Source organism: Actinomycetota bacterium, from assembly GCA_041658565.1.
In the GTDB taxonomy this organism is placed as follows: domain Bacteria; phylum Actinomycetota; class AC-67; order AC-67; family AC-67; genus JBAZZY01.
On record JBAZZY010000007.1, the window covers coordinates 1 to 56091 of the forward strand.

Annotated in this window: 63 protein-coding genes (1 of these 63 only partly in view); 23 read left to right on the plus strand and 40 right to left on the minus strand. The window is 65.7% G+C overall.

The genetic code is table 11. The features are described from left to right. The 5 genes from WDA27_05660 to WDA27_05680 form a co-directional block, all read right to left on the minus strand. A partial coding sequence (locus WDA27_05660) for an FAD-dependent oxidoreductase (GenBank protein MFA5890419.1) occupies positions 1–474 on the minus strand: 474 nt, incomplete at its 3' end. Between the two features lie 70 nt (positions 475–544). Further along, positions 545–859, minus strand: a complete 315-nt coding sequence (locus WDA27_05665) for a hypothetical protein (GenBank protein MFA5890420.1) — start codon at positions 857–859, stop codon at positions 545–547. Beyond that, complete coding sequence (locus WDA27_05670; protein MFA5890421.1) at positions 856–1602, minus strand: AAA family ATPase; 747 nt, start codon at positions 1600–1602, stop codon at positions 856–858. Before WDA27_05670 ends, WDA27_05665 begins: the two co-directional genes overlap by 4 nt. A gap of 143 nt (positions 1603–1745) precedes the next feature. After that, complete coding sequence (locus WDA27_05675) at positions 1746–2906, minus strand: aminotransferase class I/II-fold pyridoxal phosphate-dependent enzyme (protein ID MFA5890422.1); 1161 nt, start codon at positions 2904–2906, stop codon at positions 1746–1748. Continuing rightward, positions 2899–3558, minus strand: coding sequence for an HAD family phosphatase (locus tag WDA27_05680; GenBank protein MFA5890423.1), 660 nt, complete (start codon positions 3556–3558; stop codon positions 2899–2901). The genes WDA27_05675 and WDA27_05680 overlap by 8 nt, the downstream gene beginning before the upstream one ends. Positions 3559–3693: 135 nt before the next feature. Here WDA27_05680 and WDA27_05685 point away from each other — a divergent pair, with 135 nt between their 5' ends. Further along, complete coding sequence (locus tag WDA27_05685) at positions 3694–4068, plus strand: hypothetical protein (protein MFA5890424.1); 375 nt, start codon at positions 3694–3696, stop codon at positions 4066–4068. A gap of 8 nt (positions 4069–4076) precedes the next feature. Here WDA27_05685 and WDA27_05690 read toward each other — a convergent pair whose 3' ends face one another. The 7 genes from WDA27_05690 to WDA27_05720 all read right to left on the minus strand — a co-directional run bounded on the left by WDA27_05690 (position 4077) and on the right by WDA27_05720 (position 9295). Continuing rightward, positions 4077–4709 (minus strand): hypothetical protein, encoded by a 633-nt coding sequence (locus tag WDA27_05690; GenBank protein ID MFA5890425.1) that lies wholly within the window; start codon positions 4707–4709, stop codon positions 4077–4079. 105 nt (positions 4710–4814) lie between these two features. Continuing rightward, on the minus strand, positions 4815–5258 hold the full coding sequence (locus WDA27_05695) for a PIN domain-containing protein (protein ID MFA5890426.1): 444 nt from the start codon (positions 5256–5258) through the stop codon (positions 4815–4817). Continuing rightward, positions 5242–5481 carry a hypothetical protein gene (locus WDA27_05700; protein ID MFA5890427.1) on the minus strand — a complete coding sequence of 80 codons (240 nt, stop codon included), beginning with the start codon at positions 5479–5481 and terminating at the stop codon, positions 5242–5244. The genes WDA27_05695 and WDA27_05700 overlap by 17 nt, the downstream gene beginning before the upstream one ends. A gap of 148 nt (positions 5482–5629) precedes the next feature. Further along, the gene (locus WDA27_05705; GenBank protein MFA5890428.1) at positions 5630–6493 is read right to left on the minus strand and encodes a hypothetical protein; all 864 of its coding nucleotides are present in this window, start codon (positions 6491–6493) and stop codon (positions 5630–5632) included. Next, positions 6490–7332 (minus strand): PHP domain-containing protein, encoded by an 843-nt coding sequence (locus WDA27_05710; protein MFA5890429.1) that lies wholly within the window; start codon positions 7330–7332, stop codon positions 6490–6492. The genes WDA27_05705 and WDA27_05710 overlap by 4 nt, the downstream gene beginning before the upstream one ends. Continuing rightward, entirely contained in the window at positions 7329–8483 is a 1155-nt protein-coding gene (locus WDA27_05715; GenBank protein ID MFA5890430.1) for an acyl-CoA dehydrogenase family protein, read from the minus strand. The genes WDA27_05710 and WDA27_05715 overlap by 4 nt, the downstream gene beginning before the upstream one ends. Before the next feature lie 50 nt (positions 8484–8533). Further along, positions 8534–9295, minus strand: a complete 762-nt coding sequence (locus tag WDA27_05720) for an inositol monophosphatase family protein (protein MFA5890431.1) — start codon at positions 9293–9295, stop codon at positions 8534–8536. Positions 9296–9370: 75 nt separating this feature from the next. On the opposite strand from WDA27_05720, the gene WDA27_05725 reads away from it, so the two are divergent. From WDA27_05725 to WDA27_05770, 10 genes are all read left to right on the plus strand, one after another. Continuing rightward, complete coding sequence (locus WDA27_05725; protein MFA5890432.1) at positions 9371–9805, plus strand: NUDIX hydrolase; 435 nt, start codon at positions 9371–9373, stop codon at positions 9803–9805. A gap of 161 nt (positions 9806–9966) precedes the next feature. After that, entirely contained in the window at positions 9967–10803 is an 837-nt protein-coding gene (locus tag WDA27_05730; GenBank protein MFA5890433.1) for a uracil-DNA glycosylase family protein, read from the plus strand. 99 nt (positions 10804–10902) lie between these two features. Continuing rightward, positions 10903–11184 carry a type II toxin-antitoxin system RelE/ParE family toxin gene (locus WDA27_05735; GenBank protein ID MFA5890434.1) on the plus strand — a complete coding sequence of 94 codons (282 nt, stop codon included), beginning with the start codon at positions 10903–10905 and terminating at the stop codon, positions 11182–11184. A gap of 16 nt (positions 11185–11200) precedes the next feature. Beyond that, positions 11201–11515: a HigA family addiction module antitoxin gene (locus WDA27_05740; protein ID MFA5890435.1), complete on the plus strand. Its 315-nt coding sequence runs from the start codon at positions 11201–11203 to the stop codon at positions 11513–11515. Between the two features lie 311 nt (positions 11516–11826). Next, positions 11827–12081, plus strand: coding sequence for a CopG family transcriptional regulator (locus WDA27_05745; GenBank protein MFA5890436.1), 255 nt, complete (start codon positions 11827–11829; stop codon positions 12079–12081). Next, positions 12033–12458 carry a PIN domain-containing protein gene (locus tag WDA27_05750; GenBank protein ID MFA5890437.1) on the plus strand — a complete coding sequence of 142 codons (426 nt, stop codon included), beginning with the start codon at positions 12033–12035 and terminating at the stop codon, positions 12456–12458. The genes WDA27_05745 and WDA27_05750 overlap by 49 nt, the downstream gene beginning before the upstream one ends. A 91-nt stretch (positions 12459–12549) precedes the next feature. Beyond that, positions 12550–13152, plus strand: a complete 603-nt coding sequence (locus tag WDA27_05755) for a type IV toxin-antitoxin system AbiEi family antitoxin domain-containing protein (protein MFA5890438.1) — start codon at positions 12550–12552, stop codon at positions 13150–13152. Further along, positions 13149–14075, plus strand: coding sequence for a nucleotidyl transferase AbiEii/AbiGii toxin family protein (locus WDA27_05760; protein ID MFA5890439.1), 927 nt, complete (start codon positions 13149–13151; stop codon positions 14073–14075). The genes WDA27_05755 and WDA27_05760 overlap by 4 nt, the downstream gene beginning before the upstream one ends. Before the next feature lie 98 nt (positions 14076–14173). Beyond that, positions 14174–16585 (plus strand): prolyl oligopeptidase family serine peptidase, encoded by a 2412-nt coding sequence (locus WDA27_05765; GenBank protein MFA5890440.1) that lies wholly within the window; start codon positions 14174–14176, stop codon positions 16583–16585. Between the two features lie 130 nt (positions 16586–16715). After that, positions 16716–17105, plus strand: coding sequence for a VOC family protein (locus tag WDA27_05770; protein ID MFA5890441.1), 390 nt, complete (start codon positions 16716–16718; stop codon positions 17103–17105). A gap of 122 nt (positions 17106–17227) precedes the next feature. Here WDA27_05770 and WDA27_05775 read toward each other — a convergent pair whose 3' ends face one another. Then, a complete protein-coding gene (locus WDA27_05775) occupies positions 17228–20851 on the minus strand; it encodes a S8 family serine peptidase (protein ID MFA5890442.1) in 3624 nt (1207 codons plus the stop codon). Positions 20852–20993: 142 nt separating this feature from the next. Here WDA27_05775 and WDA27_05780 point away from each other — a divergent pair, with 142 nt between their 5' ends. Continuing rightward, positions 20994–21284: a helix-hairpin-helix domain-containing protein gene (locus WDA27_05780; protein ID MFA5890443.1), complete on the plus strand. Its 291-nt coding sequence runs from the start codon at positions 20994–20996 to the stop codon at positions 21282–21284. Here WDA27_05780 and WDA27_05785 read toward each other — a convergent pair. The 3 genes from WDA27_05785 to WDA27_05795 all read right to left on the minus strand — a co-directional run bounded on the left by WDA27_05785 (position 21281) and on the right by WDA27_05795 (position 25574). Then, positions 21281–22438, minus strand: coding sequence for a Ca2+-dependent phosphoinositide-specific phospholipase C (locus tag WDA27_05785; protein ID MFA5890444.1), 1158 nt, complete (start codon positions 22436–22438; stop codon positions 21281–21283). The two genes, WDA27_05780 and WDA27_05785, sit on opposite strands and share 4 nt — an antisense overlap. Before the next feature lie 76 nt (positions 22439–22514). Continuing rightward, a complete protein-coding gene (locus WDA27_05790) occupies positions 22515–23369 on the minus strand; it encodes an alpha/beta fold hydrolase (protein ID MFA5890445.1) in 855 nt (284 codons plus the stop codon). Positions 23370–23414: 45 nt separating this feature from the next. Continuing rightward, complete coding sequence (locus tag WDA27_05795) at positions 23415–25574, minus strand: glycogen debranching N-terminal domain-containing protein (GenBank protein MFA5890446.1); 2160 nt, start codon at positions 25572–25574, stop codon at positions 23415–23417. Positions 25575–25633: 59 nt separating this feature from the next. Between WDA27_05795 and WDA27_05800 the strand changes: the two genes are divergently transcribed. Next, the gene (locus WDA27_05800) at positions 25634–26476 is read left to right on the plus strand and encodes a hypothetical protein (protein MFA5890447.1); all 843 of its coding nucleotides are present in this window, start codon (positions 25634–25636) and stop codon (positions 26474–26476) included. On the opposite strand, the gene WDA27_05805 is transcribed toward WDA27_05800, so the two are convergent. Then, positions 26462–27265 (minus strand): hypothetical protein, encoded by an 804-nt coding sequence (locus WDA27_05805; protein MFA5890448.1) that lies wholly within the window; start codon positions 27263–27265, stop codon positions 26462–26464. The two genes, WDA27_05800 and WDA27_05805, sit on opposite strands and share 15 nt — an antisense overlap. Further along, entirely contained in the window at positions 27262–28185 is a 924-nt protein-coding gene (locus WDA27_05810; protein MFA5890449.1) for an LLM class flavin-dependent oxidoreductase, read from the minus strand. The genes WDA27_05805 and WDA27_05810 overlap by 4 nt, the downstream gene beginning before the upstream one ends. 247 nt (positions 28186–28432) lie before the next feature. On the opposite strand from WDA27_05810, the gene WDA27_05815 reads away from it, so the two are divergent. Then, a complete protein-coding gene (locus WDA27_05815) occupies positions 28433–29590 on the plus strand; it encodes an Mrp/NBP35 family ATP-binding protein (protein MFA5890450.1) in 1158 nt (385 codons plus the stop codon). Between the two features lie 7 nt (positions 29591–29597). On the opposite strand, the gene WDA27_05820 is transcribed toward WDA27_05815, so the two are convergent. The 4 genes from WDA27_05820 to WDA27_05835 are packed head-to-tail and all read right to left on the minus strand — an operon-like array spanning position 29598 to position 31881. Beyond that, positions 29598–30185 carry a phosphatase PAP2 family protein gene (locus WDA27_05820; protein ID MFA5890451.1) on the minus strand — a complete coding sequence of 196 codons (588 nt, stop codon included), beginning with the start codon at positions 30183–30185 and terminating at the stop codon, positions 29598–29600. 2 nt (positions 30186–30187) lie between these two features. Further along, on the minus strand, positions 30188–30502 hold the full coding sequence (gene tatA, locus WDA27_05825; GenBank protein MFA5890452.1) for a twin-arginine translocase TatA/TatE family subunit: 315 nt from the start codon (positions 30500–30502) through the stop codon (positions 30188–30190). Between the two features lie 3 nt (positions 30503–30505). Then, positions 30506–31750 carry a trypsin-like peptidase domain-containing protein gene (locus tag WDA27_05830; protein MFA5890453.1) on the minus strand — a complete coding sequence of 415 codons (1245 nt, stop codon included), beginning with the start codon at positions 31748–31750 and terminating at the stop codon, positions 30506–30508. Further along, complete coding sequence (locus WDA27_05835; GenBank protein ID MFA5890454.1) at positions 31747–31881, minus strand: hypothetical protein; 135 nt, start codon at positions 31879–31881, stop codon at positions 31747–31749. The genes WDA27_05830 and WDA27_05835 overlap by 4 nt, the downstream gene beginning before the upstream one ends. Before the next feature lie 33 nt (positions 31882–31914). On the opposite strand from WDA27_05835, the gene WDA27_05840 reads away from it, so the two are divergent. Then, positions 31915–32286 (plus strand): hotdog domain-containing protein, encoded by a 372-nt coding sequence (locus WDA27_05840; protein ID MFA5890455.1) that lies wholly within the window; start codon positions 31915–31917, stop codon positions 32284–32286. Positions 32287–32289: 3 nt separating this feature from the next. Here the strand turns inward: WDA27_05840 and WDA27_05845 are convergent, their stop codons facing one another. Next, entirely contained in the window at positions 32290–33789 is a 1500-nt protein-coding gene (locus WDA27_05845; protein MFA5890456.1) for a leucyl aminopeptidase, read from the minus strand. 98 nt (positions 33790–33887) lie between these two features. Between WDA27_05845 and WDA27_05850 the strand changes: the two genes are divergently transcribed. Continuing rightward, positions 33888–34676, plus strand: a complete 789-nt coding sequence (locus tag WDA27_05850) for an enoyl-CoA hydratase-related protein (GenBank protein ID MFA5890457.1) — start codon at positions 33888–33890, stop codon at positions 34674–34676. Positions 34677–34689: 13 nt separating this feature from the next. Here WDA27_05850 and WDA27_05855 read toward each other — a convergent pair whose 3' ends face one another. The 4 genes from WDA27_05855 to WDA27_05870 all read right to left on the minus strand — a co-directional run bounded on the left by WDA27_05855 (position 34690) and on the right by WDA27_05870 (position 37941). Next, positions 34690–35187: a hypothetical protein gene (locus WDA27_05855; GenBank protein ID MFA5890458.1), complete on the minus strand. Its 498-nt coding sequence runs from the start codon at positions 35185–35187 to the stop codon at positions 34690–34692. Between the two features lie 58 nt (positions 35188–35245). Beyond that, positions 35246–35755 (minus strand): hypothetical protein, encoded by a 510-nt coding sequence (locus WDA27_05860; protein ID MFA5890459.1) that lies wholly within the window; start codon positions 35753–35755, stop codon positions 35246–35248. 77 nt (positions 35756–35832) lie between these two features. Further along, complete coding sequence (locus WDA27_05865) at positions 35833–37068, minus strand: MFS transporter (protein ID MFA5890460.1); 1236 nt, start codon at positions 37066–37068, stop codon at positions 35833–35835. Positions 37069–37113: 45 nt separating this feature from the next. Continuing rightward, complete coding sequence (locus WDA27_05870; GenBank protein ID MFA5890461.1) at positions 37114–37941, minus strand: DegV family protein; 828 nt, start codon at positions 37939–37941, stop codon at positions 37114–37116. Positions 37942–38014: 73 nt separating this feature from the next. Between WDA27_05870 and WDA27_05875 the strand changes: the two genes are divergently transcribed. Next, positions 38015–38830 carry an alpha/beta fold hydrolase gene (locus WDA27_05875; GenBank protein MFA5890462.1) on the plus strand — a complete coding sequence of 272 codons (816 nt, stop codon included), beginning with the start codon at positions 38015–38017 and terminating at the stop codon, positions 38828–38830. Beyond that, complete coding sequence (locus WDA27_05880) at positions 38830–39825, plus strand: lysophospholipid acyltransferase family protein (protein MFA5890463.1); 996 nt, start codon at positions 38830–38832, stop codon at positions 39823–39825. The genes WDA27_05875 and WDA27_05880 overlap by 1 nt, the downstream gene beginning before the upstream one ends. Before the next feature lie 19 nt (positions 39826–39844). Here WDA27_05880 and WDA27_05885 read toward each other — a convergent pair whose 3' ends face one another. Genes WDA27_05885 through WDA27_05900 form a run of 4 tightly spaced genes read right to left on the minus strand, consistent with a single transcriptional unit; the run spans position 39845 to position 43552 of the window. Continuing rightward, complete coding sequence (locus WDA27_05885) at positions 39845–40486, minus strand: class II aldolase/adducin family protein (GenBank protein ID MFA5890464.1); 642 nt, start codon at positions 40484–40486, stop codon at positions 39845–39847. Positions 40487–40500: 14 nt separating this feature from the next. Continuing rightward, positions 40501–41967 carry an FGGY-family carbohydrate kinase gene (locus WDA27_05890; protein MFA5890465.1) on the minus strand — a complete coding sequence of 489 codons (1467 nt, stop codon included), beginning with the start codon at positions 41965–41967 and terminating at the stop codon, positions 40501–40503. Continuing rightward, positions 41964–42959, minus strand: coding sequence for an NAD(P)-dependent oxidoreductase (locus WDA27_05895; GenBank protein MFA5890466.1), 996 nt, complete (start codon positions 42957–42959; stop codon positions 41964–41966). The genes WDA27_05890 and WDA27_05895 overlap by 4 nt, the downstream gene beginning before the upstream one ends. 11 nt (positions 42960–42970) lie before the next feature. After that, positions 42971–43552 (minus strand): DUF2889 domain-containing protein, encoded by a 582-nt coding sequence (locus WDA27_05900; GenBank protein ID MFA5890467.1) that lies wholly within the window; start codon positions 43550–43552, stop codon positions 42971–42973. Positions 43553–43688: 136 nt separating this feature from the next. Between WDA27_05900 and WDA27_05905 the strand changes: the two genes are divergently transcribed. Next, on the plus strand, positions 43689–45041 hold the full coding sequence (locus tag WDA27_05905; GenBank protein MFA5890468.1) for a hypothetical protein: 1353 nt from the start codon (positions 43689–43691) through the stop codon (positions 45039–45041). A 32-nt stretch (positions 45042–45073) separates the two neighbouring features. Beyond that, positions 45074–45781: a peptidase E gene (locus tag WDA27_05910; protein ID MFA5890469.1), complete on the plus strand. Its 708-nt coding sequence runs from the start codon at positions 45074–45076 to the stop codon at positions 45779–45781. A gap of 27 nt (positions 45782–45808) precedes the next feature. Here WDA27_05910 and WDA27_05915 read toward each other — a convergent pair whose 3' ends face one another. The 7 genes from WDA27_05915 to WDA27_05945 form a co-directional block, all read right to left on the minus strand. After that, positions 45809–46960, minus strand: coding sequence for an acyl-CoA dehydrogenase family protein (locus tag WDA27_05915; GenBank protein MFA5890470.1), 1152 nt, complete (start codon positions 46958–46960; stop codon positions 45809–45811). Continuing rightward, a complete protein-coding gene (locus tag WDA27_05920; protein MFA5890471.1) occupies positions 46961–48115 on the minus strand; it encodes an acyl-CoA dehydrogenase family protein in 1155 nt (384 codons plus the stop codon). Positions 48116–48123: 8 nt separating this feature from the next. Beyond that, entirely contained in the window at positions 48124–48549 is a 426-nt protein-coding gene (locus WDA27_05925) for an OB-fold domain-containing protein (GenBank protein ID MFA5890472.1), read from the minus strand. A gap of 13 nt (positions 48550–48562) precedes the next feature. Beyond that, entirely contained in the window at positions 48563–49720 is a 1158-nt protein-coding gene (locus tag WDA27_05930; GenBank protein ID MFA5890473.1) for a thiolase family protein, read from the minus strand. Positions 49721–49823: 103 nt separating this feature from the next. Continuing rightward, positions 49824–50294 carry a hypothetical protein gene (locus tag WDA27_05935; protein MFA5890474.1) on the minus strand — a complete coding sequence of 157 codons (471 nt, stop codon included), beginning with the start codon at positions 50292–50294 and terminating at the stop codon, positions 49824–49826. A 126-nt stretch (positions 50295–50420) separates the two neighbouring features. Beyond that, positions 50421–50879, minus strand: a complete 459-nt coding sequence (locus tag WDA27_05940; GenBank protein MFA5890475.1) for a hypothetical protein — start codon at positions 50877–50879, stop codon at positions 50421–50423. A 168-nt stretch (positions 50880–51047) separates the two neighbouring features. Beyond that, entirely contained in the window at positions 51048–52217 is a 1170-nt protein-coding gene (locus WDA27_05945; protein MFA5890476.1) for a thiolase family protein, read from the minus strand. 129 nt (positions 52218–52346) lie between these two features. On the opposite strand from WDA27_05945, the gene WDA27_05950 reads away from it, so the two are divergent. After that, on the plus strand, positions 52347–52754 hold the full coding sequence (locus tag WDA27_05950) for a PaaI family thioesterase (GenBank protein MFA5890477.1): 408 nt from the start codon (positions 52347–52349) through the stop codon (positions 52752–52754). Here the strand turns inward: WDA27_05950 and WDA27_05955 are convergent. Next, on the minus strand, positions 52738–53535 hold the full coding sequence (locus WDA27_05955; GenBank protein MFA5890478.1) for a methyltransferase domain-containing protein: 798 nt from the start codon (positions 53533–53535) through the stop codon (positions 52738–52740). The two genes, WDA27_05950 and WDA27_05955, sit on opposite strands and share 17 nt — an antisense overlap. Beyond that, positions 53532–54869, minus strand: coding sequence for a M20/M25/M40 family metallo-hydrolase (locus tag WDA27_05960; protein ID MFA5890479.1), 1338 nt, complete (start codon positions 54867–54869; stop codon positions 53532–53534). The genes WDA27_05955 and WDA27_05960 overlap by 4 nt, the downstream gene beginning before the upstream one ends. A gap of 147 nt (positions 54870–55016) precedes the next feature. On the opposite strand from WDA27_05960, the gene WDA27_05965 reads away from it, so the two are divergent. Both WDA27_05965 and WDA27_05970 read left to right on the plus strand, forming a co-directional pair. Continuing rightward, the gene (locus WDA27_05965) at positions 55017–55733 is read left to right on the plus strand and encodes a MerR family transcriptional regulator (GenBank protein MFA5890480.1); all 717 of its coding nucleotides are present in this window, start codon (positions 55017–55019) and stop codon (positions 55731–55733) included. 4 nt (positions 55734–55737) lie between these two features. After that, positions 55738–56091: the 5' portion of an SDR family oxidoreductase gene (locus tag WDA27_05970; protein ID MFA5890481.1), read on the plus strand. Its footprint extends 546 nt past the window's final position; only the first 354 of its 900 coding nucleotides appear in the window; its start codon is at positions 55738–55740; its stop codon lies off the right edge, out of view.

The following is a 56091-nucleotide window of genomic DNA, read 5'->3' on the forward strand; positions in this document are numbered from 1 at the left end:
GACGACGATCAAATTCGTAGCGCGGGCGGTGATCCTGGTTACCCGATCCCCAGCGCGATCACGGACGGCTGCGCGCAGCGCGCGCACGATCTCGGCCCCGGTAGCGTCGCGCCAGTGCACACTTCGCGCGACGGTCTGCCCGCCCTCGCGCGCCAGATCGATTGCCCCGTCGCTGCCCCGATCGAAGTCACAGCCCTGGTCCAGCAACCAATCCACGGCGCCTGGTCCCGCCGTGCACAGGTCCACGACCGTCGGCTCGTCGCACAGGCCCGCGCCAGCCGCGAGCGTGTCCTGGACGTGCAGCGCGACCGAGTCTTCCGGGGCGACCGCCGCGGCCAATCCGCCCTGAGCCAGCGGGGACGATCCCGCGCCGGCCTCACCCTTGTCCACGACGACAATCCGCGCGTCCGCAGGGGCGCTCAACGCCGCCGACAAGCCTGCGATCCCGCCGCCGACGATCACCAAGTCGTACATGCAGCCCAGCCTAGCAGCGGGCGCGAACCCACGATCGTGCGTATGTGCCGACCAGATCTCCCCGAGGGCGCTACACGCGCCAGTGGGCGCGCAGCCATGTGCGGCGGCCACAACCCGGACACTTCATCAGCGAGTGGTACTTGCGCGGCAGAGTGATCGACAGCGGCATCATCAGGCGAGGCAGCTCTCGCAGCCGCACCGGCGACTCGCGCTTGCAAGACGAGCACTCCAGCGCGAGCGATCCAAACGGACCCGAGGGAACGCCCGACACGCTGAACAGCGCGCGCTTGCCCAGCGGATCCGGCCGGCGCGCGCTTCTTAAATGCTCGGCCAGTTGGCGGTCGATCATGTCGCGGTCCCAGTCGGATGTGTCTTTGTTGCTCACGCGATCAGACTCCTGGCGATCGTGCGGTACGCGTCGGCCCCAGGGTGTGAAGACGCGTAGCGCAGGATTGACTTGCCGGCGCGCGGCGCTTCCGCGAACCGGATCGACTTTCGGACCGGGTCGAACACCGGCAACGAATAGCGCCGGCCGACATCCTCGAGGATCTCCCGCGAGTGCTGCGTTCGGGGATCAAACATCGTCGGCAAGATCCCTCGGACCCGCAAGTCGCGGTTGGTGAGTCGCTGAACATCGCTGATCGTCTCGAGCAGTTGGCCGACTCCGCGATGCGACAGGGCCTCGCACTGCAAGGGGATGACGACCTCATGCGCAGCGGTCAGCGCGTTGATCGTCAGCACGCCCAGCGACGGTGGGCAGTCCAGCAAGATGAAGTTGTAGTGCATGTCGATTTCGTCCAGCGCCATGCGCAAGGCGTACTCGCGGCCCGTGCGGGTCAGCAGATACGCCTCGGCTCCCGCGAGGTCGATGTTGGACGGAACAACATCACACTCGGTCAACTGGTGAATCGTCTTGCCGACGGGTACTCGCCCGACAAAGACATCGTGGATCGTGTTCTCTAGGGCATCGGGATCCAAGCCGAGCGAGTAGGACAGCGATGCCTGCGGATCGAGGTCCACGAGCAGTACGCGCGCGCCCGTTTCGGCGATGGCCGCACCGAGCGCGACGCAGGAGGTCGTCTTGGCGACGCCGCCCTTTTGATTTGCGATGGCGATCGTGCGCGCCACGCGGCCCCTCCCCTTCGGCGATGAATGCGTAGATCCTCCCGCACGAAGCGGCCTCTCCGCAAGCGGTTCTTTTCCGGCCGTCACCTGGGAGGCGACGATCCGTCCCCTTTCCGGGCGCCGGAAAGGCCGGGAAGCGCCGGGGATCAGGACCCCAGACGCGCCAGGCGCGCGCCCGCAGATTGCAGGGTTTCGAGCTTCTTGCTGAAGCTGAACCTAAGTTTGCTGCGACCCAGCGCCGGGTCGGAAGTAAAGCTCGACCCGGGTACGCACGCTACTCCGACCTCGGTCGTTAGATAGCGCGCCGCGGCAACGTCGTCGTCGAACCCCAGGCCCGAGCAGTCGGTCATGATGTAGTAGGCGCCGTAGGGCTTAAAGGTCTTGAATCCGGCTGCGTCCAAGATGCCGAGCATCAAGTCGCGGCGCTCGCGGTACTCGGCGCGCATCCGCACGTAGTACTCGTCGGGCAACGACAAGGCGACGGCTCCCGCTTCCTGCAGCGGCGCCGCAGCGCCCACCGTCAGGAAGTCGTGGACCTTGCGGATCGCGCCGGTCAGCTCCGGCGAGGCGATCGTCCACCCGACACGCCACCCGGTGACCGCGTACGTCTTGGACAAGGCGTTGACCAAGACGGTGCGATCCTCCATCCCCGGGATCGTAATGAGCGGGACGTGCTCGACGTCTTCATAGGTGATGAACTCGTAGATCTCATCGGTGAACGCGGTCACTCCCCACTTCTGGCACAGCGACGCGATGCACCGCAGTTCCGCGCGCGTGAACACTTTTCCCGTGGGGTTGTTCGGCGTGTTGACGATGATGGCGCGCGTGCGCTCGTTGAACGCCGCAGCGAGTTCTTCTTCGTCGAAGGTCCAGTCGGGTTCGCGCAGCGACACCAGCCGCGGCGTCGCTCCGCACAAGATCGCGTCCGGGCCGTAGTTCTCGTAGTACGGCTCGAACAAGATGACCTCGTCGCCGGGGTCGACGACGGCGAGCGCGGCGGCGATCATCGCTTCCGTCGAACCGCACGTCACGCAGATCTGAGACTCGGGATCGACGTTCATTCCGTAGGTGGACGCGAACTTGGCCGCGATCGCATCGCGGAAGGGCTTCGCGCCCCAAGTAATCGCGTACTGATTGACGTCGGCGTGAATCGCGCGCGCGGCCGCCTCCTTCACCTCGGCCGGTGCGGCGAAATCCGGAAACCCTTGCGCGAGGTTGATGGCCCCGTGATCCAAAGCCAGACGCGTCATCTCGCGGATGACCGACTCGGTCAACCTGCTTGCCGTTCGAGAGAACGCACTACGCATGCACGGGCTCCTCGCCGGGAGTGAACGCGCGCGGGAACAGCGCGCGCAGTTGCGCCAGGACTTCATCGGTCGTCGTGAACTGGATCGCATGAATCCCGACTGCCGCCGCACCGTGCACGTTGTCGGGGATGTCGTCTACGAACGCCGCGCGGTGCGGTTCGATCGCCAGTCGCGCGCACGTCAGCCGGTAGATCTCCGGATCCGGCTTGCGCATCCCCTCGGCGCTGGAATCCACCACCAAGTCGAAAATGTGCGCGTTCACCATCTCGCGCCAGTCGGTCCACTCCTTGACGTTGTTCGTCAGGATGGCCGTCTTGTAGTAGCGGCCGATCGCTGCGGCAGCCGTAAGCATCTGGTCGTTCGCGCGTATCCCGCCGAACAACCGGCGCCGAATCACCGCCGGTTCCTCGGGAAGCTCGATGTCCACACCCGTGTGTTCGCGGAGCTTGTTCATCATCCGGCGGTAGAACTCCCCTTCGGAGATCTGGCCCTTCTCGAGCAAGGCGAAGTCCGGCTCGCCGTCGTCGGGTCGGTGGATGAACGCGGCGAGCAAGCTGCCTTCCGGCAGGGACAGGGCGTCCTCGAACTGCTCGAACGACAGCCGGATCGGGGTGGTCAAGACCCCTCCGAAGTCGAAGATGGCGGCTTCCATTTCGGTCATCATTTGAAGGCCGAGTCTACCCCCGCATTCGTCGCGCAGGATCGCAGGCATCGGGCGGCGAATCCTTCCAGGACGATCCACGCCCGGAATACGGACCGAGGGGCTCCCCTGAAACGATCGATCGGAGTGCTGTTCGTCGCTGCGCTGTGCTTAGGAGCAGCGGCGCGCGCCGACGTGCCCGAGGACTCCGTCCCGCCGGCTTCCTCGTTCGATTCCGGGCCGGCAACGACCACCGAACCGTTGCCCACAGGCCTGGTCACCGGAACTGCGACCGATGACGCTTCCGGGATCGACTCCGTCACGATCACGTTCATCTCGCTCGCACCGGGTCGAGTCCGAACCGCCGAGGCCGATCTGTCGTGCGACGCCGACCATCGGCTGTGCGCCTTCAGCACCCCGGCGCCGAACGTCCCCGGCGCCTACGAGGTGTCGGCCGAAGCCACCGACCGCGCACACAACGTCGAGTCGTCCGGCCCCTCGATGACGGTGCTCGTGCTGTAGGCGTGCCTTCAGTCGGACCGGCAGGCGCCGCCGAGTTCGTAGGTGCCGTATCCGGCGTGATCACTGACCGTCGAAGCGCGGACCGCCGTGTCGCCCTCCTGATGGACCGCGCGATCGAAAGACACAGCACCGACCCCTTCGATTTCCGTGCCTGCAACCGGATTCCCAAGAAGCCTGAGAGGAACGCGAACGGTGATCTCACTTGCCGCGACGTTGACCGCGCCAACCAGAGCCCGACGCGGATGCGCCGTCTCCGCCTCAGCCTCCAATCCCAAGACCGTCAAGAACCCACCATTTCCAATATCCCAAGAGAACGCCCACCCTCCGCCCGAGCGACGAGCGACGACACGCGAATACTCACCCGCGATTTCCCAAGAGACCGCGTATTCGGCGTCAAAAGCCTTGGTGGCTCCGGCGAGATCGCCCAACCTGATCCGGACTTCAAGGTTTGAAGCCGATGAGGACATAGCGAGGCCCGTGATGTCGATCGCGTCTTGCGACGGCAAGACGACCGCGGTCTCGGGCGTCAAAGGTGAAGCATCCCCCGCAGGATCGACGAACACTTCGCACGGCGTCGACGCGCGCGCGCCGATGGGGACCATTCCCGCACAAAGAATCAGGACAACCAGAAGCCTTTTCACGGCGACTCCCCCGCTCGGCCGACTCTCGTGTGTCCAGTAAAGTCCGACGGTCAAAAGGATGTCAACAAGAGCCGGGCGCGCGCGATGCCGGCGAAGGTGCCGGTTTCAAACGCCGCCGAGAATCGACTCCGGAGACTGCGCGAACGGATTGACGACTCGAACGTCGCCGAGTTTCTGTCCGTCCTGAAGATCCTCGGTAAGCAAGTACTCGCACTCCGCAACCTGGGCCGCACCAACGATGAGCGCGTCCCAGAAGGATAGGCGGAACCTCTTCTCGACATCCCAAGCCGCCTGGAGAACCTGCGCGTCCATCGGAACCGGGTGCCAGGCCAGAAGGGCACGCACATCGCGGCGAGCGAAGTCCGCCGACAGCCCGGGGGACAACTTCCGCGTCGCGGTGACGTAGAACTCAGTGAGGACCTGAAAGCTCACCCGGCCGGACCGCGAGCGCCACAGGAGATTCATCCATTCCGAGGCCTTCGGCTGCTTCACGGACTCGGACGAGTCGCGCGCATACACCAGGACGTTGGAGTCAACGAAGATCGACACGATCGTGGATCTCCTCGCGGGATGGATAGGCACCTGCACCCTTCATGGGCCGGGGTCGCCCGGAGAGGTATCTCTCCATGGAGTCTTCGTACTCCCGTTCATCCACCATCCGCTCGCGAAGGAGTTCGCCCACTAAGCGGGACACGCTCGTGTCGCGCCGTGCAGCCTCAAGTCGCACCCACGCGGCCGTCGCCTCATCCATGGTGATCGTCACGTTACGCACGCCACGATTCTAGTGCTCCACGAAGTTCGTGTCGATGGTCTAGATCCCACACGCGGCGTGAATCCTTTCACGCTCCGGGCTTCCGGTCATCCACCGCAGTCCGCATCGGCACGTTCGCGACGAACAGCCGCAGCGCAGAGGGCCTCCGTCAGTGCGGCGTCGGGCGCAGGGCGATGCCGGTGGCGGTGCGCGCGCCGGTTGTGGCGCGCGTCAGCGCGCGCACGACGGGCGGATCTCCGGGAGCCGGCGGAAAGACCGCAAGATCTTCGGTTGTGATTGCGAGAACATCCGAGTCCTGGCTCATCGAAGGCTTGCCGTCGCGCCAGATGCGCGCGCCGCCGACATCCTGGCCCGAAACGCGCGCGCTGCTCGTCGCAATCGCAAGATCGGAACCAAACGAAACCGCGAGCCACTCGCTGGGTTCGTTGCGCACGCCCCAACCCCGCTCGCGGAAACCACTCGCCTCAACGGTTGTCTCCCAACCACCCGCGCGCAACTTCCCCGTCATCGCGCCGGGCTGCTCGAAGCGCCCGGCGGACGCGACCGAGACGAATCCGTCGTCGCTCACATCGCTTCGCCGTCCGGCCCACCCCGCAACGGCGGCGGTCGTCTGGAAGACCAAATCCAAATCGAGTTGCACCGCCGCGCCGCCGCGCTCGCCCACCGCGGATCCCGTCGGCAGCACCAGCGCAAGATCCTTGCACTTGATCTGCCAGCGCTTCATGGGCTCGTCTTGGTACATCTGCAAGCGGCCTACCACGGTTCCGCCGACGCCTGTGAGGCGCGCGCGCGACGCCGACGCCGCAACGTTGCCGCCCGGAAGAAAGACCACGACCGAACCCTGCGCGCGCCCGTCGACGGGGTGGAACTCCGCCTCAATGATGCCGCCGTAGGCGCCCCCGGCATCGGCAAACGCGAACGAGAGCCACTCGCTCCAACCGGACTCGGTGGGGTTTTCGTGGCGTTCGTCATCGCGAGGAACCAGATCCCGCGGGGTGAAAGCATCGGTCATTGCTGGGATCCTCCGGCGCGCGCGCGCAAGGCCTCAACGACATCCTCGCCGCAGGTGTTGGTTCCAATCGGCGCGCCGTGATCGTTGCCGTGGTAATCGCTCGACGCAGTCTTGATGAGTCCGAGTTCGTCCGCGAGGCGACCGAACTGTTCGCGCGCCGCAAGGTTGTGGTCTGGGTGATCCACTTCGATCCCGCCGAGGCCGAGGCCGACCAACTCGCGGATGAGGTCCTCGGACCCGCCGATCTCGCGATCAATCCAGATCGGATGCGCAATCACAGCGACGCCACCGGCGCCAAAGATGAACTCCACCGTTTCCTGCGGCGACAGCACGCGTTTTTCGACGTACGCGCGCCCACCGTCGCCGATCCATTCTTTCGTGAACGCCTCGGGCGTGCGCGAAACCACTCCCGCCTCCACCATCGCCTGCGCGACGTGCGGCCGGCCGATGCTCTCGCCGCGCGCGATCTCGCGCACGCGCGCCATGGTCACATCGACCCCGAACTCCCGCAGTTTCTCCACCATCTTCTCGGCGCGCACGACGCGGTCGTCGCGGATCCAGCGCAGTTCCTCGATCCAGCGCGCGTTCTGCTCGTCGGCGTAGTACGCGAGCATGTGCACCGGCGCGCCCTTGTAACGCGAGGAGACCTCGCACCCGGGGACGACGTCCAGACCGATGCGTTCACCCTCGGCGCGCGCCTCGGCGATCCCGGCGGTCGAGTCGTGATCCGACAACGCGATCCCGTCCAAGCCCGCGGCGCGCGCGCGCCGCGCGACCTCGGCCGGATCGAACGCCCCGTCGCTTACGTTCGAATGCGTGTGCAGGTCGTATCGCTTCATGCGAACGCGTTCTCGCCGGTTAGGTGCCGGCCGATGATGAGTTTCTGGATCTGCGAGGTCCCTTCGTACAGCGTCGTGACGCGCGCGTCGCGCAGGTAGCGCCCAACCGGATACTCGTCGATGTAGCCGTACCCGCCGTGCACTTGAATCGCGAGGTTCGCACACTTCACCGCGGCTTCGCTCGCGTAGAGCTTCGCGATGGATGCCTCGATCGAGTTGCGCACACCCTTGTCCTTCAGCGCCGCCGCGCGCCACACCAGGAACCGCGCCGCCTCGATCTCGACGTACATGTCCGAGAGCATTTCTTGCACCAACTGGAACCCGGCGATCGTCTTGCCGAACTGCGTGCGCTCTTTGGCGTAGGCGAGCGAGGCGTCCAGGCAAGCCTGCGCAAGACCGACGCAACTCGCGCCCATGCCCACGCGCCCGTTGTCCAGCGCCGACATCGCAACCTTCATGCCGTCGCCGATCTTGCCGAGCATCGCGCTGTCCGGAACACGCACACCGTCGAAGACCAACTCCGCCGTGGAGGACGCACGCAATCCGAGCTTTCCGTGGATCTCGATCGCGCTGAAGCCCGGCGCGGAGGTCGGCATGAGGAACGCCGCGATCCCCTTCGAGCCGAGTTCCGGATCCGTCTGCGCCATGACCAAGGCGACACCGGCCACCGTGCCGAGCGTGATGAACATCTTGGTGCCGTCGATCACCCATTCGTCGCCGTCGCGGCGCGCGCGCGTCTTCAGGCTCGCCGGGTCCGATCCCGATCCCGCCTCGGTCAGAGCGAAACAACCGAGCATGTCGCCCGAGGCAAGCTTCGGCAGATACTCGCGCTTTTGCTCCTCGGTCCCCCACTTCAGGATCGACAAGCCCACCAGCGAGCAGTTGACGCTGACGATGCTTCGCACGCTGGAGTCCGCGCGCGCGATCTCCTCGACGATCAATGCGTAGCTGATCGCGTCCACGCCCATCCCGCCGTACTCCTCGGGAATCGGCGCGCCGAGGAACCCCAGCGGCTTCATCTTCTCGACGATCGGCCACGGGAACTGCTCGTTGCGGTCGTACTCGGTCGCGTGCGGCGCGATCTCGCGCTCGGCGAACTCGCGCACCATGCTCCGGATCATCTCTTGCTCAGGTGTCAGGTCAAAGTCCATGGTCGTGCTCCCCTAGCGTTCAGGAAAACCAGGCTACTCGGACGCGAGGTTCACTCGCGAAGCGCGGCCAGGATCGCGTCGTGAACCGCGCCGTTGGAGGAAACGCACGGGCCCGAGGTCGTGCGGTCCTCGCCGTCGAGGTCACTCCAGCGCCCGCCCGCCTCCTCGACGATGATCTTGGGCGCCGCGACATCCCAGGGCGCCAGCGGAGCGAACTCCACCATGGCGTCCATCGAGCCTTGCGCGACCAAGACGTGACCCCAGAAATCGCCGAACCCCCTCTGGCGGCGCGCGCGCGCCGTGAGGTCCAGCAGTTGCTGATCGCGCGCGCGCCCCGCGTACCCCAGGCCCCCGGTGCACAGGTCGGCCTCATCGAACGAGGCCGTCTTGGTGACCCGGATGTGCTCGCCGTCGCGGAAGGCGCCCTTGCCGCGCACCGCCCACCACCGCGTACCCAGGGCCGGCGCATTGACCACGCCGAGCACCACGCGGCCCTTGTCCTCCAGGGCGACCAGGGTGGCGAATACCGGGATTCCGCGGCTGAAGTTCTTTGTGCCGTCGATCGGGTCCAGGATCCAGCGCCGGGCCGCGTTCCCGGACTCCCCTTGCTCCTCGCCCAGGATCCCGTCCGCCGGGAACTCCGCAGCGATCGATCGGCGCAAAGCCGCCTCCACCTCGCGATCGGCCGCCGTCACCGGCGTGCCGTCCGCCTTGGCCTGCGAAGGCACCCCAATGCGGAAGTGCGACAAAGCCGCGCGCCCGGCGGCGTCCATCCACCGCTGGACGGCCGCCAGTTCCCGCTCGTAGGCCATCGCCGCAGGATCCTACCGGGATCGCGCCGCCCGGACCGCCGAACCCCAAGCGAGCGCAGATGGTAGCCTCGCCGCGTGACCAAACAACCTTCCTGCGCCGTCGGCGCCATCGTTTTGGAGAAAGGCCGCCTGCTCCTGGTCCGCCGCGACAAGGAGCCCGGCCGCGGCACCTGGACCCTTCCCGGCGGTCACGTCGAGTGGGGCGAGAGCCTGCGCGAAGCCGTCGCGCGCGAGGTGCACGAGGAAACCGGCATCGACATCGCCGTCGAAAGCGTCGCCGGAATCGCCGAACGCATCATCCCCAACGACGACGGTGCCGTCATCTACCACTTCATCATCGTCAACTACTGGGCCGGCGCCCCCGACCTCCCCGCCGCGCGCGCCGGCAGCGATGCAAGCGACGTTCGCTGGGTCCCGGTCGATGAACTGGCCACCATGAACCTGTCGGCCGGCCTGTACGAATTCCTGCAAGACCGAGGCGCCCTAGAAGGCCGCCGCCCGCGCGCGTAGCGCCACATTCAAACGCCATCCACCCGACCCCGTCGGTTGGCGTTGCTACGCAGGCAACTCCAATGCGCGCGTTGAACCTGGAGACTGCGTGGCGCGCGCCGAACCTCGAGAAGGACTGGCGCGGCAAACTGTTTCCCCCATGCGCCCGTATCATGGCCCACATGAAACGCGGTCGGGCCGACACCTCAACTACTTCGGGAAGTCCGGCGCGTGATGAACGCGATGAGCGCCAGACCATCCAACGCACGGCCTTGCGCGACATGTACGCGGCGCGTGCCATCACTCCCGCCGACGACGGCTTCGGGTGTCCATCCCTGAAACGATGCGCCGGCAGCGTTGCGCTGCCGTTGAACACGGGCAACTGGGCTTTCGTTGGCTGCGACTACGGACTTGCCCGGGTCGGCGGCATGCCCGCGAAGGTTCTCTTCATCGCGATGGACCGCGGGGGTCGCAGGAAGAAGGCTGAGACCTTTACCGACACGCAGAGGTCGTTCAGAAGCTCTATCGAGACCCCCAAGAACCCGCACATGGGCGGCGTCTCGCTAATCGTCAGAGAGTTGGTGGACGAGAAGGACCTGAGCGCGATTTCAGGTCAGTGCGCTTTGACCAACGCGGTTAAGTGCGCCCAACAGACCGGCAGCATGAGTACGGACGCGTCTCGACTGATGGTCCGTGAATGCGTAAGCCATCTTCGAGCCGAGATCGCGGTTCTGGCCCCGGACATCATCGTCACGCAAGGGTCGCATCCAGCGAGCACCGTACTGGGACTATATGAATCTACTTCACGAGTGCTTGACTCATCGGCTTCTGTTAATGGTGTGATGGACTTGTGGACGGTACCGGGAGGTCCGGTGGTTCTTAGAACACCGCACCCGGCTCGCCAGAAGGGGGTTCAGTGGTCAAGGGGCCTTCTTCCCCAAGACTGGCGCGACGCGATTTCCGCCGTTCGCGGTGCGTTCGTCGCCAAGCAAGGCTCTCTGCGCGACGGCTTAGCCTAATCAGCGCTCCCAGAGGACCGAGAACTTCGTTCTCACTTCCCACGGGGCCCATATACGGCACCCTTGCCCTGCGTCACGTGACGCGTTACACTCTGCTCCGTGATCAAGTCGTTCGGCGACAAGCGCACCGCAGACCTCTACGTGACAGGGAAGTCCAAGCGTTTCCCACCCGACATCGCGAGACGTGCCGTAAGGAAGCTGGAATACATCGACCTCGCCGCGCGCCTTGAGGATCTGAAATCCCCGCCGGGCAACAGACTTCACGAGTTGGGGAAGGACCGAAAAGGGCAGCACTCCATCGCCGTCAACGATCAGTGGCGTATCTGTTTCCGCTTCGCCGACGGAGACGCCTATGAAGTCGAAGTCTGCGACTACCACTAGAGACGAGGTGAACCACATGGGCATTCCGAACACGGGCCGGAGGAAGATCCGGCCGACCCACCCCGGGGAGATGCTCCGCGAGGACTTCCTCCCCGACTACGGCCTCACCGTCGCCAGCCTGGCCGAGGCACTCGGCGTCTCGCGCCAGACCATCAACGAGTTGCTCCGGGAACGTCGCGCCGTCAGCCCCGAGATGGCGCTTCGGCTCTCGCGTCTCTTCGGCAACTCGGCGGAGTTCTGGCTCAACGCTCAGCGCGCGTTGGACCTCTGGGACGCCGCCCGGGCGATCGAATCGGAAGTCAAGCGCATCAAACCGCTGCGGGTGGCCTAGTGTTCTTCGATACAACTCGCCGTTGTTTCTGCGCGCAGCCCGCGTCGCAGCAAGGCTGTCCCGTGCAGCGCGAGGCGACCTCGATCCCTCGGCGCTGCGGCAAACGCAATCCTTGCTTTCGCGGCCACGGTAGAGCCAATCACACTTGAAGCGGCGTCCGTGCGAAACCCGACCCTCTTCTGGGCTCTTCTCCGTCATGCGGGAAAGAGCCAGACGGCTCATCGGCCGAATTGGAACCGCGCGCTCCGCGATCGGCGCGAATCGGACACCGGCTCTGGATGCTAAATCCTACTTGGAGTAGGATAACGCCCGTGGCGACCGAGAAGGTGTCCCTGACGCTCGACCGAGAGGTCCTCAAGGAGGCGCGCGCGCGCGTCGGGATCCGTGGTCTGTCGTCGTACGTGGACGCCGCGTTGCGGCTCACGCTCCAGCAGGACCGCTTGCGCGGACTGCTGTCGGAGCTGGACGCCACGCATGGTCCCGTCTCGAATCGCACCCGGAGCGAGGTTCGCCGCGAGTGGCCCGTCGAGGCGCGCGCAAGCAAACGCCGGCCCCTTCGCGGCTGATCCTGGACTCGGGCGCGGTGATCGCGCTCGCACGGGGAGACCAGCGCGCGCGCGGTTTCATCGAGCGCGCGATCGAGACGGGGTGCGAAGTGCTGGTTCCTTCGGTGGCCGTCGCGGAAACGGTTCGCGGGCGAGGACCGCGAGATGCTCCGGTGAATCGCATCCTCGCCGCGATCGACTCTGTCCTTGTCGCCGACGAAGCCGCCGCGCGCACCGCCGGCGACTTGCTGGGTGCTACAGGAACCGATGAGACGATCGATGCTCTGGTTGTCGCGGGCGCGATCCTGGCCGGAGGCGGCAGAATCCTGACAAGCGATCCGGCCAACATCAAGAAACTGGCGCGCGCCACGCCCGAAATCACCGTTCACCGAGTTTGATCGATCGTCGTCCGACGCGCCGCCGCGTCCTGTGTAGGAGAACGTCGGGGGTTGTGTATAACCCCCGACGTTTTGTATCATCGGACTCGTCATGGCAGAGCGCCGTGGGAACCAAGTCCTCCAGGTCGTCCGGCGACTGGGAATCGTGCGCGCCGCAGATCTGGAGGCGCACGGAATCCCCCGGGGCCAGCTCTACCGGCTCGCACGAAAGGGACTAGTCGAGCGGCAAGCTCGAGGAATCTATGTCGCCGCCAAGCACTCCTTCACGGCCGAGCACACGCTCGCCCAAGTTGCCAAGCAAGTCCCGAACGGCGTCTTCTGCCTGCTGACAGCACTGCGCTTTCACGAACTTACGACGCAGGCGCCGGCCGAGGTGTGGATAGCACTGCCCGAGAAGGCACGCAGGCCAAAACTCGATTACCCGCGCCTGCGAGTTGCGCGCTTCTCGGGACCGGCCCTCACCGAAGGCATAGAAGCCCACCGGCTGGACGGCGTCGAGATCCGCGTCTACTCGGCCGCCAAGACGGTCGCCGACTGCTTCAAGTACCGCAACAAGGTTGGCGTTGATGTCGCGGTTGAGGCGCTGCGCGATTTCAGTCGCCACCATCGGGGCGGCGCGACCGACCTGGCCCGATACGCGCGCATCTGCCGCGTCTCGCGCGTGATGCAACCCTACCTGGACGCTCTCGCATGATGGCCGGCAAGAGCAATCTTCCCGCCTCCGTCGCCGCACGATTGCTCAATCGAGCGAAGCAAACCGGTGACGTCTACCAGACCCTGCTGACAAGCTTCTGCTTCGAGCGGTTTCTCTACCGCCTCGGCAAGTCCGAGGTCCGTGACCGCTTCGTGCTCAAAGGCGCCATGCTCCTTCGCCTATGGTCGGATCAGCCCTACCGCGCCACGCGTGATCTTGACCTGTTGCGCAGGGGCGACGGTGCGCCCGACGCCATACGCAACGACATTCAGGCGATCTGCGCAGTGCCCGTGGAACCGGACGCCATCACCTTCGACACCGGCGCGATCCGGATCGAGGCGATCCGCGCGGAAGACGAGTACGCGGGGACAAGAGTGACGCTGCCTGCGCGTTGCGGCACCGCGCGGCTGGGCTTGCAGATCGACATTGGACTGGGTGACTCTGTTTGGCCCGCTGCGGAGCCGTGCGCCTATCCTTCGATACTCGACTTCCCGGCACCGCTCGTACTGGCATATCCGCGCGAGGCGGTCGTGGCGGAGAAGCTCGAAGCTATGGTCGTTCTCGGAGACCGCAACAGCCGAATCAAGGACTTCTTCGATCTGCACCACCTCGCGAGCCGGTTCGAGTTCGACCGAGCAACGCTGGCGGAGTCGATCAGGCGAACTTTCGAAAGACGGCACACGCCGATTCCGGCGGATCCGCCAATCGGACTCACGGACGACTACTGGGAAAACCCGTCGCGCCCCGCCCAGGTGCGCGCGTTCGCGCGCCGCGCAGGACTCACGCTTACGGGCGAACCGGGGGCAGAGTTCGCGAGAACGCTCGGCATCTTCCTCTTGCCGGTGCTAGAAGACCTGCACGGTGCCACCCGGCGCGACGGGACCTGGCCGCCGGGTGGACCGTGGACGCCAACCCCCTTGTAAACGCCGACCGTCCCATATAGGTTGGTTTGCGGTGATTTCTGGGGCCGGGTGCCCTTTATCGCCTTGACTTGGCAGAGCCGGAGATAAGGAGCCCCTTGATGGCGCGGACTCGGCCACCACTTCGTTCACCGCAACGGGGAAGGGTCCGCATCGGCGTCGCAGTCACCGCGCTTGCGCTTGCCGTAGGACCGGCGCGCGCGGCGATCCCGGAGGCCGTCCCCGATCTCCCGGTTCTCGGTCCTCAAACGCCGGTCGGCTCCATCGTCACCGCCCCTGCGGACTCCGCGGCGCCGACGCTCAAGACGATCGACGGGGACATCTCCGACTGGACGGGCGACATCACGCGCCTCGGCGGCACATCCATCTATTCGCGCGGAGAGTTCGTCTACCAAGACTTCCTGATGGACGCGTGGGGAGCCGACGACGGCGCCGACGCGCAGCGCCTCCAAACACTCAAGCCTGCGGCCGAGACCGAGCCGCGCACGTATCGAGTGGACGCGCTGATCCAAGCGGCCGGGGATCAGTTCGGGGCTCCGGCGCCGTTCGGCGCGCAGGTCCACTACGGCGACGCGGTCCCTCCGCCGGAACTTCGAAACCAGGCCGACATCGAGGAGGTTCGCGTCGCAGCCGACCCGGAACGTTTGCTCTTTCTGGCGCGCACGAGCGGAATGACGCAGAGCCCCGCCACGGCCGCGCTGATCCTTCTCGACACAGAGCCGGGCGGCTCCTACGCGGCGCCGGGCCTAGCGTCGACCAAAGCGGAATGGGCTTTCCTGGTTGCCGGGGACAAGGTGTTGAGCGCGGCCTACCGGGGAGCCGCCGCAACCTTCGATTGCGCATTCCCCTGCCTGCCGTCCGGGTTCGAAGTCGCGACAAACCCCGGCCAGGCGGGCGCCGACAACGAGTACGACAACGCGATCGAGGTTTCCATCTCGCGGGCCGCGCTTGCGCAGGACTCCGCGTTGCCGACCTCGATCGGCGTCGGCGTCGCAACCGGGGTCGTGGATTCCACGACCGAGCCGACCGGCCTCGCGCGCGTGGCGACCGGGGATGGGAAGTCGGATCTTCTCAATGTGGCGTTCCGCAACGAGCCCGCGCGCGTCCGAATGGATCAGGAGCAAGCGCTCGCGTTGCACGACGGGACCATCGATCGCTTCATGGCGACGGTTGACCTCGGCAAGCTCGCGGGCGGCTGCACCCAGACCTTCCGTCCCCGACCCGGTTACTACGAACGGATCTATCTTTCTCACTCCGCGGTTAACCGCGAGGCGGAGACCGACGGGTCCTTCCAGGGCGCCTTCCAACCCTACGGGCTGTACGTGCCGATGAGCTATCGGCCCGGCACGCCCAATCCTGCCACCTACTGGCTGCACTTCAACGGTGGACGGGGAAACGATGCGGCCGCCTGGGTTCCCGGGATCATTCGCCAGCTCGGCGAGGATCGCGGCAACATCGTGATCTCCCCGAACGGACGCGGCACCGGGAGCGCCTTCGTGGGCCGGGCCCACGAAGACTTCCTCGAGGTTTGGGACGACGCAATGGCTTGGGTCAACATCGACCCCGATCGCGTGTTCCTGTCGGGCTACTCCATGGGCGGCTTCGGCGCGTACCTGATCGGCCTGCTCTACCCGGACCGGTTCGCGGCGGCGTTCCCGACATCGGGGACCACCGTCGCCGGGCCGCCGGATGTGTTTCGCATTGCCGAGGGCGGCGACGAGGCTCCGCTGGACCTCATCAACATTCTGGAGAACGCGCGAAACCTCCCCTACGTCATGTACCACGGCGGCAACGACGAACTGATTCCGGTTACGAACGCCGTTCTCGCGGGCGCGCGCTTGGCGCAACTCGGCTACCAGTACCGCCTCTACGCGTTCCCCGGATACGAGCACTACTCGTTCGCGATCGTGGACGAGTGGAAGGCGGCCGCGCGCTACCTCGATGGATTCCGACGCGATCCGGATCCGGCGCGCGTGACCTACCGAGTGTGGCCGGCGCTGGAACACGTTGTCGAGACCGAGAGCATGCCGTCGGGCGCGACCATCGATTACAACTTCGACGGTGCTTACTGGATCGACGAGTTGCGCGCGCGCGACGGGGATCCTGCAGATCCGAAAACCTTCGGCAGCATCGACGCGCAGACCCTCGGGCGAGGTGCTCGACAAGTCCTCGGGCTCCCGGAAGCGGGAACCGTTGAACTCGGCCAGTTCACGCCGTTCGTGATGACCGGCATGCGTTGGGCGAGCGCCGGCGCGATCGCCCCTTCAAACGCTTTCTCTGTCACGCTCGCCAACATCGCGGACGGTCGGCTGGACGTGGCTCGGATGGGATTAGGAACTGCCGCGCCGATCACGGCGACCGTGACCACCGACGGACCTACCACGCTCCGACTCGCCGGCACGTGGGCCGACCCGCCAACAGTGACCGGAGCCCCCGGCTCTCTCTACGAAAACGGAGAACTCGCGGTTTCTTTCTCCGCAGCCGGCACGTACGCCCTCGCGATCCAGCCATAGTCGAACGCGTCACGCCTCGCGCGGTCCCCGTCGCCCGAGGGAGTCGGGACGCGCCACACCGATCCGTCGAGGGTGGCACTATGCTGGCCGAACTCACGCGTCCGGCGAAACGAAGCTACGTTCTGTGTTGGTGGACCAGGAGAGCGCGGCCGAGAAAGGTGTGCTGTTGAGCCAATCAGAGCAGGATCGACGGATCGACTACATCGAGTTCCCGGCCCCCGACGTGGCGGCCGCCAAGCAGTTCTTCTCCGCAGTGTTCGGCTGGGAATTCACAGACTACGGTCCGGACTACACGAGTTTCGTCGACGGCAGGCTTGCCGGAGGATTCACAACGGAAGGAGTTGTTGCGGCGGGCGGCCCTCTCGTTGTGCTCTACGCGACCGACCTCGAAACCATCAAGACGAGCGTCGCGACACAAGGAGGCGCGATCACGAAGGAAACCTTCGAGTTCCCCGGCGGCCGGCGCTTCCACTTCCGCGATCCCAACGGCAACGAACTGGCGGTATGGACCGACCGGTGACTCGACGCAACGGGGCGGCATCAGTGCCCGCGCGCCGCGACTCGCCGCCCGGCCGTCAGGCGGTTGTTGTCACGACCGGAGCTCCGCCGCCGACGCGGCGAAGCTCCGGTCGTCGGTGGGTCTTAGCAGCCGGGCGCGCGCGCGACGGGTGTCGTGTAGTTCCCGGTGTTGGCAAGGTCGTGTTGGTACTTCGGCCACTCGGTCGCCTGGCACGCCGAGCCCTTCGTGCGCCACACGAACAGGTTTCCTTCGCGCGTCATCATCGCGACCTCCACCTTGCCGTCGCCGTCGAAGTCGCCGACGCCCGGAGTCGATACAACCCACCCACCGGTGAACTTCGGCCAGCCCTGCGGGCGCGCGCCGCCGATCGAGTACGCCTGCAGGTCGTACATCGCACTCCCCTGCAAGACGTCGGCGAACCCGTCACCGTCGACGTCGGCAATCGCCGGAGTGTTGAAGAACTGCAGATCGTTCATCTGCGCCGGGAACCCGGGCATGAATGTTCCGGTGCGCACATCCCACGCGGAGACGTGATCCTCGGCTCCGAGTTGCTGCTCGGGAACCACGACGTCCAACAGCCGCTTCAGCCCGGTTGTTCCCATCGCTAGCGACATCGGTGAGTTCGGTCCCGCGAGACGCCCCCACACCGCACCGCCCAGCGAGGGAATCGACGGGCCGTCGGTCGCTTGCGGGTTCTTGAACTCCGCTTGCGCGGAACCCGTCGTGATGTAGCCACCACCGGGCTGGTTTCCGTAGTAGGAGGTGCCGTCCGGGTTGAGCACGTACAGCGGTCCGGCGATCGATGCGGTCGCGATCACCGTCTTGCCGTCGATCTGTCCGATGGTGGGCGCGCCGTCCGAGCCCGCCCCCACATCCGGCAACAACTCCGGAGTGAGCAACGCGATCTTCACCGGCCATCCGGGAACGTACGCGTTGTCTCCAAGACCTGAGACGGTCTCCGACCCCGAGTGCGCCGTCCCGTCGTGCCGCAGCGCGTACACGCGCGTGTTCGCCGGGTCCATTACAAAGCCGCCCAGGCTGATCGCCGTCATCGCCGGGTCTCGCAGAGACAAGTTCGGCGTTTCCTTGTACTCCTCGTTTACGTTCGCGAGGACTTCGACGAACCCATCTCCGTCTATGTCTCCGACGCTCACGCCGCCGAACACTTGCCGCCCGTAGAAAGGCTGGGCATCGCCCTTGAAGGAAACGCGGTGTGAAACCGGATCCACCGACTCGACCTTCTCGGGATCACGCAGCAACACCGGCCATCCGGCAACCGGAGTCCCGTCGGCGTGCCACGCATACACGTGTCCGTCCCACGAGCCCACGATCACCTCCGGCCCGGTCGTGGAAGGATCCAGATCCGCAACGGCGGGATGTGCCGTGAAAGCGCGGTCCACCGTGTTGATCGAGTCGCGCGCGTGGTGCTCTCCCCACGCGTCGCAGGTCGCGAGGTCCGCACCGGGCTCCTGGCATCCCGGATCACGCGAGTACGCGGGGTTGGAATGGCGGACCCAAGCGAGCGATCCGTCGGCGCGCCACACGTGGACCGTACCGCTGTGGTCGGCTACTGCGATCTCGGGCGATCCGTCGCCGTCCAAATCGGCGATCGCGGGCGACCCCAAAAGGAACGGCTCATACACTTGCGAGGAGATCTCGCCGCGGGTGAACCCGTTGTCACCGGTACTGGGAAGCGGAACGAGATCGGAACGGACCGGGAAGCCGCCCATCTCATTCCCGTTGGGTTCGAACGCGTGAACAAATCCGTTTCCGTCCGAGAGCACGAGTTCGTTGCCGCCGTCGGAGTTCAGATCGGCGAACGCCGGGGACCCGCCTCCGTCGGCGTTGAGGTTGATCGGAAACCCACCCATGAGTGCGGGATCAGCGTGCGAGAAGAACTGTCGCTGCTCGATCGCATCGGGGATCCGACTTGCCGCGTCGAGCGTTGCGTTGCGTCGGTCGCGCACGATCACTCGCACGCGGAACGCGTCCTTCTCCGGTAGATCACGCGACGTGGGGTCGTTCGCAGGCGTGTAGGCGGGCACAGCGCGGTTGATCGCGCGCCGCACAGCCGCGAGATTCAGGTTGGCGAGCACGCCGGTTTTCGGTGCGCTCCCCGACCCCGAGGCGATCGTGGTCCACTTGTCATGCACCGGCCAGGGCGCGGACTGCACGCCGGGCGCGAACTGCACTTCATAGGTGTAGCCCGCGGTGCTCCGCGGCGCCGAGACCGAGCCGACGATCGGAATGCTTCCGCTGGTCGGCAAGATCTCCCACCAACGCGGAGAGGTCATGTCTGCCTGCGGCGGAATCGCGCCGCGCTGAACCAGTCGAACGGCCCTATCGGCGTTCGCGCGCCCCCATCCCGTGATCTGGTCCCAATCCCGTGTCGTGACGTAGCGCACGGTATCGGGCAGCGAGGTCACGAAGTTGTTCGGCGGGAATGGCGCCGCCGGGTCCGAGAAGTTGATGTCGTCCGCCGACGCGCGGAAGATCTGCTTGGCCTCTTCGGAGGACAGCGGACGACCGGAAGCGTCGGGGGCGATGTCGCCCTTTTGCACCGCGTTACGCGCGGCTGAATACACCAGACCGGCGATGCCGGCCGAGTTCCCCGTTGCCCCCGACGAGCAAGACCCAGAGGCTACGGACATCCAGGTGTAGCCGCCCCAGTTGGTGCATCCGTTGAACGCGAGCCAAGTGCGCGGAACCTGCACCGGATCGATGCCCTGCATGACGCTATTCACGACCATCGTGTGGTTCAGCGCCGCAGGGTAGTTGTGGTGGCCGGCTTCTTCGTCGGCCTCACTCGCAACGATCAGCACTCCGTGGCTGTAGGCGTAGTCCGCGGCCGCCTGCGCGAATCCGGTGTGGTTCAGCGTGCCGAGCGCTTCCTGGATCAAGCTCACGCCGTTGTCGACCGCGTAAACAACACCCTCGGCCCAGTTGTTGATCTGCGCGATGAAGGAGTCGCCGACGCGCAACGGCATGAACATGCAGTTCGGGCACTGAGTATCGGCCTTCTCGATTTCGGCGCTGGAATCCCCGGCTTCGCCGGTCCCGTGCCCGTAGTCGGTGTCGTCGAAGGCATCGTTGTCGTGCTGGAAGAAGTCCCAGCCGGCGATGTCGTCGGCGTAGCCGTTGTCGTCCTGGTCGATCGAGTCCGAGAACGTGTGGATCAAATCGTCCGGAGTCAGATACGAACCGTTGTGCGGTGTCAGGCGCGAGTCGTGCTCATAGTCGGCGATGTTGAAGACGCCGTCGCCGTTGACGTCGTAGTCATGCAAGCCACCGTCGCCGCGCGCGTCGGAACACGTCCCGGCGCACGGAAGCGGAAGCTCGCCCATGTTCAGGTGCATCTTGTTGACGAGCGAAGGCCGGTCCCACAGGATCCCGGAGTCCATCACCGCGATGACGGTGTCGGGACGTCCGGTGGTGACTTCCCACGCAAGGTTCGTGCTCGAGCCCTCGACACCGAAAAGCTCTTGCGGGTTATTCGCAACCGTCGGGTCGTAGCTGGTGTCGCCCGGCTGCGGCGCGTAACTCGTCAGTTCCCAATCACCCTGGCAGTCGAAGTTCTGCGGCAGGTCGGAGTCCGGCGTCCGCGGGCACTCACCGTGATTGATGTGCAACCGCGTGTAGTCGTACGGATCACCGGGAACTACGGGGAACGGGAACGTCGCTCCTGCCGGCAGAAGCGAGGCGGCCGTAGCAATGACCGCGAGCAAGACGAGTACGCGTGTTTTCATCACGCAACGTTCTGCGTACGCCGCGCGGTTCCTTCTGGAGAATCCCCCGCACTTACCGACCTACGATTGCAGAACCCACCAAACCGTGACTCCTTCCCGCTGGTGTAGATTTGGCTGGCCGACCCACCAAAGGGAGACGAGCGTGGCGCGCGGATCGACCGGGAAGAACGATGAACTCCAAGCTATTCCTGGGGTCGGGCCCAGTCTTTCCAAGGATTTGCACGACCTCGGCGTGCGACAGGTTTCCGATCTGACGAAGCGCGACCCGCAGGTCATGTACGAGGATCTGTGTGATCTTCGCAACACGCATCAGGATCGGTGCGTCCTGTACGTCTTTCGGTGCGCGGTCTACTACGCGCGCAACTCCGATCGCGATCCGGAACTGCTCAAGTGGTGGAACTGGACCGACGCGCGCATGCAGGCGCGCGCCTAAGAACCCGAAGGTAGGCCCAGGTACTCCGCTGCGGACTCGACCGAACGCACAACGAGGCGGTCTGCTTTTTCGTAGAGGACTTGATCGGTCTCGTCGCTGGTGGTGTCGGGCGGCGGTTCGTAGCCGGGCGTGTGCGCGTGGGTTTCGATCGATAGATCGTCGCATGAGCGCGCCACAGTCGTGACCGGGTTGCAACGCGACGGCGCGCCGGGGGATGCGCTCAGGATCAACTCATCGGGGGCGTCCGTGCTCAGGAAGTGCGCGCCGGCCGCCTTTGCGACGTCGAACTCGGAGGGACTCACGAGGTCGCGAACCATGAAGCCCTGAGCGACGAGTCGCTGCATTCGACCGTACTTGTCTTCGCCGGCAAGGCGCGCGCCGTCGCGGCCGACGAACGCGGCGACCGCCTGCTCGGGCTCGGCCTGCACGAACATCGCGCGCCCAGCGAGACTCGTCCATCCATCGCTGTACGGCTCGGCGTGGTCGGAGCCGTCGAGCAGATACAGCACGTCGCCGCGCAAGGTGTCGAGCAGCGGCCACCCGTCGGTGGTGATGGAGTCGCGAAGGGTCTTTCCTGCCGTCGTAACGTCGTCGGGCGTGATCACTCGGCCGCCGTCGGCAAGTGCACCACCGAAAGCGTCGAAGAGCACGCGGTCGAGCTTGTCGTACTCCGCGGCCGTGAACGGTCGAGTAAATGGATCGCCGTTCTCGGGCAACTCGGTGTTCTTCGGCGGGCCGGCGTCCTTGGGCTCGATCAGGACCGCAATCGGGTGCGCGGTGGGATGAGCGTCGGACCAGGAACGAAGCAGCGCGAGGCATTCGGAGAGCAACTCACACGTCGTGCGGTCGTCGGCGAACCACGCGTGGTAGACCTCGAAGTCGTCGCGCGCCCAGTTGTAGTGAACGTCCAGTTCCACCTGGCGCACGTCCTGCTCCTCGAACTGGTTGGGAAGCGGCTTGCGCGAGTAATCCCACCCAAGCTGGTCCGCGTCGCGGCCGGGGAACTTCGGATCGCGGTGGTAGCTGTTGTGCGTGCCGCGCGCCTGCACATCGTTCAGCCGCAGCCCTTCCTGTGCCCCACCTTCCGCGCGCGCCGCGACACTCGCGAACGCAACCAGCACCAGCACCAGTGAGAAACCAAGTCTTCTGCTCATACCCAGATCGTATGGCAGCAAGCGCATATAGGACAAGGGGGACATTCCACGCGCCTGGGGATTGCCGGCCGCGCGCCTACAAGTGCGCGCGCAGCCACTTGGCCATGCGTGGCGCGGTCTGGCCGCAATACTCCAGCGGCAGCATGTGTCCGGCGCCGCCGAGGACGAACAACTCGGCCGACGAACCGGCGCGCGCCACGAGATCCTCTTGCCCTGCAAGTGGAACCACCATGTCCCGCTCCCCCGTGATCACGTACAGCGGTTTGCCCATGGCTTCGACCGCGGGCTTGTCGTCGGGCGTGAGGAAGAAGGAAACCAACGAGTCGACGGTGTACCAACGCACGGTGCGCGGGAACCGACGCCAGCGCCGCAAAATCGCAGGGTCTTCGAACATGTCGCCGGGCGAGTACACGGCCGATAGCGGCAGCGGGACCAGCGGCAGTTGGCGCGCGGCGCGGCGGCCGGAGTCGATCAACGAGGCGAGCGCGCGCCGGCGAAGGCGCAACTCGAACGTTCCCACTTGCCGCAGATCGGCGGCGGTGTGGCACGCGACGGCGCCAACCCGCTCATTGCCGAGTCCGGCGTAGAAAGCCACGAATCCGCCAAGGCCCGAGCCTGCCAAACCGACCGGTTGCCCGAATCGCTCGACGGCGAACCCGACTGCCTCGCCGGCGTTGGCGAGCGCGTCGTGGAAGGGCAAGTGCCCGCGCCGTCCGTCGCTCATCCCGTGGCCCTGGAAATCCACCGCGACGACGTTGAGCCCTTCGCTCCGCAACGCCTCCAAGAAATCAACGCCGGGAACCAAGTGCGAAAACATCGCGGAACTCGCGCCCATCCCGTGCAGGAACACCACGGTCGGCGACGGTCGATCCGCCTCAAATACGGACAGCCGCAGCGCGAGATTCTTGCAAGTCACCCAGGCCGGTTTCATACGAGTCCGAGGCTACTCCGCGACGGCCGGACCCGGCAACGCGCGTCAGTAGCGAACCACGACGTCCAGATCCCCATCGCGGCGAAGCACCTGCACGGCGGTCGCCCCGCCGCTTTGCAGGAACGCGAGGTCCACGCGCGCGTTGCCGACCCGCATCCCGATCAGTTCGGCGCGCGCCAGCCAGCGCGGCAGGTTCGGCCGCACGATCGTCAAGGTCCGGTTCGGAGCGTCGGCCGTGATGCCGCCGTACGAGCGGATCATCAGCAACGGAGCCCCGGTCGCCCAGGCCTGCGGCCTGCACGCAACCGGGTACTCGACCGGCACCGGAACGTCACCACGCGCGTACCCGCAGAACAGCTCGGGGTATCGACTTGAGGCGAAGTGCGCGCCGGCCGAGGCCATCTCGTCGATGAGCCGGTTGGACTCCTCATGGAACCCATACCGTTGCAGCCCGTGGGCGATGATCGAGTTGTCGTGGGGCCACACGGTCCCGCGGTGGTACCCGATGGGATCAAACCTGGGATTTCGCGTTGACAGCGTCCTGATCCCCCATCCGCCGGCAAGGTCCGGTGCCATCAGCCGGCGCGCGACGCGCGGCGCCTTGTGCTCGTCGACGATTTCGGACCACAAGCAGTGCCCGGGGTTGGATGTGATCGAGCGCACCTGCCGCTTGTCCCCGTCCAATGCCACTGCGTAGGTCCCGGCGTCGTTCATCCAGAAGTCCTCGTTGAACCGCCGGCGCAGTTGGTCGGCTTGCCGCATCAAATCGGCTGCAACCGAGTGATGACCGAGCGCGCGCGCCACCTCGGCAACGCGGCGCTTCGCGTCGTAGACGTATCCCTGGACCTCGCACAGCGCGATCGGCGGCTTCGGAATCGAGCCGTCGTCGTGCAGGATGCCGTCGAAGGAATCCTTCCATCCCTGGCTGTCGAGACCATTTGGCGAGCGCTTCTCGTACTCGACGTACCCGTCACCGTCGGCATCGCCGTAGGTATCGATCCACTCCAACGCCCGAAGCGCGTTCGGCCACAGTCGCTCCGCAAAGGCACGGTCGCCGGTCCAGCTCCAGAAGTATCCGTAAAGCACGAGCCACAACGGTGTTGAGTCCACAGACCCGTAGTAGGGCGTGTGCGGAATCGCGCCGACCGAGGCCAACTCCCCCACGCGAACCTCGTGCAGGATCTTGCCCGGCTCTTCGTCGCGCCACTCGTTGACCTCGGTGCCCTGCAGCGTCGCCAAGCGTTCCAGAGCTGCGCGCGCCAGGTCCGGGTTGACTCCGAGCGTTTGATATCCCGTGATCAGTGCGTCCCTGCCGAACAGAGTCGAGAACCACGGGACTCCTGCATCCAACACCGGCGCTCCGTCCTCGCCGGCGGTCTGCATCATCCGCAAGTCCAGCACGGCGCGATCCAGGTACCGCTGCAACTGGTCGTTGGATACGCGGAACTTCGTGCAGCGCTTCCGCCACATTTGGTACTCGCCGTCCAGTTCTTGGTGCGTGAGCTTCGGAGGCGTCCAGTGGCCGGCGCGCGGATGCACTGCGGCGATGATCTCGAACTTGCCGCGCGGCAGCAGCGTCACATGCCAGCGCGCGCTACCGGCGGTCAACTCATCGGGCCGGGGCGTCAACCGAACGATCGTCAAGCGATGGGTGGAATCCCTGCCCTCGTAGCTCAGCCGCACAGATGCTTCGTCGATGACCGGGTCTTGCGCGACGCCGCGCGCGTCGGACACCAGCCCGCGAACTTCGAACAAGTCCAGGAAGTCGGCGGCAAAGGTGAGGTCGATATCCAACGTGCGCGCCGCCAAACCGAAGTTTGTGAACCGGATGACCTCACGCATCCCGCCCTCCAGCCAGCGGTGCCGAGAGATCTGAAGGTTCTCTACAACATGCTTGCCCGCGTGATCGATCTTCTCGGTCGGCAGCGTTGTCTCGACCAACATGGAGAAGTTGCGGTCGGCCTCGGAGTGCAGGAACAGAGGGCGGCGCCCATCCACGCGAAGCTGCCACTCGGACAGGAACCTGGTGTCGCGGAAGTACAAACCGAGCGCAGACTCGGATTCAAAGATGTCACCGAAGCGATCCGAGAGCAGGAACACCGCTTCGTGCTTGATCGTCTGCACATCGCGGATGTCCTGCGGCAAAGTCGCCGCAGGCTGCTCGGTATCGCCCGGCCGACCGGCTCCCTCGGTCTCTGCCAGCATGGCCTCCGAGTCTACCCCCCGGCGCGGCTATAATCCGTGGGTCACCAGGAGGGAAATCCGTGCATAAAGTTGATGTTCTCGAGTTTCGAGTCGCCGACCGTGTCCTTACGCAAAGCGACCCGAGCAGCGGCGATGTCGTGTTCCTCGGCGCTCAGGGCGACGTAGCGTTTCCCTTTGTGGTGGTCCGGAAGATTCAAGGCCCCGGCGGCACTTACGTGGACTCCCTGGAAGTGCTCGACGCCGGCGGGACCCAGGTGTGCGCGCGCGAGGGCCGATTCGAGATCGACGTGCAGTCCACACCGGAGACGCTGGTGACGGAACTTCGCGACGTTCGCTTCCCCGGACCCGGGCAGTACACGCTGCGCTACACGGTCTACCAAGACGTCGTGGCGAACTACCCCTTCTCGGTCCTGCAGCAGGATTCGCCGGCGGTCGGAGTTGTACCCGGAGCGCTCGACGCAGCGCTGGCGAAGTCCACCATCGCGTGGCTGTCGTTCGACTCCTTGCCCGACGCGCACCTGCCCAAGGCGACCGGGCGACCGGTCAAGGAGCCACGCTACGAAGCCGCGCAGGTGTTCCCGATTTGGTACGGGTACCAGGAAGGCCGGGTCTACGTGCTCACCGGCCCCGGCGAGCAGCAAGTGCCGGGGCTGCTCAAAGCGGCTTCGGTGCGCTTGCTGGCGCGCTCCAAGAGCAAGCAGTCCAAGGTCGACGACGTTACGTGCGGTGTCGAGCGGTTGGCGAAGAACGACGAGTGGGAAACGACCGCGCGAGATCTGCTGCTCGGCCGGCGACTGAACTTGAGAGACGGCGACGCGGCCATCGGCCGCTGGAAAGAGACCTGCGAGATCGTGGTTCTAACGCCGCTTCCGCCCGCGATGGCGGAATCAGCGATCGCCTGAGTCCGGCTCCTTTACTTCCGGCACGACGGCGGAATCAAGGACGGTAGCCGGTTGCTGCGTCGGCTTTCGCCGTCTCGCCAGAGCCGCCCAAGCGAGCCCCGCCACAACCAGCAGCGAAGGAACCAGGACCCCAAGTAGCGGCCCCACCCTCACCGCGGTCGAAGTCGCGGCGAATACCGAACGAGTCCCGACAAGAGGTCGCCATACGACCCGACTCCCACCGGTGACGCCGTCACCCGACGTCACCTCGGCGACTCCGGGAAGATCGGCACGAATCTCGAAGCGCACCAACTCCTGCACCGCGCGAAGGGCCTCCTCGTCAACCGGAACGCCGCCGGTGGTATCGATCTCCCCGGTGAATTCCGATCGCGTCCGCAGCAACGACCGCTGAGTGCGATACCCGATCGCCAGCTTGATCCCGTCCAAACGACTGCGTTCTCCGGCGCGCGCCGTACGAAGCTCCGCCAGCGCGCCGTCGAAACCCGCGCGATCAGTGAACCTGCGCGTGGCCTCCAGCGACATCCCATCGCCGGGCGCGCCGCGCGTCACCGTCCACTTCTTAGCGGCGAGTCCGTCGAACAACGCCTCTATCGCGCTCAGCCCCTGCCCCTCGCCTCCCTGCGCATCGGCGGCGGTCAGTTGCTCCACCAACTCCCGGTCGAACTCCATCGCCAGCGTGAACGATCCTCCGCCCGAGGCGTCAATGTCCGTAGACATGCGAACCGTCATCTGACACGCGGGAAGGAGCACCAGAAGAGCTGCAAAGACGACGCGCAGCAACCGCGTCATCGCACCAGCGGGATCAGTTCGGACGCCACCAGATCCATCTGCTCGTCGTCGTAGACCGAGAAAGGCAATCCCGCCAAGCCCAACACCACGCGACCGACTCCCAACGCGCGGAACTCCTCAATGCGCTGCGCGCACTCCCGCGGAGTCCCAACGAGCCCACCGGCGGCGAACTCCTCCAGCGACGTTGCGTCGAGCGCGCGCCCCGGCATCCACGCCTGCAACGCCTCATACCGCCTTTTCAGATCTGCCGCGTCGGTACCGACGAGCGTGTACAGACCGACCGAGAGGTCCACCGTCCGGGAATCGCGGTCCTCGGCTGCGCATGCTGCGCGCAGAACCTCCAATCGCTGCGCGTACTGCTCAGGCGTGATCCTCCACACAACGTTCCACCCGTCGGCCGCGCGCGCCACCATTCGCATCAGCACCGGTCCGCCCTTGCCGCCGACGAACACCGGCGGCGATCCTGCGGCGGCGCGCACAGTGGCCGCGACGGCCGTGGCGTGAGCTATACGTCTGCCCGGAGCCTCGAAAGGAATACCGAGTTCGTCGAACTCCGCTTCGTACCATCCGGCGCCGAGACCGAGTTCGAGTCGAGCGCTGCTTGCTTCGTTCACGCTTCGCGCCTGCGCGGCCAGCAACGCCGGCGCGCGAAACGCGGAACACAGCACCAGCGGGCCGAAGCGAACCCGGCGCGTCCCCGACGCCAGCGCGCTCAGCATTGAGAACGCCTCGGGCGTTCCGAAGCGGGTCGCGGGCCCGCCGTACCGGGCCAAATCCAAGAACAGGTGATCCGATACCCAAACCGAATCGAACCCCAGATCCTCCGCGCGCGTCGCATACTCGACAACCCCGGCAACGTCGGCGCGACGCTCTGACGGGAATGAGAAATCGTAGTGCGGCAATGCCAACCCGATGTCCATGAGCGCACAGTCTACGTGGCGCTCGCCGCTGGACCGCCCGCACCCGTCGGGCGGTCCAGCGAGGCCCCCGAAGACGGTGGGGGAGCTGGGTCGGCTTGGAACCGCCCCCGGGGGCGCTCACGTTCCACTTCAATTATGCAACGCGCCGACGCGCAACGCAGGGGGTCCTTTCTAGGAAAAACCGGGCCTCAGCCGTTCCGGCGAGCGGATGCTAGCCTGTGCAGGTCCCGATCGACGAGGAGTTTTGATGGTCTCGGAAAACGACGTACTCGCAGCGCTGGCCACCGTCACCGACCCGGAGATCGGGCGACCCATCACCGAACTGGAGATGGTCAAGAACGTCACGGTCGACGGACCCAACGTCGTCGTAGAGGTGTTGCTGACCGTCGCCGGGTGTCCGCTGAAAGATCGCATCACGCGCGACGTTACCGAGGCAGTGAAGAAGGTTGCCGGGGTCGAGCACGTTGAAGTCGTTCTCGGCGTGATGACCGACGATCAACGCCAACAGATGGTGAGCCGCCTTCGCGCCGGCGCGCCGCAGGCCGCGGAGCGGCCGATCTCGTTCTGGCAGGAAGGCTCGCACACGCGCGCAATCCTGGTCGCGTCGGGCAAGGGTGGCGTCGGCAAGTCGAGCGTAACGGCGAACCTCGGCGTGGCGCTCGCACAGCAGGGACACAAGGTTGCGATCGTCGACTGCGACATCTACGGGTTCTCGATCCACCGGGTCCTCGGCGTCACCGGGCGGCCCACCGTGCTAAACAACATGTTCTTGCCGCTGGAGGCACACGGAGTCAAGGTCGTCACCATGGGCTTCTTCGTTCCCGACGATCAGGCGATCATCTTCCGCGGACCCATGCTGCACAAGATCGTTCAGCAGTTCCTGGCCGACGGCTACTGGGACGACCCGGACTTCGTCTTGTTCGACCTGCCGCCGGGAACCGGCGACGTCCCGCTGTCGCTGGCGCAGTTGCTCCCGGGCGCGGACATGCTCGTGGTCACCACGCCGCAAGAAGCCGCGCAGAAGGTCGCCGTGCGCGCCGGCAAGATGACCGAACAGGTGGACCTCAGGCTCGCCGGCGTTATCGAAAACATGAGCTACTACGTGTGTCCGGACTGCGAAACCAAGCACGCGCTGTTCGGCGAGGGCGGCGGCGCCGAGCTGGCCGAAGCGCTCGGCACAAAGTTGCTCGGGCAGATTCCGATGGACCAGCACTTGCGAGAAGGATCCGACGCAGGAGTGCCGATCGTGGTTTCAGACCCCGACTCCCCCGCCTCGCTGGCTATCCACGCGATCGCGCGCGCGATCGCGAAGTCGGCAACTTCGCTCGTGGGCAAGAGCCTGCCGGTAATGAGCTTCGGCGACGGGCGCGCGCCCGCAGGCGAGCACGCCGGGCACACCCACTGATTACAAACTACGGCCGGCGCGCGTAACGCCGGTATAAATCGCCGACCGCGCGCCCAAGCAGCATCCCGCCGACGACGTCGGTTGGATAGTGCACGCCGACGTAGACCCGCGAGAACGCCACGAGGCGCGGCATCTTGGTGAGCAAACCCCGAGCCGGTTCATGCACCGACGGCGCCAGCACACGTGCCACGGCCGCCGCGACCGCCGGATGACCGCTCGGGTAACTCTGACCTGCCGGACGGCGGACGAGGATGTCCACCTGAGACGCTTCGTATGGTCGAGGGCGCCGGTACAGCGCCTTCGCCGCCTGCGACGCAGTCCAGGCCAGTCCCCCGGCGACGAGCACATCGAGCGCGGCGCGCTTTCGCCCGAGCAGTTGCAGCACCCCTGCCGCGGCGACGATCGCGTACGTCGAACCAAGATCGGTCAGCGCCGGCATTGCGGTATCGAATGCGTTGGAGCGCGCCGACGCGACAAGCGCGCGCGCCTTCTCATCGGCTTCGGCAACCCGACGGTCGCGCGCGGCGGAACCCAACGCGGCTGCGGCGGCAATGCTCAGGATCGGACGGATCAGCCCAGGACGGCGGCGCGCCATTCTCAGGTGTCCTCGTGCTCGCGCGCGCCGGGCGCGAGTTCGGCGACGGGAGATTGCGGCGCCGATCCACCGGAGGCGGGGATGTCGATCACACCGGATCCGGAGGCAGGGCCGGGCGGTGAGGCGGCGGCGCGCTGGGAGCGGTCGACCTCGTCGACGGCATCACGAAAGATCGCAGTTGCCTTCTGACTTTCCTGCTGAAACGCGCGCACGGCCTTGCCCAAATTGCGGGCAATCTCGGGCAAGCGCTGCGGTCCGAACACCAGCAAAGCGATGAGCAACACTACGAACATCTCGCCGGTTCCGATGTTGAACATCGCCTAACCCTCGGGGCGAGCCGCGAGTTTCACGCTTACCGTCTGACGCTTTCCGTCGCGCAACAGGCCGACCGCAACGGTGTCACCGACGCTCTTCTGGATGACCTGCGCGATCAGTGCGTCCATCGAATTGACCGGCGTCCCGTCGATCGACACGATGATGTCATTCGCTTGAATCCCAGCCTTGGCCGCGGGGCCGCCGGACTGCACGCCCTGCACGAGCGCACCGTCACCGTCGGGCAGGTTGGTTCCGGTGATGCCCAGGAAGGCCAACTGCGCGTGCCCCGTTTCAATGATCTGATCGGCTACCTTGCGCACGATGTCGATGGGGATGGCAAAGCCCACGCCCACGTTTCCGCCGCCACCATCGCCCGGGACAATCGCAGTGTTGATCCCAATGACAACCCCCGACGCGTCGGCTAGAGCGCCGCCGGAGTTCCCGTGGTTGATCGCAGCGTCGGTTTGAATCGCGTCCGTCAGCCGCACATCACCGCCGAGCAAACCGTCGCGATGAAGCGCACTCACAACTCCCGCGGTAACCGTCCCTTCGAGGCCGAACGGACTACCGACCGCGACGGCGAGGTCGCCGACCTGCACGTCCTTGGTACTACCGAACGTCGCCGCGGGCAGCGCCGCTTTGGCGACCTTCAACACCGCGATATCCACTGCGGGAGCCGCGGTGCCGACAAGTGCGGCCTCCAACTTCTCCCCCGTCGGCAAGCTGACAACGATCGAGTCGGCGCCGTCGATCACGTGGTCGTTGGTAACGATGTAGCCGTCCGCTCGGTAGATGACTCCCGTGCCCAAAGCCTCCGCTCCGTTTACGAGCGTGGACTGGATCTGCACGGTGCTGGGAAGAACCGCAGCCGCAACGCGCGCGGCGGCGTTTGGATCTCCCGAACCGCCCGTTGCATTTACCAGCGGCCCGACGACGCGAACAACCCCGGTGGTTCCCTCGCCTACGCGGTCCTTCAGCACGACGTATGCGCCTCCGGCGCCCGCGCCTGCGCCGAGCAGCGCGGCGAGAAACCATGCGACAACCAAACGCCCCTTCTGCGTTGAAGCCGGGTGCGCCGGGGAAGACTCCCAGAAATGCGGCAACCCGTTGGCGTCAACCGGCGCTGAGAGTTCCGGACCATCGACAACGACGTCCGCGCCTTCCAAATCCTCGACGGAAACCTCGGCATCCGAAGAAACATCTACGCGCTCGTCCGCAACGGCGTCCTCAGGCAACTGTTCGTCGGTCATAGGTCGGATTCTACGCGCGCGGCCCCGACGCCGCCGTCCGTCCCAGCGAAATCGGACCCGGCGGCCAAAGAGCGCGCGCGCCCCGGTTCGACGCAGGCGCGCGCGCCCAGCATCATGTAGCCGGCAGCCAAGGCTCTTCCCTGCGACCATCGAAGGAGACGGCAATGAGCGAACCAGCACCGGGACTTCGCGGGGAATCCCGCCGCGCGGTGACGCAAGAACTCACGGCCGAGCATCTTGGATCCGGCGACGTTCCCGTGTTCGGAACGCCGGCGCTACTCGCACTGTTGGAAGAAGCGGCCGTCACCGCGCTTCGCGGCTCGATCCCCGAGGGCTCGACCAGCGTCGGGACGTGGGTCGAGCTGGAGCACCTCGCGCCTTCACGCGTTGGAGCCGAAGTCCACGCCGTCGCCCAACTCACCTCGGTCGAGGGACGAGCACTCTCTTTCGACTGCGAAGCCTACGAAGGCGAACGACTGATCGGGCGAGCCCGCCACCGGCGCGCGGTCGTCGACCGCGCGCGCTTCCTTGGCTAAGGGTTACAGAGACGTAACGAGTTCGAGCAGCGTCCGAACACCCACGCCGGTCGCCCCCTTGGGGCGCTCAAAGTCGTCCGCATCGGTCTTGGCGGGACCGGCGATGTCCAGGTGGACCCAGGGAGTGTCGTCCGCGAACTCCTTCAAGAACAATCCGGCAGTGATCGCTCCCCCACCGATGTTCTTGTTCGTGATGTTGCGCAGATCGGCGATATCGCTGTCCAACGCCGACCGGTAGCCGGGAAACAACGGCAACTCCCATGCAGGCTCACCGGCGCGCTCGGCCGCGTCGAGCACTCTGCGCACATCGGTCTTGGACGAACCCATAACTCCGAAGATGTGATGGCCGACGGCAATCATGCAGGCGCCGGTCAGCGTCGCGATGTCGACGATCAGATCGGCACCGCGCTCGCGCGCGTAGACGATCGCGTCGGCCAGCACCAGGCGACCTTCCGCGTCGGTGTTGCCGACCTCCACCGTCTTGCCTCCATAGTGACGCACCACGTCGCCGGGACGCGTGGCGTTCCCGTCGGGCATGTTCTCCGCAGAGGCGATGTAGCCGCGCACGGCCACCTTGGGCTTCAGCACCGCCACGGCCTTCATCACGCCGAGCACCGCCGCCGCGCCGCCCATGTCCATCTTCATCCAGTCAAGGCCCTCGGAAGGCTTGAGGTTGATACCACCGGAATCGAAAGTGATGCCCTTGCCCACAATCGCAACCGTCTTCGTCGCGCCCGCAGGATCCCAACGGATCTCGACGAGTCGCGGCGGTTTCGCCGAGCCACGCCCGACGGCAAGAATCCCGCCGAATCCCTTCGCCTCCAACTCAGTTTCGTCGAAGACCTTCACCTTCAGACCCTTGCCTCCGAGCGCGCGCGCCTGCTCGGCTAGGAACGCCGGGCTCTTGTCTCCGGAAGGAGTGTTCACGAGGTCGCGTGCGAGGTTGGTCGCATCGACCACGATCGCCGCGCGCTCAAACGCAGCCTTGGCCTTGCGCGTGTCGAGGGTCTTGCCCCCGATGATCGCCAGCGACTCGACGCGGTTCGGCTTGCCTTCCTGCTTGGCCTTGTATCGCTCGAACCGGTAGGAGGCCAGAAGGAATCCTTCGACGAACGCACCGGCAATCGCCTCGGCAGGCCCCTTGAAGGCCTGAGGAACCGTCGTGGCGATCGTCTTGGCCCCGCCACACTTGCGAGCGACGACCGCGCCGGCCTTGCGCGCGACCGCGAGCTTGGCCTCGGACTTCTCGCCGACACCGACAAAGAGAACTTGCTTTGCCGGCAACTTCCCGAGAGTCGTGATGGCGACGACCTCTCCGAGGGCGCCGGTGAAACGCTTGCCGAGCAGCGGACCGTCCTCAACCAGCGTCTCAAGCTCGGCGCCCAAGGCCGCGGCGACTTCTTTGGCGCCCGACCCGAACACAGGACCGGCGAATACGGGCAAGGCGAGCACGTCGCACGCTGCGTCCTGGGGGCGCTCTCGGGAGACGGTAACCGTCGGCATCTTCTTCTCCTTCGGACCTTGAGTGGCAAGCAGAGGATCGTCGGCCAGAGTATAAACCGCTCGGGACCGGGGTCCGGGGCCACGCGAGGAGGACGAGGATGAGCGAAACGTTGCGCTACGAGACGTCGGAGGGCGTCGCGACGATCACGATGAATCGTCCGGACAAGCTCAACGCAGTCAATGCCGAACTGGCTTCGGCACTCCGCGACCGGCTCGCCGAAGCCGCAACCAGTCCCTTCGTACGCTGCGTCCTTCTCACCGGCACCGGACGAGCATTCTGCTCGGGGGCGGACTTGTCGGAAATCCCACTGAACCCGGACGGCTTCCCGATGGACCTAGGCACCGTGCTTCGAACGCGCTACAACCCGATCATTCGGTCGATCGCCGGCATGGAGAAACCGGTCGTTGCGGCGGTGAACGGCGTCGCCGCCGGCGCCGGATGCTCGCTGGCGCTGGCGTGCGATTTCCGCATCGCCGGCGACTCCGCGGAGTTCCTCCAGGCCTTTGTTCGGATCGGCCTGATCGCCGACGCCGGCGCACACTACTTCCTCACGCGATTGGTCGGAGCCGGAAAGGCCGCAGAGTTGCTGATGCTCGGGGAAACAGTAGGAGCGACCGAAGCCGAGCGACTCGGACTCGTCACCAAAGTCGTCCCCTCGGCGCGCCTGGCCGAGGAGGCGCGCGCCTTCGCGGAACGGCTGGCGCGCGGCCCGACGCGCGCGCACGGACTCACGAAGAAGGCACTCCACTTCGGGTCTCGCCACGGACTGGACGCCACGCTGGACTTCGAAGCGGACCTGCAGCGCGCGGTTGCCCACACAGCCGACAGCACCGAAGGCGTCATGGCATTCCTTCAGAAGCGCGCGGCCAATTTCGAGGGCCGCTGAGACCGCGACCCGACTACATCACTGCGGTGGTCGTGTATTCCACCGAGTAGGACCTCTTGGGCTCGAGCAAGTCGTCCGGCTGCAGGAGCGCGCGCACGGTGATCGTCGCCGTACCCGGCGGGACGTCAATGTCCTGGCTCTCATACCATTTGGACGAGGCATCGCAACTCCAAAACAACGTCCTGGCCGGCGCGGAGTCAAAGCGGATCGTCCCAGACGTCGGCTTGTAGTCCGGATAGCAGGCCGGACCACCCACCTCAGCAACGACCATGATCTTGTCGGTCAGCGGAGCGATGTAGTTGGTGTTCGTATCGACGGTCCTCTGACGGCAACCCTCGGCCCCCAGATCCTCCCGGAGGTTGGCGCCCGCCGGCTCCGACACGGCGGTCGGGACCAGCCACGAGTAGACATGCAGGAGTTCGCCGTCCTCGCAGCGGTCGGCATGAGACGCTACGGGCGCAAGACCCACAGCCAGAACGGCCGCCAGCACCACGACGATTCGGTTTCTCATCGGTATCACCTTTCAAGCTCCATATGGTTCTCGGGCACGACGGCTCGCGAAGGCCGCCTCAGTTAAGGACGTGGTAAACGATCGTCTGTGTCTGGGGAGCTACGTAGAGGTCCTGCGGCTGCAGTTTGGCCGAAGCCGTGATCGTTGTCGTTCCTGCGGGGATGGTGAATACCTGGCTGTTCCAACGGAATTCCGGCTTCAGGCCATCGGCGTCCCACTTCCACGTGATGTTTCTCGTCGTAATGGGGGTCGTGTTGAACTTGATCGTCGCGGTGCCGAAGGGCCGGTGGTCGAAGTCCTGCGGATAGTTGAGCGCGACAACCTGAAGAACCGTGGCGCCGGGAACCAAGTATGCGGTATCTACGGTGCCTTCGACGTCCGCATTCGCACACCCGACCGAGCCCGGGTTGACCATACCCGTTTGCCCTGCCTGGTTCGGCGGAAGTTGCTGCGCTGCTGAACGAATAAACAACTGGTGGCCACCGCAGTTGCTCGCCGATGAAGTCGCCGGAACCAGGACGAGAACCAACCCCAAAGCGGCGGCGGTTGCGATTATCCGTTTATGCAAGGAAGTTCCCCTTTGTGACGTTTCAAACTCGTGGTCTTGCCCATTTGTTCGAGATCCAAGGGGCGAACTCCTGCCGATTACGGAAGCGTCTCCTCGGCGAGCACGACAATAACGAACACGACGACCCCAAAGGCACCGACGGCAAGGAACGCCGCCTGGAACGAAACGTACTGAGCCATGACTCCGGCCAGGATCGGGCCGACCAGTGCCCCGACGTCCCCGGCGATCCGATAGCCGCTGACTGCCGCACCTCGCGTTTCGGGCGTGGCGAGATCCGCAACCATCGCGCTCGGGCCGGGGCGCATGTATCCGGTCGCGGCTCCAACTACCGCCATGAGCGCGACCACGACGATCGCATTGTGGGACAAGCCTGCGGCGCCGATGGCGACCGCACACACCGCAACCGCCGGCACCAGCGTGAACTTCCGGCCACGCCGGTCGGAGAGTGACCCGGCATGCCAGATGACGGCCAGGCCAAACAGCGCCGTGATGGCGAAAGGAATGCCGGAGGATCCCTTGCTCTGGTGCAAGACATCACGCCAGAAGTTGGGAAGCAGCGTCTGCTGCGCCGCGCTGACGATGAACAACAGCGCGCTCGCCGCCAATGCGGCGCGATAGGCGGACAGGGCAAGCAGCGGTCGCACGCGGCTCCACGAGGGGATCCGCGACGCCGGGACGGTCTCCTCGCCCACGTCGGGCGCCTCAGTCAACGCCTCTGCCGGGATGTGCTCGCCCCCGAGCGCGCGCAACACCAGCGGCACGCACAACAAGCAGATGACCCCGTACACGTAGAGCGGAACGTTCACCGGGGTGAACGCGATCATGACGCCGCCGACGGCCGGTCCGATCAAGAACCCCATCCCGAAGGATGCCTGGAACATGCCCATCGCGCGCCCGCGCTCGGCGGGCAACGTCGTCCCGACCAGGTACGCCATCAAGCCCCCCAGGAAGAACGCCGATCCGAACCCACCGAGCCCACGCAAGACGACGAGCTGCGGGAAGGTGCGAGCAGCCCCGGCAGCGATCGACGACAAACCGACGATCGCCGCGCCCGCGGCGGTAACGAGGCGCTCACCGAGCTGATCGATCAGTAGTCCGGCAACGAAGTCCCCCAGCAGCCGCGTCAGACTGAAGGCGAACAGGACGACTCCGACACCCGCCTCTCCGGCTCCGAGGCTGCGCACGAACTGGGGGAGCGACGGAACGATAAGCCCGAAGCCAATCATGATCAGCAGGGACATCCCAATCACGGCGCGAAATCGAGCGGAACCAAGTTCCATCGGCGCGGGGCGTCCACGATCGTGCGCAACCATGGAGGGCATGATACCGGCGCACGGGAACCCGAGCGGCCGGCCGATTCAGCCCCAGAACGCGACTCCGAGAACCCCGGGCCCGGTGTGCGCACCCATGAGCGGCGTGAACTCGCTGACCAGAATCTCGGCGGTGGAAACCTCGTCCTCGATCTGCGCGCGCAACACATCGGCCTCCTCGGAGCAGTCGGCGTGGACCACTCCCACGTGAAGCAGACCGTCGGGCGCGCGCACCTCGACCATCATGCGCTCGACCGCGCGCGCCCGCGTGCGCGGCCTCCCCAGTTGTTCGAGCTTCCCACCGCGAAACGCGAACACCGGCTTGATGTTGAGCGCGGTACCGGCGTACGCGAACAAAGCGTTCACTCGGCCGGTCTTGCGCAGGAACTCGAACGTGTTGATCGTCGCGACGAGCGTGGCGCGCGTGGCGACGTCCTGGGCCCGGGCTGTCACCGCGTCCAAGTCGGCACCCCCAGCAGCCAAACGCGCGCCCTCCAGCGCCGCAAACCCCTCACCCAAAGACGCGCTCTTCGAGTCCACGACGCGGACCCGCCCGCCGAACTCGCGCGCCGCTCCAGCCGCCGCTTCAAACGAAGCGCTGACGAAGCTAGCCACCGTCACGCACACGGCTCCGTCTGCCGAGCCGAGCGCGCGCTCGAACGCTTCGCCGAAATCGCCCGCCGACGGCGCGGATGTGGACACCGGGACCTGCTCTTCAACGAGCGCCGCATAGAAGCTCCCCTGCGGGATATCCACACCGTCGCGCAACAGTCGGTCGCCGAACTTCAGCACCATCGGAACAACGCGGATCCTGTGCTGCTCAACCAGATCGAGCGGCAGATTCGCCGCGGAGTCCGTGATCACGACGACCGGCATGATCTCCCCTCTCGTCCCGACGGGCCAAGCGGCTGCTCCCAGGCCATATACGATAGCGGTCAGGATCATCCCTATGACGGAAGATGTCCGGCGCTATCGCCTGCGTCATCGCACTCGGCCCGTCGATGTGTGGGTCGCCGGTGACGGACCCCCGCTGTTGCTGTTGCATGGCTGGGGGCTTTCCGGGCGCGCCTACCGCTCGACGCTAACCGCGCTCGCCGCTCTGGGTTGGCGGGTGTGCGCTCCGACCCTCACCGTCGCGTACCATTGGTCGATCGAACAGGCTGCCGACATGGCCGCCGAGGCCATGGCCGGCGTCGATGCCGAGCCCGCTCCGGTCGTCGGACACTCCTTCGGGGGCGCCATAGGAGCCGAGTTGGCCGTCGATCACTCCGAGTTCGTCACAGCTCTCGTCGCGGCGGACTCCCCCCTGGTCTCACTGGGAGGCCTGCGCATCGGCAAGATCGTGATGCCCGGCGGGCACTACCGGCTCGCGAACTTGCCCGCCGCGGGCGCCTTGCTGCGAGCCGCAACAACTCCTGGAGGCCTGCCGAGTTTGCTGCGTTCGGCTCGGTGGTTCGTCGGCGTGGGTCAGGAACGCACGTTGCGCCGGCTGGCCGAAATGGGTCTGCCGCGCGCAGTGGTCTGGGCCGCGGACGACTCGCTGCTTCCGCTTGCCGTCGGCACCCGTTCCGCGGAACTGCTCGAGTGCAAGCTCATCGTCATCCGTGAGGGCAACGGGTGGCCGGGCGCGCACCCGCCCAACCATGACTGGCCCTTCAGCGAGCCTGCGCACTTTGCCCAAACGGTCAGCGACACCTTGCGCGGACTGCTGGGGAAAGCAGGAGTCCCGAAGAAGCAGCCCCGCATCAAAGAGCGCGACAGCTGATGGGCCACGACAAGACGCCCGCCTGTCGAGCCGTGAAAGCGGGCGCTACCCCAACAAGGGCCTGCACGCGACGCGCGGCTCACGGGTCGCCATACTGCCGCGCGCACACGATCACGCCCGGATCCGGCGCCGGTACCGACTTCGAAGAATGGCGCGCGGCGGCACTGCGCACGATCGCCAAGCACACTCCGGGAGGAAAGCACACTCCGGGAGGACGCAAGGAATCGCCGAACGGCCCGGGTAACGCGTTCGACGAAGACCTCGTTCGCATGCTCCTTCCGGGGGCGCTCCCGCTCTACACGCTGTGGTGGCGCGTAGAGGTCCGCGGCATCGAAAACGTCCCGACTGCGGGCCCTGCGCTGATCGCCGCCAACCACTCGGGAATGCTTCCCGCGGACGGCGCAATGCTAAAGGTCGCGATGCTCAAGGAGCACGGTCGCAACCTATGGATGCTCGCTGCCGACCTGGCGTTCCGCATCCCGGCATTCGGCGAATTCGTGCGGGCGGCCGGGAACGCTCGCGCCGACCACGCCGAAGCCGTCGGGTTGCTGCGCGCGAACGAATTGGTCGGCGTCTTCCCCGAGGGGTACAAGGGAATCGGGAAGGGATGGTCGGAGCGATACCGCCTGCAGCGATTCGGCCGCGGCGGTTTCGTGCGCGTAGGCCTGGAGACCGGCGCGCCGATCATCCCAACCGCGATCGTCGGCGCCGAAGAGGCCTACCCGATGATCGGGAATCTGGGGTCCCTTGCCAAACGGCTCCGACTTCCCTACTTCCCCATCACCCCTACCTGGCCGCTGCTCGGACCGCTTGGAGCGATTCCATTGCCGAGCAAATGGGTCATCGCCTTCGGCGAGCCCGTGCCGACCGTCGACTACGGACCCGAGGCGGCGGCGGACGCGCGCTTAGTCGACGAGATCACCCGCGACGTGCGCGCGCGCGTCCAGTCACTCGTGTACGAGACCCTGGCCCGGCGCGGCGGGGCGTTTTCCTGACTCTCGGTCTTGCCGACGTCTAGACGGTGCGCTTGTAAGCGAACACTTGCGCGAACAGGTCCTTAGAGGACTGCGGAAGCTCGACCGGACCCCCGAGCATCTTCGCGTAAACGTAGATGAGCGCCGTGCGCTCGACCTGCTGGCAAACGTGGAACGCCGACGCGAGGTCCTTGCCGACGCACACCATGCCGTGCGAAGCGATGAGGGCTGCGTGCGAAGTCTCGCCCATCGCCCGAGCGACGTTGTCGGCGATCTCGTCGGTCCCGGAGATCGCGTACTCCGCGACGCGAACCGCGTCGCCGACGTACACGCCGAACTCGTCGAGGAACCCGGGAATCTCGATGCGCGCGGCCGCGAACGCGGTCGCAACCGTCGGGTGCGCGTGGATCACTGCCTTGACGTCCGAACGAGCCTTGTACATCGCCAAGTGGACCTTGTGCTCGACCGACGGCATGCGCTCGCCCTCGAGCACGTTGCCCGCCAGGTCCATCAGGATCGTGTCCTCGGGACGGGTCTCCCGATAGGCCATCGACGACGGCGAGATGATGATGCCGTCTTCGACGAGAACACTGACGTTGCCGGCGGTGCCGACCGTCAGGCCGGTCGATTCCATCTCGATGCCGTAGCGGACGACCTGCTCGCGCTGCTCGGGATACCTCATCACGCACACCTCGTTCAAAGTAGTTGTCCAATACGCGTGGCGGAGGCTTCCATCACGGCGGCACGTTCCCGCCACGCGGCGTACAAGGAAGGGTAGCCGTCGTCGTCGCGAGGCGCGACTCGGCGCCCGCGATCGCACATGGCATCCGCTGCCTCTTTCACACCCCCAAAATGGTCCGCCGCTGCCGCGATCGCGGCTCCCAATCCTGAGGAGTGCTCTTCGTTGGCGACGCGCACCTCCCGCCCGGCGACTCCGGCGAGCGTGGCGACGAAGGTCTCGGCCCGGGATACGCCGCCGCACACCGACAGGGACGCAGGCTCGCCGCCGGCCTCGGACAGCCAATCGAGGCCGGCGCACGCGCCGAAGGCAATCCCCTCGAACACCGCGCGCGCCACGTCCGGACGCCCCCTGCCGAGCGCGAGCAGCGGGACCGGGAACTGCCAGCCGCCCATTCGCACCAGCCCGAAATCGGACGCGTTGCTCGGGAAGGAGTCGAAGAAACCGACGCCTCCCGCCCCTGGGACGCCGTCGGCGGACTCCCGCCCCATCTGATCGGCCGAGATGCCGAGCAACCCTGCCGTCCAATCAACCGCTGCGCCGGACTCTCCGCAGTGGGCCTCCTGAACGAAGCGACCCGGCGTCGCGTGCGGCGAAGTCCAAAGTCTGCCGGCCGGATCCAAGACCGGCGCATCGACGATCTTCTCGCACAACATGGTCGTACCAGCCACGACGATGGCATCACCAGGTTCCACTACGCCCATTCCGAGCGCCGCGCACTGCGTGTCCGCCCCCGCCGGAACAACCGGAGTGCCGGGCAAGAACCCAAAAGCATCGCCTCTCACCGAACCCGCTGCAGTTCCCGGCACCACGATCCGCGGCAACAGGGCAGCCGGTACTTCCAGCGCCGAAATCAGCTCCGGACTCCAAGCGCCGGCCGACACGTCGTAGACGAGCATCTCGGCAGCCTGCGTCGGGTCGGTGGACACCTCCCCGGTGAGCCGCCACACTACCCAGTCGCTGAACGAAAGCGCGGCGTGTGCGCGCTCGAAGACCTCCGGTCGGTTGGCGCGGATCCACGCCAGACGTGCCGGGAAATACAGCATCGCGGGCAGACGGCCGGCCGTGCGGTAGATCAGCGGCCCATGTTCACGTTCTTGCGCGAGCCCTTCCATAATCGCGCGCCCGTCGGCGTTGGGTCCGCTGAAGATCTCGCGTCCGTCGGCGTCCAGCAGTACGACTCCGGAACGCTGAGCAGTCACACCTACCGCCGCGATCTCCGTTCGATCGCACGACGACAAGGCCTCGGCGGTTGCCTCGGCGAGCGCCGCCGAAGCCCGCTCGGGATCGAGCATCGGAAACCCCGACTCGTCGGCTGCGTACGTCCACCGACGAGATCCCAGCGCAACACGGCGTCCGCCTTGATCCACGACGAGACAACGACACCCGCTGGTAGCGATGTCGATCCCTGCGAACAGGGTCACGCCTGCTGCGCTGCCTCAGGATTGACGACCGAGTCCGGCATCCCGCCGGCAAGGACGTCACGGATCCCTTCAGCGATCTGCGAAGTGTGGTTCTGGATCGTCTCGATGGTCGCACCGCCGATGTGCGGCGTCAGCACGACGTTCGGCATCGACACCAGCGGATGATCCGGTGCCAGGTACTCGTGCTCGAAGTGGTCCAAGGCGGCTCCGGCAAAGCGGCCGTCGCGAAGCGCCGCCAAGAGCGGCTCCTCCTGGGCGATGCCGTAGCGCGCTGTGTTGACGTAGTAGGAACCGGGGCGCACGCGCGCAAACTCCGCCTCCCCGATCATCCCGCGCGTTGCCGCGTTCAACGGAGCGTGCACGCTGATGATGTCGGAGGCCTCCATCAGGTCACCGAGGTCGGCAATGGGCTCGATTCCGAGGGCACGGACGTCCTCGGCGGGAACGAAGGGATCGTAGGCAAGAACGCGCGAACCGGTGGCCTGCAGGATCTTGGCGACCACGCGAGCGACCGCACCGAGGCCGACTAGACCGACGGTTGAACCGGCGAGTTCGTGGCCCTTGTAGCGCTGCTGCGGAATGCGACCGTCGACGACCCAACGCCCGGCACGAATGTCGTCGTCGGCGGCGACGATCGAGCGGAGCAGGGAGTACATGAATCCGATGGTCAGTTCCGCCACCGCGACCGCATTGCGGCCGGGAGTGCGAATGACGACGATGCCGTTGCGCGTCGCGGCGGCGACGTCAACGTTGTTGGGGTCGCCTCGGCAGACACCGAGGAACCGAAGACTCGACCCGTCGAGCACTTCGGCCGACAGGAAATCGGCCTCGACTATCAGGATCTCTACGCCCTCGAGCCTGGGAATGAGTTCATGGGCGGCGTGCAGCTTGATGGGAACCTGGTCGATCCAGGGATCTACGGTGACCTCGCCAAGCGACTCGAGAATCTTGAGTCCGGGGCCGGCGAGCGGGGCTAGCGACAGGATCTTCATAGCGCGGCAGTTTACCGGGTCGGCGAATCGGTCGTGTCGGCAGGCCGATGTGCCGCCTGCCGGTCGACGGCAAAGGCGATACACGAATCCCGCATAAGCGGCAGGGTCTTGAGCAACGCGCGCCGCATCCGATCGTCGATGTCGCGGGGCATGTCGTGGCCTATCGAAATGCGGTACACGTGAAACGCCGCCGCCAGCATGTCCGAAAGGTGAATGCAGCCGTCCGCGCGGGGAATGCGATCGCGAAGCAGACTCCGAATCCCGGGCGCCAAGATGTTGGCTCCGACCAGGGAATCCAGGGAGTCCAGCGCGCGCGGGCACACGGCGTAGGGCGCGCGCGCGATCTGCCCCGCCGAGGCGAGAATCGTGCCGCTCGGGTCCAGCCGCACCGCGACGCGGATTGAGTGGAAGTCGTCGTCCAGTTCGCAGATCAGGGTCGACCCGCCGTCATGCCGGTGCACCCGAGTTCGCACGTCACGGGCAAAGCGCGCCGGTTCCCGACCGACCCCCGCCGCAAGCCGCTCGTACTCCGCCGAAACTCCGGCGGAGCTTTCCGACGCGTCCGTCCATCGCGGTTCGAATTGTCCGTCCATTCCCACCCGTCCTTCTGTATTCAGGCCGGCCGATGGTAGCGTGCCGGGCCGTGCGCGCGGCAGGCAGGACCCGACGCGCGCACGTCGAAGTGAATGCCCGAGAGCCGACGCACGGGAGGACGTAATGCGAAACCGAATGCTCGCGCTGGTCGCGCTGGTCGCCGTGATCGCCACAACCGCGATCGCTCCGGCACAAGGCAACGACTACAGCGACCCGGACTACGCCGCCACCGACCTCAAGAACATGCAGCAGTCGATGGGACGCAACGGCGAGCAAGTGAGCGATCCCGAGTTCTTCCTCCGCGTGCAGCAGGAGACGACCCAGCATCACACCGAGGCGCTCCTGGCACAGTTGCTTGACCCGACACACCCGGCGATCACCCCAGGAACCTTGGCCCCGGGGTGGGACACTGCGAACCCCGACTACTGGACGAAGTACCGCGAGATGAAGGCCGCGAACTTGGTTCGCGACGTCAAGTTCCGCGCGCGCACCGGCGCCGTGCTCAAGGGTCAGGTATGGCGTCCCGAGGGAACCGGACCGTTCCCGGTGATTTCGATCACGCCGGGAAGCGTTCAGGCGACGGCAACGATGTACTGGTGGGCGGCCGAGAACTTCGCCGAGCGCGGATACATGGTGTTCACGTTCGATGCCCAGGGTCAGGGCAGTTCCGAGACCTTCGGCCATGAAGACGACGACAGCGAGACGCCCACAGATGAAGGATTCCCCTCGCAGCAGGACATCGGTTTCCTGCACGCGACCGTCGACGCGGTCTCGTTCCTGCTGTCGACCCCGGACCTGCACTACAAGAACGCGTACGAGGAGAAGGACGCAGCCGCCCACAACGACATCTTCAATCCCTTCTGGGACCAGGTGCAGTACCTGCCCGACGACAAAGCGAACATCGGCCTGGCCGGGCATTCCTACGGAGCCCAGGGCGTCAGTTTCGCGCAGGACCCCGCGTACAACACGGAAAACGTCGGCCACATCCGCACCGTCGTGGCGTGGGACAACCTCAATGCCGACTACACGCCGCACGTTCCTGCGATGGGGCAGAACGCCGAGTCCTTCGTGCAGCCCTCCTTCAACCCTCAACGGCCCGATCCTGAATCCAAGAAGACCGCGTTCGAGAAGTGGCGCGCGGCCGGAATCGACACCATGCAAGTCGCGACGCGCGCGGCGACGCACATGGAGTGGGCCTACGTCCCTTACGCGGTCGCGGCATCGAGTTGGGGCAACGCCATAGTCGATCACTACACGTGGGCGTGGTTCGATAAGTACCTGAAGAACGACCCCGACGCCGACGCGCGCCTTCTGACCAAGGCATACACGGCGCCCAGCAACGCGAGCTGCGGCGGCGAGGCGAACTGCTACTCGATCTACTACAAGAACGCGTACGCGTTCAAGAACTTGGATCGCACAGCGGACTACTACTGCGACGACGTCGCACACATCGTGAACTCGGACCCCTGCGCAGACACAGACTCCTGATACAGGGCTCTTCCGGCTGGTATACAAGCGGCGTGAGAACGCCGCGCCCGACCATCGTCGCCGTCGGTGGACTGCGACCGCACGCCGCAGCGGTTCACCCGATCCTGGATTACGTGCTGAACCTGTGCGGAGTGGCCCGCCCCAGGGTGTGTTTCCTGCCGACCGCGAGCGGCGACGCGCTGGAAGCGATCGTGACGTTCCATGATCGTTTTCCGGCCGTACGTTGCGAACCAACGTACGTGTCGTTGTTTCGGCGCACGATCGATGACCTACGCGCGCACCTGCTCGCGCAAGACGTGATCTTCGTCGGCGGGGGGAATACGGCCAACCTTTTGGCCGTCTGGCGCGCGCACGGCCTCGACGCGATCCTGCGTGAAGCATGGGAAACCGGCATCGTGCTTGCCGGCGGCAGCGCCGGCTCGCTGTGTTGGTTCGAGTGCGGCACGACGGACTCGTTCAACCTCGACCGGCTCGCGCCGCTCCACGACGGGCTGGGGTTCCTGCCCGGCAGTCACTGCCCGCACTACGACGGCGAGGTGCAGCGTCGGCCCCTGTACCACGCCCTGATCGCGGATGGATTCCCCGAAGGCTACGCCGTCGACGACGACGCCGCGATCCGCTTCGACGGAACTTCGCCGGCCGAGGTCGTCAGCGCGCGCGGCGGAGCGACCGCATACCACGTTGCGCGCGCCGAGGATGAGGTCGTCGAGACCCCGCTGCGCGCGCGCCTCCTCGGCTGAGGCGCGCGCCGGACCCACCCGGAACCGCTAAGACCTCGCGATGATCATGCGCTGGATTTCGCTCGATCCACCGGCAATGCGCATCACGCGCACCAGGCGATACAGCCGCTCGACGACGTTGCCCTTCATGTAGCCGGCACCACCGAAGATCTGAACCGCGCGGTCCGCGACGCGCCCGACCATCTCGGTGGCAAACAGCTTCACCATCGAGATCTCCTTGAAGACATCCTCTCCTGCATCGGCCCGCTGAGCGGCGTCGTAACACATTGCCCTCGCGGCATAGATCTCCGTCTCGGAGTCGGCGATCATCCACTGGATGGCCTGGTTGTTGTAGATCGGCTTTCCGAAGGCGATCCGATCCTTGGCGTATTCCTTGGCGTGCTTGAGTGCCAGTTCCGCCATCCCGATCGACAGGGACGCCATCGTCAAGCGTTCGTTCCCGAGGAACTGCATCGCGTAGTAGAAGGCCTTGCCGGCTTCACCGAGCAAACTCGACTCGGGCACGAACGCGTCGTCGAAGAAGACCTCGGACTGGATGTCGTCCCCACCCATCGAGTGCTGGATCTGGCCGATGCGATACGCATCCTTGTCCACCAGGAACATCGAGTAGCCGCCGCCCTCTTCACCTTCGACGCGCGCCATCACCTGCAGGAAGTCGGCGAAGGGAGCGTTGGAAATGAAGTGCTTGGACCCGTTGAGGATGAACCCGCCTTCGACCCTGCGAGCCATCGTGCGAATCGCCGCCAGGTCGCTGCCCGCATCGGGTTCGGTAAGCGCGATGCCGGTCGTCTTCTCACCGCGCATGAGCGGCAGGAGGTACTTCTCACGCTGCTCGGGGGTGGAGAGCGTCCCGATCATCTTGTTGGGACCGAAGGGCAACTCCCCCAACATCATCATGCACAGGTGGCTGTTGCCGCGCGCCACCTCCTCGCGGACCAGGCACATCTCGTACTCGCCGATGCCTTGGCCGCCGACCTCTTCGGGCATGAACATCGCGAAGAACCCGGCCTCAATCGACTTGAACATGACATCTTTGCAGATGTCGAACACCTCTTGGTCGACCTCGCCGCGCGCGAGAAGGTCGCGGTGCTTTTCTTCGAGCGGATGCACTTCGCGCTCAATGAACATCTTGATGGCCGCGACGAGTTCGCGGATTTCCGGCTGAATGTTGTGGTGCATCTAGATCAACCCCAGTTCTCTTCCGATGATCAGCCGCTGGATCTGGTTCGTCCCGCCGCCGATCGGACCGAGCAGCGAGTCCCGAACGAATCGCTGCATATCGAACTCACGCAAGTAGCCGTAGCCGCCCATGACCTGCATCCCGTCGATGCAGACCTTTCGCGCGGTTTCAGTCGTGTAGACCTTTGCTTGCGACGCCGCGAGGTTCACGCCGGGCATGTCGTTGGACTTCAGCCACGCGGCGTAGTACGTGATGAACCTCGAGGTCTGCACGCCGATCGTCATGTCGGCCAGGATCTGCATGATCATCTGGTACGAGCCGATCTTCTTGCCGAACTGCTTGCGCTCCTTGGCGTAGCGGAGCGCGTCGTCGGTGGCGCGCGCCGCAATCCCGAGGAACTGCGCCGAGATCATGATGCGCTCGAGGTCGAGCTGCCTCATCAGTTGAATCCAACCCTGATTGAACATCTCGGGTCCGCCCATGATGTTTTCCCTGGGCACGCGCACATCGTCGAGGAAGACCTCGAAGGCGCCGATGAGTTCGGATCCGATCTTTCCGAGCCGGCGGTAGCGAATACCCGGCGTGTCCATCGGGACCATGAAGATGGTCATCCCGCCGTACTCGCCACCGGGAGCGGTGTTGGTCGCAATCATCATGTGTGTCGCGACGTCTACACCCGAGATCATGGTCTTCTGGCCGTTGATCACGAAGTCGTCGCCGTCGGCCACCGCGCGCGCCTCGATATGTACGGCGTCGGATCCGGCGTTGGGCTCGGTCAGAGCAAAACAACCACGAACCTCGCCGCGCGCGATGCGCGGCAGCCATTCGACCTTCTGCTCTTCAGAACCGTTCAAGTTGATCATCTCGCCGGCGAAGAATGCCGGCAGGATGAACACCGACGCGACAGCGGCGCTGCCGTACGCAAGTTCCTCCGCAGCGATGACGAACTCCATCACTCCGCCGCCGGAGCCCCCGTACTTCTCAGCGAACGGCAGACCGAGCAGACCGGTCTCGACAACCTTCGGCGTTAGTTCAATCGGGTAGCGCTGCTCGTCGTCCAGACGGCGATCCAGATCCGGCGGGCACTCACGCTTGATGAAGTCGCGAATCATCTCGCGAAAGGCTTCCTGTTCCTTCGTAAAGCTGAAATCCATTGGCTCTCCTATTCAGGACGGAACTTCGGGAGTGCGAGCGGGGTGTGGAACGCGTCTTCGATGGGCTCGTCGAACCACACGCGAACCGGCATTCCGATTCGAACTTCTTCCACTGCGACGTCGGTGACGTTGCTGGTCAAGATGGGACCTTCGTCCAAGCGGATGTCGGCAAGGACGTACGGAACCCGGTCTGCGAAGGACGGATGAAACGCGTGACGCACGACCGTAAAACTGAACACGGTCCCACAACCGGAGACGGCTTCCCAGACGAGATCCCGCGACCAGCATGACGAACAGCAAGGTCCGCCCGGGAGTTGGCGCGCGCCACAGGCCGTGCATCTCTGCACGCGAAGTTCGCCGACCAGCGTGCCCTCCCAGAACCCACGCGTCTCTTCGATCACCACGGGCGTCGTTCCCACGACGAGTTCGGTCATGGTGTGGGACATCTCAGCGCCCCCCCTTGGTCAGAACCAAAGTGGCGTGCGCCGCCTGGAACCCACCGTGGCCCGACACCACGCACACCTCGGCGCCGGGCACTTGGCGCGCGCCGCATTCCCCGCGGATCTGGCGCACCCCTTCCGCCAAGTGGTTCCATCCCGTCATGTTCGCCTCCGAAAGCATCCCGCCCGAGGTGTTGGTCGGCAACCTCCCGCCGACCTTCAGGTTCCCGTCGAGTGCGAACGGCCCCGCCTCGCCCTTCTTGCAGAAGCCGTAATCCTCTACGGTGATCAGCACCGTGGACGTGAAGCAGTCATAAAACTGCGCTACGTCCACATCTTGCGGGCCGATGCCGGCCATGGCGTACGCGCGCTGCGAGGAGCGCGCGCCTGCGAAGTGCGTGTAATGCGCGGGATCCTTCAAGCCGTCAAGGTTGTGCCCCGCACCCATGCCGGCGACAAGCACCGGCGGCTTCGCCAGATCGCGCGCGCGCTCGGCGCTCGTGACGACGATGGCGACGCCGCCGTCGGAGGCCCCGATCGTGCAGTCCAGCACCCGCAAAGGCTCGGCCACCATGCGCGAGGCGAGGTACTGCTCCATCGTGAGCGGGTCGCGGTACATCGCCGCCGGGTTCATCGTGGCGTGATGACGGAACGAAACCGCCACCGCCCCGAACATCTCGTCGGTCACCGCGTACTCGTGCTTGTACCGCATGGCGCTGCGCGCTTCCATCACCGGACCACCGGCCATGCCGTAGGCGATGTCGTCCGCCTGGCCCCGGCCCATCTGCGCAAGCCCGAACAGCATCGGCAAGCCGGTCTTGGCGTTCTCGCCGTAGACGCAGACGGCGACCTCGCACAGTCCGGCCGAGATGGCCATCGCCGCTTGTTGCACGAGCGTGATGGCGGTCGCCCCGCCGATGGAGATTGTTGAGAGGTAGTCGGTCTTCAGGCCGAGCATTCTCCCGAGCACGTGCCCGTGCAGAAGAAGTGGCTCAGAGAACTGCGGCTCGGTGAACAGGCCATCGACGTCATCTTTGGTTAGTCCGGCATCGGCCACGGCGTTGCGCACCGCCTCCGCCTGAAGGCTCCATGCGCTCCGCCCGGGGAGTTTCCCGAACGGCGTCGTCCCAACGCCGGCAATCGCAATCATGCCGGAGGTACTCATGGCGGCGAGTGTAAAAGCGGGCGCGCGCCGGTGTCAGTTCTGCCCGCGTGAAGGCCAACAACAAAGCGAGGGCCCGAAGGCCCCCGCCATTGCGCAATCCGCTCTACGGAGCGCAGTTGTCCGCGTTGTGCTGCGCGAACCCCTGAGCGTCGGTCTTGTGCGCGGAGTTGTAACCGCCGCCGGAGTGATCGTAGAAGGCCGGGCCGTCCGAGTTACCGGCCACTCGGTCGTAACCGTCGAGGCAGGAGTCGCCGCCTCCGTCGTTGTCGCTGTCGCCGTCGATCTCGATGTAGCCGTTCTCGCTGCCACTGACAAGGCTAACGCTGACGGTCGCCTTGCCCTTAGCCGGGATCGGAACCGTCTTGCCGACAATGGTGCCGTCGTTGCAAACCTGCAGCGACCCACCGTTGTTGGTGCCGTTGGACTTCGCCGCAACGATCGTGCCGGTCGGGTTCACCGGGGTCACAGCCTCTCCCGCACAGGTCCCGGATGGCTCAGTCGCACCGGCCGAGCCGAACGAAAGCGCGGCGACAATCGCCGCGGTGAGACCAAGCGCCATTCTTGCCTTGCTCATACCTTGCCTCCTTCGGGCGAGAGAGCATCGCCCGTCGCTTCTCGATTGGGGGGGCGCCGGTTGCCGCCACCCGCTGTGCGTACCGCTTCAAATCAGTTCGCTCCTGCCCGCCGTTCTCCTTCTCAACTACGAAGCGCAGTTCGCGGCGATCTCTTGCGCCCAGACATCCGGCTCCTGCTCCTCCGACCGCTGAGCACTCGGCTCGCTGGGGTCGTTGTCGTCGAAGTCGCCGTCGGGGGACTGGGTGAAGTGGTATCCCGCTCCGTCCACCGCTACGCGGACAAACCCGTCCATGCATGCGGGTCCACCGGTGTTGTCGGAGTCACCGTCCACTTCGATGTAGCCGCTTTGGCCTTCGGAGTCGCCGTGGAACGTCACGGCGCCCTTGGCGGGGGCCGGAACGGCCGTACCGTTGTTGCACACAATCAGATCCTCATCGGCCTGTCCCACTCCGACGCCGACGGGCGGGCCGGCAGCGAGAGGTCCTGCGTCACACGAATTGGACGGCTCGGCGTGCCCGGCACCGAAGGACAGCGCGGCGACTGTCGCGGCGATCACAGCGAGCGCTGGTCTCGAAATCTTCACAGCTCTTACCTCCTGCGCGGCGTCGCGTGTTGCGATCGACCGCTCCAGTTCTGCGTTGGGGAATCCGCAGGCGTTTTGCCCACACCTAAGGATTAGGCGTCATTCGCCCAAGTCTTTCCGACCTCGCCCAGAAAAAGCCGGATCAATACGAAGAACTGGACTCCGCGATCAAGCCAGACATTCGATCACGGTGGCGTTGCCCTGACCCCCGCCTTCGCACATCGTCTGGAATCCCCAGCGGCCGCCGGTGCGCTCCAGTTCGTGAAGGAGGGTCACCATGATGCGAGCACCACTGCAGCCGACCGGATGCCCAAGCGAGATCCCGCTGCCGTTGACGTTGACCTTTGCGTGGTCGATACCGAACTCGCGCTCCCACATCGGCACGACTGAACCCATGGCCTCGTTGCACTCCAGCAGGTCGAAGTCGTCGATCTTCATCCCCGAGCGCTCCAGGAGTTTCCGGGTCGCAGGCACCGGTCCTTGAAGCATCACGATGGGCTCACACGCCGCGACCGCGAAGTGCGCGAAACGAGCGCGCGGCCGCAGACCCAGCTCCTCCGCCTTCTCCCGAGACGCGATCAGCAGCGCAGCCGCACCGTCGGAGATCGGCGAGGAGTTCCCCGCGGTGATGTCCGGACAGTCCTCGCGAATCAAGGGCAGCGATGCGAGTTTCTCGATCGTGGTCCCCGGCCGGATGCACTCGTCGACCGTCATCACCTCCGTGGTCCCGTCGGCGAGGGTCACCGAGATCGGCACGATCTCTCTCGCGAAGCGACCTTCTTCGGTCGCCTGCGCCGCGCGCCGATGCGACTCGACGGCAAGAGCATCCATTTCTTCCCTGGTTACGTTCCACCGGCGCGCGATCTCTTGCGCGGCCTGGAACTGCGTGTAGAGGAACTCCCTGCCGCCGACGGCTTCGAGCCAGTTGTCGCTGAAGGCGAAACCAGGCTGCACCGCGTTGCTCCCAAGCCCGACGCGGCTCATCCCTTCCACGCCGCACGCGATAACCAAATCGTACGCGCCGGTCATGACGCCCTGCGCCCCAAAGTGCGCGGCCTGCTGAGCCGACCCGCACTGTCGATCGACCGTCGTTGCCGGAACCTCCCACGGCAACCCGGCGGCGATCCAGGCGTTGCGGGTGACGTTTGCCCCCTGCTCTCCACACTGGGTCACGCAACCGCCGATCACATCGTCGACCTGCACAGGGTCGATACCGGCGCGATCGATCAGCGCGCGAAGCACCGTGCCGAGCAGATCCGTCGGATGCACGCCGGACAACTTTCCGTTCTTCTTCCCGACGGGGCTACGAACCGCCCCAACGATGACCGCATCGCGCATGACCTCACTCACCCTTCCCGCGCGGCACAACCGCGCCCGTCTCCGGCGGCTCGTTTCACCGCCCCACTTCGGCGCAAGAGCGTAGCCAATCGTTGCGCGCAGACCCATGCGGCGCTACCGTCGCGCCGCATGCAAACCGTCACTGAGATCCCCGCAAATGTAGATCTACCCTTTCATCGGGCGCTCGGGATTCGTATCGGAGTGACTCCGCATAACAAGGGTGTCGCATGGGTCGACGTCGATCCCCAAGTCCACTTCGGCACCCGCTGGGCCCACGGCGGGCTCGTCGGCGCGCTGGCCGACATCGCAAGCGGCATCAGCGTCGCCATCGCGCTCGGCGAAGCCGCAGGCAGCATCGACGGCACCCTCGACTTGAAGATCAACTTCCTGCGCAAGGTCGTCGACGGAGATCTCACGGCCACCGCGACCGTCCTTCACCTGGGGACGCGGCTCGCGGTAACCGAAGTCGATGTGACCAACAAGGGAACCCCCTGCGCGAAGGCACTCGCGACGTTCATGCTCAGCAGGGACCGCTAAGACGCTCGAAGACGTATGCCTCGGTCAGGTAGGGGTGCGAGAACTCGCGGCGCCCGCGTAGATCCGGGTGCGTTGCGGCCAATTCACGCACGGAACCCAGGACGCGCGCACGCTCCTCCTCGGACAGCACTGCGACGAAACTCACCGAAGCCACACGCTCGACCAAGGACTCCGGCGTCAGGGTCTGCGCGTGGGCGAACTCGCGCGCGCCGCACAAGGCGAACAAGTCCTCACGCTCCAGTGGCGCGCGCCACGCGCCGTCGCGATACCGCGGGATCCGCACCTCACCTTCGAACGGCTCGATGATCTCCGAGATGCGCCGAACCCAGTCGGTGCGCTCATCACGCACGTTCCATACGACCGCCAGGCGCGCGCCCGGCCGCAGGACTCGGTGAATCTCCGCGGCGGCCCGGGATCCGTCGAACCAGTGGAAAGCCTGCGCGACGGTCACGCCGGCAAGGCTCTCGTCGGCAAGCGGGATGTCTTCGGCCGAACCGTTGAACGCCCACACCTGAGGCACGACGGCAGTGAGCGCGCGCCGCATCGCCGCGACGGGTTCCACCGCTACGCAGCGAACTCCGCGCGCCACCAAACCTGCGGTGAACTTCCCCGTCCCCGCGGCCAGATCGCACACCACCGCGTCCGGATCGCCGCCGACACCCAGCGCCTCGACGACCCAGTCGATCGCCGCGGCCGGATAGTCGGGGCGCGCGCGTGCGTACGCTCCGGCTGCAGCCTCGAAGCCGCGCGCCGCCGTCTGGTGAATGCGACTCTCGCTCATTGAAGGAAGTCGCGCGCGGTCGCGAGCCACAGTTCCGTGGATAGCCGCAGAGACTCCACGTCCACACGCTCGTCGTCGCCGTGGAACATCTGCGCGAAGTCGCTGAACGGGATCCGGTCGCTGAGCAATCCATAGCCGTACGCCTTCACGCCGATCGCCCGGAAATGGCGCGCGTCGGTCGCCCCGACGGTAAGGAAAGGAACCGTGCGGGCGCCGGGAACCAGCGCCGCCGTGGCGCGCGACAGGGTGCCCCACAGCGGTGTCTCCAGCGGCGACGCGCTCGCGTCGCTTGGGCTGTCCTCGACGACATCCACTTCCGCAGCGAGATCCCCCAGGGCTTCGTTCAACATCGCGCGGACCTCCGAGGCGGACTGCCCGGGCAGCGTGCGCACGTCGACCTGGAGATCGACGGAGTCGGGGATAACGTTCGTCTTCACGCCTCCGTGCATCACCGTCGGCGCGAACGTCGTATGCGTACACGCGTGCAGCATCCTTCCTTCACCCAACGGAAGGTTCTCGCACATGACATCGAACGCTTCCGGATCCAGAAGCGTGGCGCGCGCCTCGTCGGGGATCTCCAAGCGTTCGACGAATCCCCGCCAAACGTCGTGCATGACGGCCGGCGACCGAAACGCCCCGAGTCTGCGAACGACCTCTGCCGCCTTGATCAGTGCGTTGTCGGTCTTGAACGGCATCGACGCGTGTCCGGATGTCCCCCGCACGCGCAGCCGGCACCAGTACGTGCCCTTCTCGGCGATCATCACCGGGAGCACCGGCCGCGAGGCATCCCCCACCGGCATCCGCATCCCGCCGAACTCGGTGATCAAGTAGTCCGTCCGGACATCGTCGGCGACGTTTCGGGTCAGCCACTGCGCCCCGTGGGTCCCCAAAGCCTCCTCGTCCGCACATGCCACGAAGACCAGCGTCCCTCGGGGGCGAAACCCGGCGCGCGCAAGCGAACGGAACGCGACGGCCATCGACGACGTGGTGTTCAGCATGTCCACGGCGCCCCGGCCCCACACCTCACCGTCCACGAGTTCCCCGCCGAAGGGGTCTCGTCGCCAGCGTTCGGGACTCACCGGGACGACGTCGAGATGTCCCAGAAGCGCCAGCGACGGGGCATGCGGATCACTCCCTTCGATCCGCGCGACGATGGATCCCCTCCCGGGATGCGGCTCGTAACGCCGCAGGTCGAGTCCGGAACCCTCAAGGTAGGCCGCAAGGATGTCGGCGTTTCTGATCTCCCCGCCCGAATCCGCAGTCCCATCGTTGACGCACGCGTTGCGGATGAGGTGTTGCAGCAAGTCGGTGACTTCTCCAGTGGCGTCGCGCATTTGAGCAGCCTACGCCTCGACAAAACCGCCTCGCGTCGAACACTCGTTCGCCTCGACGGCGCAGTCCATCCCCCCGGCGCGCGCCGCCGATTTGTTCAACGTCGAACACTTCCCGAAACTGTGCTCGTGCCGGAAGAGACGAAGGCCATGCTTCGGATGCGCGATGTGTGTGCGCGCACCGGGCTTACGCGTTCGGCAATCCACCACTACATCCGCGAGGGGCTGCTACCCAAGCCCGAGAAGACCGGACGCAACACCGCCACCTACACGGAGGAATTCGTCCGGCGCGCGCAGCTCGTCAAGGCACTTCAGGAGAACACTCACCTCCCACTGGCCAAGATCCGCGAGACCCTCGACGGCGTTCCTGCCGGAACTGAAACCAACATCGATCCCGAGCGTTTCGCGGGGGTAACCCGAACCATCGCCGACAGCCTGCGCCTTTCCTCCGAAAGCGAGATCGAGCGCGCGGACCTCCTTGCGATGACCGGGCTCAAGCCCTTCGAACTCGACGCGCTGACTGCCGCGCGCCTAGTGGAATCCTCCGCGCACAACGGCACCGTTCGGTATTCGCCGCTGGACGCGCGCATCGTGATGGCCTTCGCGCGGATTCGTGACGCGGGCGCGACGGCCGAACGCGGATTCATCGGGGGACCCGCAATCGTTCGCGCGTATCGACACCACCTCACCGAGATCGCCCGCACGGAGGCCGCCGAAATGGTGCGCATGGCGGAAGCCCTGACCGAGATCGACATGGACGATTTCATGGAGAAGACATCGGAACCGCTCGGAGACCTGGTTGCGGCCCTGCACCGCAAGGCACTGGTTAAAGCGGTAACCGAGTTGCTGGGAAACGGGAGGAGATAGCGAAATGGGAGCACTAGAGGGCAAGGTCGCGATCGTCACGGGGGCGGGACGCGGGATCGGCCGAGGCGAGGCTCTGCTGCTCGCTGCCGAAGGCGCAGCGGTCGTCGTCAACGACCTCGGCGGTGAATGGGACGGCTCCGGAACCGACAAGCGCCTCGCGCAGTTGGTCGTCGACGAGATCAGCGCAGCCGGCGGGAAGGCCTCAGCCAACTACGACAACGTGGCCAATTGGAAGGGCGCGAAGAAACTCCTCGACCAAGCGGTTGAGGAATTCGGCAAGCTCGACATCGTCGTGAACAACGCCGGGATCCTGCGCGACAAGATGATGTTCAACATGTCCGAGGATGACTGGGACGCC

Excerpts from the sequence above, each read along its gene's own strand:
- WDA27_05675 (MFA5890422.1), bottom strand. The coding sequence starts at position 2,906 with ATGCGTAGTGCGTTCTCTCGAACGGCAAGCAGGTTGACCGAGTCGGTC.
- WDA27_05680 (MFA5890423.1), bottom strand. The coding sequence starts at position 3,558 with ATGGAAGCCGCCATCTTCGACTTCGGAGGGGTCTTGACCACCCCGATC.
- WDA27_05705 (MFA5890428.1), bottom strand. The coding sequence starts at position 6,493 with ATGACCGATGCTTTCACCCCGCGGGATCTGGTTCCTCGCGATGACGAA.
- WDA27_05710 (MFA5890429.1), bottom strand. The coding sequence starts at position 7,332 with ATGAAGCGATACGACCTGCACACGCATTCGAACGTAAGCGACGGGGCG.
- WDA27_05715 (MFA5890430.1), bottom strand. The coding sequence starts at position 8,483 with ATGGACTTTGACCTGACACCTGAGCAAGAGATGATCCGGAGCATGGTG.
- WDA27_05720 (MFA5890431.1), bottom strand. The coding sequence starts at position 9,295 with ATGGCCTACGAGCGGGAACTGGCGGCCGTCCAGCGGTGGATGGACGCC.
- WDA27_05730 (MFA5890433.1), top strand. The coding sequence starts at position 9,967 with ATGAAACGCGGTCGGGCCGACACCTCAACTACTTCGGGAAGTCCGGCG.
- WDA27_05740 (MFA5890435.1), top strand. The coding sequence starts at position 11,201 with ATGGGCATTCCGAACACGGGCCGGAGGAAGATCCGGCCGACCCACCCC.
- WDA27_05755 (MFA5890438.1), top strand. The coding sequence starts at position 12,550 with ATGGCAGAGCGCCGTGGGAACCAAGTCCTCCAGGTCGTCCGGCGACTG.
- WDA27_05760 (MFA5890439.1), top strand. The coding sequence starts at position 13,149 with ATGATGGCCGGCAAGAGCAATCTTCCCGCCTCCGTCGCCGCACGATTG.
- WDA27_05765 (MFA5890440.1), top strand. The coding sequence starts at position 14,174 with ATGGCGCGGACTCGGCCACCACTTCGTTCACCGCAACGGGGAAGGGTC.
- WDA27_05775 (MFA5890442.1), bottom strand. The coding sequence starts at position 20,851 with ATGAAAACACGCGTACTCGTCTTGCTCGCGGTCATTGCTACGGCCGCC.
- WDA27_05785 (MFA5890444.1), bottom strand. The coding sequence starts at position 22,438 with ATGAGCAGAAGACTTGGTTTCTCACTGGTGCTGGTGCTGGTTGCGTTC.
- WDA27_05790 (MFA5890445.1), bottom strand. The coding sequence starts at position 23,369 with ATGAAACCGGCCTGGGTGACTTGCAAGAATCTCGCGCTGCGGCTGTCC.
- WDA27_05795 (MFA5890446.1), bottom strand. The coding sequence starts at position 25,574 with ATGCTGGCAGAGACCGAGGGAGCCGGTCGGCCGGGCGATACCGAGCAG.
- WDA27_05805 (MFA5890448.1), bottom strand. The coding sequence starts at position 27,265 with ATGACGCGGTTGCTGCGCGTCGTCTTTGCAGCTCTTCTGGTGCTCCTT.
- WDA27_05810 (MFA5890449.1), bottom strand. The coding sequence starts at position 28,185 with ATGGACATCGGGTTGGCATTGCCGCACTACGATTTCTCATTCCCGTCA.
- WDA27_05815 (MFA5890450.1), top strand. The coding sequence starts at position 28,433 with ATGGTCTCGGAAAACGACGTACTCGCAGCGCTGGCCACCGTCACCGAC.
- WDA27_05820 (MFA5890451.1), bottom strand. The coding sequence starts at position 30,185 with ATGGCGCGCCGCCGTCCTGGGCTGATCCGTCCGATCCTGAGCATTGCC.
- tatA (MFA5890452.1), bottom strand. The coding sequence starts at position 30,502 with ATGTTCAACATCGGAACCGGCGAGATGTTCGTAGTGTTGCTCATCGCT.
- WDA27_05830 (MFA5890453.1), bottom strand. The coding sequence starts at position 31,750 with ATGACCGACGAACAGTTGCCTGAGGACGCCGTTGCGGACGAGCGCGTA.
- WDA27_05840 (MFA5890455.1), top strand. The coding sequence starts at position 31,915 with ATGAGCGAACCAGCACCGGGACTTCGCGGGGAATCCCGCCGCGCGGTG.
- WDA27_05845 (MFA5890456.1), bottom strand. The coding sequence starts at position 33,789 with ATGCCGACGGTTACCGTCTCCCGAGAGCGCCCCCAGGACGCAGCGTGC.
- WDA27_05850 (MFA5890457.1), top strand. The coding sequence starts at position 33,888 with ATGAGCGAAACGTTGCGCTACGAGACGTCGGAGGGCGTCGCGACGATC.
- WDA27_05855 (MFA5890458.1), bottom strand. The coding sequence starts at position 35,187 with ATGAGAAACCGAATCGTCGTGGTGCTGGCGGCCGTTCTGGCTGTGGGT.
- WDA27_05865 (MFA5890460.1), bottom strand. The coding sequence starts at position 37,068 with ATGGTTGCGCACGATCGTGGACGCCCCGCGCCGATGGAACTTGGTTCC.
- WDA27_05870 (MFA5890461.1), bottom strand. The coding sequence starts at position 37,941 with ATGCCGGTCGTCGTGATCACGGACTCCGCGGCGAATCTGCCGCTCGAT.
- WDA27_05875 (MFA5890462.1), top strand. The coding sequence starts at position 38,015 with ATGACGGAAGATGTCCGGCGCTATCGCCTGCGTCATCGCACTCGGCCC.
- WDA27_05880 (MFA5890463.1), top strand. The coding sequence starts at position 38,830 with ATGGGCCACGACAAGACGCCCGCCTGTCGAGCCGTGAAAGCGGGCGCT.
- WDA27_05885 (MFA5890464.1), bottom strand. The coding sequence starts at position 40,486 with ATGAGGTATCCCGAGCAGCGCGAGCAGGTCGTCCGCTACGGCATCGAG.
- WDA27_05895 (MFA5890466.1), bottom strand. The coding sequence starts at position 42,959 with ATGAAGATCCTGTCGCTAGCCCCGCTCGCCGGCCCCGGACTCAAGATT.
- WDA27_05900 (MFA5890467.1), bottom strand. The coding sequence starts at position 43,552 with ATGGACGGACAATTCGAACCGCGATGGACGGACGCGTCGGAAAGCTCC.
- WDA27_05905 (MFA5890468.1), top strand. The coding sequence starts at position 43,689 with ATGCTCGCGCTGGTCGCGCTGGTCGCCGTGATCGCCACAACCGCGATC.
- WDA27_05915 (MFA5890470.1), bottom strand. The coding sequence starts at position 46,960 with ATGCACCACAACATTCAGCCGGAAATCCGCGAACTCGTCGCGGCCATC.
- WDA27_05920 (MFA5890471.1), bottom strand. The coding sequence starts at position 48,115 with ATGGATTTCAGCTTTACGAAGGAACAGGAAGCCTTTCGCGAGATGATT.
- WDA27_05925 (MFA5890472.1), bottom strand. The coding sequence starts at position 48,549 with ATGACCGAACTCGTCGTGGGAACGACGCCCGTGGTGATCGAAGAGACG.
- WDA27_05930 (MFA5890473.1), bottom strand. The coding sequence starts at position 49,720 with ATGAGTACCTCCGGCATGATTGCGATTGCCGGCGTTGGGACGACGCCG.
- WDA27_05935 (MFA5890474.1), bottom strand. The coding sequence starts at position 50,294 with ATGAGCAAGGCAAGAATGGCGCTTGGTCTCACCGCGGCGATTGTCGCC.
- WDA27_05945 (MFA5890476.1), bottom strand. The coding sequence starts at position 52,217 with ATGCGCGATGCGGTCATCGTTGGGGCGGTTCGTAGCCCCGTCGGGAAG.
- WDA27_05950 (MFA5890477.1), top strand. The coding sequence starts at position 52,347 with ATGCAAACCGTCACTGAGATCCCCGCAAATGTAGATCTACCCTTTCAT.
- WDA27_05955 (MFA5890478.1), bottom strand. The coding sequence starts at position 53,535 with ATGAGCGAGAGTCGCATTCACCAGACGGCGGCGCGCGGCTTCGAGGCT.
- WDA27_05960 (MFA5890479.1), bottom strand. The coding sequence starts at position 54,869 with ATGCGCGACGCCACTGGAGAAGTCACCGACTTGCTGCAACACCTCATC.
- WDA27_05965 (MFA5890480.1), top strand. The coding sequence starts at position 55,017 with ATGCTTCGGATGCGCGATGTGTGTGCGCGCACCGGGCTTACGCGTTCG.